Raw genomic sequence first — 56673 nt, 5'->3', positions numbered from 1 at the left:
TTATCAAAGGCGCTTCAAAGCGCCAATCAAATAGATAATTGGATTGAGAAAGAGGTTGAATATGCTTTTGATGAATCACTTGGATATATTACGAGTTGTCCTACTAACGTTGGTACAGGATTAAGAGCTTCTGTAATGATTCATTTACCAGGGCTGGTTTTAACAAAAAGAATTAGCCGTATTATACAAGTAATTCAAAAATTAGGTTTAGTAGTAAGAGGAATATACGGTGAAGGTAGCGAAGCGTTAGGTAATATATTTCAAGTATCAAATCAAATGACGTTAGGGAAATCCGAAGAAGATATTATTGCAGATTTAAAGAGTGTCATGCAGCAAATTATACAACAAGAAAAATTGGCCAGAGAATTAATTGTACAAAATTCGAGCATTGAGCTTGAAGATAAGGTTTATCGTTCTTACGGTATACTAGCAAACAGTCGTTTAATTCAATCTGCAGAAGCGGCAACTTGCTTATCGGATGTACGACTCGGTATTGATCTAGGATATATAAAAGGTATATCGAGAAATATTTTGACTGAGCTAATGGTTCTTACGCAACCTGGTATTTTACAACAATATGCAGGAGGACCTTTAGGACCAGAAGAAAGAGATTATCGAAGAGCAACCTTAATCCGTGAGCGATTACGTATTGAAAAAAACTAAGCGCAAGTAGGAGGCGATTTCTATGATGTTTGGAAGATTTACAGAAAGAGCACAGAAAGTATTAGCTTTATCTCAAGAGGAAGCAATTCGCATTGGGCATAATAACATTGGAACAGAACATATTTTACTTGGGCTTGTACGCGAAGGTGAAGGAATTGCAGCAAAAGCGTTAATTGCTCTTGGATTGAGCCCGGAGAAAGTGCAAAAAGAGGTAGAAGCGTTAATTGGACGTGGAACAGAAGCTTCTCAAACTGTACATTATACACCTCGTGCTAAAAAAGTTATTGAATTGTCTATGGATGAAGCGCGTAAGCTAGGACATTCTTACGTTGGAACAGAACATATTTTACTTGGCTTAATCCGTGAAGGTGAAGGTGTAGCGGCACGTGTATTAAATAATTTAGGTGTAAGCCTCAACAAAGCAAGACAACAAGTGTTACAACTTCTTGGAAGTAACGAAGCAAGTTCAGGTCACCAAGGTGGTTCATCGACAAATGCAAATACACCGACACTAGACAGTTTAGCGCGCGACTTAACAGTTGTTGCACGTGAGAATCGTTTGGATCCTGTTATTGGACGTAGTAAAGAAATTCAACGTGTAATTGAAGTGTTAAGCCGTAGAACAAAAAACAATCCAGTGTTAATTGGAGAGCCTGGTGTAGGTAAAACAGCAATTGCTGAAGGGTTAGCACAGCAAATCGTAAATAATGAAGTTCCTGAAACGTTAAGAGATAAGCGTGTTATGACACTAGATATGGGAACAGTGGTAGCTGGGACGAAATATCGTGGTGAGTTTGAAGATCGTTTAAAGAAAGTAATGGATGAAATACGTCAAGCAGGGAATATTATTCTATTTATTGATGAACTTCATACATTAATCGGTGCAGGTGGAGCAGAAGGTGCAATCGATGCATCGAATATTTTAAAACCATCTTTAGCACGCGGAGAATTACAATGTATTGGTGCGACAACTTTAGATGAGTATCGTAAATATATTGAAAAGGATGCAGCTTTAGAGAGACGTTTCCAGCCAATTCATGTTGATGAGCCGAGTCTAGAAGAATCAACTCAAATCTTGAAAGGGTTACGCGATCGTTATGAGGCGCATCACCGTGTGTCTATTACAGATGATGCAATTGATGCAGCTGTAAAACTTTCAGATCGTTATATTACGGATCGTTTCTTACCAGATAAAGCAATTGATTTAATTGATGAAGCTGCTTCAAAAGTTCGCTTGCGTTCTTATACAACACCACCAAACTTAAAAGAGCTTGAAGTGAAGCTTGAGGAAATTCGAAAAGAAAAAGATGCGGCTGTACAAAGTCAAGAGTTTGAAAAGGCTGCTTCCTTACGTGATATGGAACAACGCTTACGTGAGAAATTGGAAGATACAAAACGTCAGTGGAAAGAACAACAAGGAAAAGAAAATTCAGAGGTTACGGTAGAAGATATTGCAAATGTCGTTTCTACATGGACACGTATCCCTGTTTCTAAACTTGCACAAACAGAGACTGATAAATTATTAAACTTAGAATCCATTCTTCATGATCGTGTCATCGGTCAGGATGAAGCTGTAGTGGCTGTAGCGAAAGCTGTTCGTCGTGCAAGAGCAGGATTGAAAGATCCGAAACGTCCAATTGGTTCATTTATTTTCTTAGGGCCAACAGGTGTAGGTAAAACAGAATTAGCAAGAGCATTGGCAGAATCTATGTTCGGTGATGAGGATGCAATGATTCGCATTGATATGTCTGAGTATATGGAGAAACATTCAACTTCTCGCTTAGTTGGTTCTCCTCCAGGATATGTTGGGTATGAAGAAGGCGGACAATTAACAGAGAAGGTTCGTCGTAAGCCTTATTCAGTTGTCCTATTAGATGAAGTAGAGAAGGCACATCCTGATGTATTTAATATTCTACTACAGGTATTGGAAGATGGTCGTTTAACTGATTCTAAAGGACGTACAGTTGATTTCCGTAATACGATTGTTATTATGACGTCTAACGTTGGTGCTGAGGCGTTAAAACGTAACAAACATCTTGGGTTTAACGTACAAGATGAAAGCCGTGATTATTCGGATATGAAAGGTAAAGTAATGGATGAGCTGAAAAAGGCATTTCGTCCAGAATTCTTAAACCGTATTGATGAAATTATCGTATTCCATATGCTTGAGAAAAAACATATTCAAGAAATTGTGACTCTTATGGTAAATCAGCTAGTGAGTCGCTTAAAAGAACAAGAAATTGAATTGCACTTAACAGAAGGAGCGATTGCAGCTATTGCTGATAAAGGGTTTGATCGTGAATATGGTGCTCGTCCACTACGTAGAGCAATTCAGAAGCATGTAGAAGATAGACTATCGGAAGAACTTTTAAAAGGTGCTATTGAGAAAGGTCAAAAAGTTATCTTTGATGTAGAAGGGGAAACATTTGTCATTCATAGTGCTGAAAAGGTAAAATAAGTATAGACAAACTAAGAGGGCTACGAGATAGCCCTCTTTCTTGTACGAGAAGGTCAAATGTTTATAGATGAAAGCGAAGTGAAATATAAAAAGATATGGCTAAAAAGAAAACAAAATTCACATGTCAAGAGTGTGGTTATCAATCACCAAAATATATGGGTAAATGTCCAGGGTGTGGTCAATGGAATTCGCTTGTTGAAGAGATGGAACCCGTTGTATCATCCAGACGCCTAAATTATGCAAATGCAATTCAAACAGAAGTAACAAAACCAAGACGTCTTACAGAAGTAGAAACAAAGTCTGAGGCACGTATTGAAACAAAATTTCAAGAGTTTAACCGTGTACTAGGTGGCGGAATTGTAGATGGATCTTTAGTACTTATTGGTGGGGACCCTGGGATTGGAAAATCAACGTTATTATTACAGATTTCCTCGCAATTAGCAGATGCTTCATATGATGTATTGTATATATCAGGTGAGGAGTCAGCAAAGCAGATTAAACTTCGTGCAGATCGTTTACATGTAAATGGTAGTAATCTATTTGTTGTATCAGAGACAGATTTACAGCGTATTGCAGCACATATTGAAGAGATGAATCCTGCTTTTGTTGTTATTGATTCTATTCAAACGATACATTTACCTGAGGTGACATCAGCTCCTGGTAGTGTGGCGCAAGTACGTGAATGTACAGCAGAATTAATGAAACTTGCAAAAACAAAGGGAATCCCAATTTTCATCGTAGGACATGTGACAAAAGAAGGTGCAATTGCGGGACCGCGTATGCTAGAACATATGGTCGATGCAGTTCTTTACTTTGAAGGAGATCGACACCATACATATCGTATTTTACGAGCTGTAAAGAATCGTTTTGGTTCTACGAATGAAATGGGTATCTTTGAAATGAAAGAACTTGGCCTTGCAGAAGTCTTAAATCCTTCTGAAATTTTCCTTGAGGAAAGACCAGTTGGAGTTGCAGGTTCAACAGTAGTTGCCTCAATGGAAGGAACAAGACCAGTTTTAGTAGAAATACAGGCATTAATTTCCCCTACTAGTTTTGGAAATCCTCGAAGAATGGCGACAGGAATTGATCATAATCGTGTCTCGCTTATTATGGCGGTACTAGAGAAAAGAACAGGTTTACTATTACAAAATCAAGATGCGTATTTAAAAGTAGCTGGTGGTTTGAAATTAGACGAACCGGCAATTGATTTAGCTGTCGCCTTAAGTATAGCTTCAAGTTTTAGAGATAAATCTACGGCACCAACTGATGCGGTAATAGGAGAAGTTGGATTAACTGGAGAAATAAGAAGAGTATCAAGAATTGAACAACGTGTACAAGAAGCAGCTAAATTAGGATTTCAACGTGCTATCATTCCTAGAAAAAATTTAGGGGGATGGACAATTCCAGAGGGGATTGAGGTTGTAGGTGTTTCTAATTTGGGAGAAGCGCTTCGTTTGACATTAGGAGGCTAGGCTATGGAAGAAAATAAGCAACGTGTCAAAAGTATGATTAACATTTTACAGCTCGTGGCCCCAGGAACACCACTGCGCGAAGGGATAGATAATGTACTTCGCGCACAAACGGGGGGACTAATTGTTCTTGGGTATAATGAGCAGATTAAAAGCATTGTTGATGGTGGTTTTCATATTAATTGCGCATTCTCTCCTGCTAGTTTATATGAATTAGCAAAAATGGATGGAGCACTTATTTTAAATGAAACTGGAAGTAAAATTTTAATTGCAAACGCACAGTTAGTTCCAGATTCATCTATTGATTCTATTGAAACAGGTATGCGTCACCGAACAGCAGAGCGTGTAGCAAAGCAGACGGGCAGCCTTGTTGTGGCCATTTCACAAAGACGTAATGTAATTACGCTATATCAAGGGAACTTACGTTATACATTAAAAGATATAGGTGTCATTTTAACGAAGGCAAATCAAGCAATTCAAACGCTAGAAAAATATAAGGCTGTATGGAATGACGGCATTACGAATTTGGGTATTCTAGAATTTGAAGAGGTCGTTACAATGTCCGAGGTGGTTCACGTTTTACATAGTGTTGAAATGGTGCTGCGTATTAAAAATGAAATATTGAGCTATATTCATGAGTTAGGAACAGAAGGTAGGTTAATTCGTTTACAGCTTACAGAATTACTAGCTGATTTAGAGGCAGAGGCAGCATTGTTAATTAAAGATTATCACCAGGAGAAAACACAAGACCATCATCAAATCTTGAAAAAGTTACAAGATCTTGCAAATACACAACTTTTAGAGGATAGTGATTTAGTTAAATTGCTTGGCTATCCAGGACAAACAAGTTTAGAAGAAAGTGTGACACCTAGAGGGTACCGAATCACAAGCAAGATTTCTCGTGTTCCGCCACTTATTATCGAGAATTTAATTAATCGATTTAAAACATTGCAAGGTGTTTGCCGAGCAACTATTAATGAATTGGATGATGTGGAAGGAATTGGAGAAGTGAGAGCGAAGAAAATACGAGAAGGTCTAAAAAGAATTCAAGAGCATCTCTATATGAGTAGACACAATTAAGAATATTACATTGATTCTATAATATAACGACACTAGAACATTTTTGGTATATGATATGATATATTGGTAAATAAAACTATTTACAAAAAAACACGTCCGCTTTTGCATTCGGCGTTTTGATTAGCGAAACAATGGTTAATAATGAGTAGGAGGTGGTTGGATGTTAAAACGGATTGTACAGCTCTTCTTTTTAGTGATCGGGGGAGCGTTAGGGATTTACTTAATCCCAAAAATTATTAATGTATTAGATATCGGTGCGGTTCCTTTGTTGGAAGGATCGTATGTTCGTGCAATTATTGGTGCAATTATTTTATTTTTAACAACATTTTGGCTTGTAGATTATATTGTTCAACTTATTAAGCATATTGAAGAGGCTCTTGTAAAGGCGCCTGTAGCAGATGTTTTATTTGGTACATTAGGATTAATCTCTGGTCTTATTGTTGCATATTTAATTTTGATACCAATTCGTGAATTTACAATTCCAGTTATTAGTACGGTGTTGCAAGTGTTCTTCACCCTTTTACTTGGATATTTAGGATTCCAAGTAGGATTTAAAAAGAGGAATGAATTGCTAGGATTATTTACATTACCCCAACGCGGAGGTAAGAAGAAAAACAATAGTGAGAATGAAGAGGTAGAGGTCGAAGCAGAAAAATCTACGACTCATTGGAAAATTCTCGATACGAGTGTAATTATTGACGGACGTATTGCAGATATTTGCCAAACAAAGTTTTTAGAAGGAACAATTGTCATTCCGCAATTCGTATTAGAAGAGCTTCAGCATATTGCCGATTCTTCAGATGCTTTAAAGCGTAATCGTGGCCGCAGAGGGCTAGACATTTTAAATCGTATTCAAAAGGAGATGCCAATTCCGGTAGAAATTTATGAAGGCGATTTCGATGATATCCAAGAAGTAGATAGCAAGCTTGTAAAGTTGGCAAAAATCACTGGTGGAACTGTAGTAACAAACGATTTCAATTTAAACAAAGTTTCTGAATTACAAGGGGTTACGGTGTTAAACATTAATGATTTAGCTAATGCGATTAAACCAGTCGTACTCCCTGGTGAAGAATTAAGTGTTTATGTTGTGAAAGATGGTAAAGAACAAAATCAAGGTGTTGCATACTTAGATGATGGTACGATGATTGTAGTAGAAGATGGTAGAGAGTATGTGGGTTCACAACTTGACGTACTTGTTACTAGCGTATTACAAACATCGGCTGGTCGTATGATTTTCGCAAAACGTAAATTGCTAGAAAAAGCATTATAAGTAGAGGATTATTAATATGTATACATTAATTATTCCGGCAGCGGGCCAAGGAAAACGAATGGGTGCTGGTAAAAATAAGTTATTTTTACTTATAGATGAAGTACCAATTATTGTGCACACATTGCGTGCTTTTGAAAAAGATAAAGCGTGCAAAAGTATTATTATGGCAATTAACGAAGAAGAACGCCCGTATTTTGAAGAGTTAATGCAGAAGTACCAGATTGAAAAGCACGTACAATTCATTCAGGGTGGAGCCGAAAGACAAGATAGCGTCTATAACGCACTTCAGTATGCGAGTGGTGTCGAATATGTTCTTGTGCATGACGGGGCGCGCCCGTTCGTAACGAATAAAGTGATTCGCGATGTATTAACTGCAGCAGAAAAATATGGAGCTTCCATTTGTGCAGTGCCAGTAAAAGATACTGTTAAGAAAGTAGAGCAGGGTGTTGTTGTAGAAACGGTAGAGCGATCTCAACTTAACGCTGTACAAACACCACAAGGATTCTCTGTTTCTCTTTTGCTAGAAGCTCATAGAAGCGCAAAGCAAAGTTGTTTTCTTGGCACAGATGATGCAAGTCTTGTAGAACGTGTTGGGAAGCAAGTAGGTGTAGTAGAGGGGAGTTACTATAATATTAAAGTGACGACTCCGGAAGATCTATTAATTGCTGAAAGTTTCCTACGTGTTCAAAAGAAATAACATTGATGACGTGTTAATAAAGAAAAGCTCGGCAACAGCCGGGCTTTTCTTTATAAGGATAGCGATATAATATAGAGTCATAAAGCTCAGTAGTTTAGCTTAAGGAGGAAGTAAGGATGTTTCGAATTGGACAAGGTTTTGATGTACATGAATTTGCGGAAGGGCGCCCGTTGATTATCGGTGGAATTACAATTCCACACGAGAAAGGATTAATCGGCCATTCAGATGCAGATGTATTGTTACATACGATTGCTGATGCATGTTTAGGTGCGATTGCAGCAGGAGATATCGGAAAGCATTTTCCTGATACAGACCCAGCTTTTAAAGATGCAGATTCAGCTGTATTGTTACAAAAAGTTTGGGAATTTGTGCGTGAACAAGGTTACGAGTTAGGAAATTTAGATTGTACAATTATTGCTCAAAAACCAAAAATGGCACCACATATTGAGAGTATGCGTAAGCGCATTAGTGAACTGTTAGAAACGTCTATCGATAACATTAATGTAAAGGCAACAACAACAGAAAAATTAGGATTTACAGGTAGAGAAGAAGGGATTGCTTCTCAAGCGGTTGTTTTATTACAGAAAAAATAATGGTTTTTAATTCGTAAGATGGATAATCACATTTTTTTGGTGTACAATTATAGAATGTGTTGACATTAAGAATGGAAGGTGTACCAATTATGGAAAAGCAAGTGAGAGTGCGCTACGCGCCAAGTCCAACAGGACACTTACATATCGGAAATGCGCGTACGGCATTATTTAATTATTTATTTGCTCGTCATTTAGATGGCAAATTTATTATTCGTATTGAAGATACTGATGTAAAACGTAACGTGGCTGGTGGAGAAGAAAGCCAATTAAAATACTTGAAATGGCTCGGTATGGACTGGGATGAAGGTGTTGATGTTGGTGGTGAATTTGGACCATATCGCCAAACAGAGCGTTTAGATATTTATAAAAAATTATATGAAGATTTATTAGAGCGTGGTCTAGCTTATAAATGTTATATGACAGAAGAAGAGCTAGAAGCAGAGCGTGAAGGACAAATCGCTCGCGGTGAAACACCTCGTTACGCAGGTAACCACCGTGAATTAACTGAAGAACAAGTGAAAGAATTTGAAGCTGAGGGACGTATTCCAAGTATTCGTTTCCGTGTACCAGCTGATCGTGACTACACATTCAAAGATATTGTAAAAGATGAAGTTGCGTTCCATTCAAATGATTTCGGTGATTTTGTTATTGTGAAAAAGGATGGAATTCCAACTTATAACTTTGCAGTAGCAGTAGATGATCATCTAATGGAAATTACACATGTACTTCGTGGTGATGATCATATTTCAAATACACCGAAACAAATGATGATTTATGAAGCTTTCGGCTGGGATATTCCACAATTCGGTCATATGACTCTAATTGTTAATGAAAGTCGTAAAAAGTTAAGTAAGCGTGATGAATCTATTATTCAATTTATTGAGCAATATAAAGAGCTTGGGTATCTTCCAGAAGCAATCTTTAACTTTATTGCACTACTAGGTTGGTCTCCGGTAGGAGAAGAAGAAATCTTCTCTAAAGATGAGTTTATCAAAATGTTCGATGCAGCTCGTTTATCAAAATCACCTGCATTATTTGATTCTCAAAAACTAAAATGGATGAACAACCAGTATATGAAAAAGCAAGATTTAGATACGGTTGTAGAGTTAAGCTTACCGCATTTAGTGAAAGCTGGACGTGTGGGAGAAACTTTAAGCGAACAAGACCAAGCTTGGATTCGTGATGTAATTGCTTTATACCATGAACAAATGAGTTTTGGAGCTGAAATTGTAGAGCTTTCTGAAATGTTCTTTAAAGATCATGTTGATTATGAAGAAGAAGGACAAGAAGTATTAAATGGTGAACAAGTACCTGAAGTACTTCGTGCATTTGCTGGTCAAATAGAAGCTCTAGAAGCAATGGAGCCAGCAGCAATTAAGGCAGCGATTAAAGCAGTTCAAAAGGAAACAGGACATAAAGGTAAAAATTTATTTATGCCAATCCGTGTTGCAACTACAGGACAAACGCATGGTCCAGAGCTTCCGAATGCTATTGCACTTCTTGGAAAAGAAAAAGTTTTAAATCGTCTTCAAAAAGTAATTGGTTAACATTTTCTAGGTTTAGAAATATAATAAGTATACCTAAAATCTAATAAGGAAAAGCGACGAGAAGGAGAAGTAGAAAATCAGGCTTTTTACAGAGAGAACCACCTTTAGGCTGGGAGTGGTTTATAAGCGGATTTTTGAAATGCCCCTTCGAGTCTTCTGCTGAACAGCGAATTGCTTCGTGGGATGTCTTAGGCCGCAAAGTAAGCAGAAGCGGTTTACACCGTTATCATGAATGAGTTTGAGGCTTTTTTAAGCCTAAACAGAGTGGAACCGCGCTTAAAAGGCGTCTCTGTCAATATGACAGAGACGCCTTTTTTTTATACCGTGTAAATAGGTATGAATATAGAATTTATCTCCTTATATAAAGAATTAGGGGAGAAGTGATGAGTTAGGGGAGTTAGTTCGCTCGACAAAAAAGCAGCCCATAAAGGGGAGGGAACACCGATGTTTAAGAGGCTTCGGGAAGATATTGAAGTCGTTTTTGAACAGGATCCAGCGGCAAGAGGTTATTTCGAAGTCATTTTAACTTACTCTGGATTACATGCAGTTTGGGCCCATCGAATTGCACATGCTTTTTATAAAAGAAATTTTTTCTTTCTTGCACGTTTTGTTTCACAAGTGAGCCGCTTTTTTACTGGCATTGAGATCCATCCAGGAGCAACAATTGGTCGACGTTTTTTCATAGATCATGGAATGGGAGTTGTAATCGGAGAAACTTGTGAAATTGGTGATAATGTAACGATTTATCAAGGGGTTACATTAGGTGGTACAGGAAAAGAAAAAGGAAAGAGGCATCCAACAATTCAGGATAATGTATTAATTGCGACGGGTGCTAAAGTTCTTGGTTCTATTACTGTGGGAGAGAATTCTAAAATCGGAGCAGGGTCTGTCGTATTAAAAGAAGTTCCTGCACATTCTACAGTTGTAGGTATACCTGGCCGTGTCGTTATTCAAAATGGAGTAAAGATTGGTCAAGAATTAAATCACTCTGACCTTCCGGATCCGATTTTTGATAAATTAAAGGCTATGGAAGTAGAACTTGATAAATTGAAGAAACAATTGGAATTAAAGGTAGAAAGGAAGGATAAAAATGACTATTCACATTTATAATACGTTAACACGTCAAAAAGAAGAGTTTGTTCCATTAGAAGAAAATAAGGTAAAGATGTATGTATGCGGACCTACAGTTTATAACTACATTCATATTGGGAATGCAAGGCCTCCTATGGTATTCGATACAGTGCGTCGTTATTTAGAATACAAAGGATACGATGTGCAATATGTATCTAACTTTACGGATGTAGATGATAAATTAATTAAAGCGGCAAATGAATTAGGTGAAGATGTACCGACAATTGCTGATCGTTTTGTTGAAGCGTACTTTGAAGATGTAACAGCACTAGGTTGCAAACACGCAACAGTTCATCCTCGTGTAACAGAAAATATGGATATCATTATTGAATTTATTCAAGAACTTGTGAATAAAGGGTATGCATATGAATCAGAGGGTGATGTGTACTTTAAGACGAAGGAATTCGAAGGTTACGGTAAATTATCACATCAACCAATCGCAGATTTACGTCACGGTGCTCGTATTGAGGTAGGGGAAAAGAAACAAGACCCTCTTGATTTTGCTTTATGGAAAGCTGCGAAAGAAGGAGAAATCTTCTGGGAAAGCCCTTGGGGGCAAGGACGTCCAGGATGGCATATTGAATGCTCAGCAATGGCGCGTAAGTACTTAGGGGATACAATTGACATTCATGCTGGTGGTCAAGACTTGGCTTTCCCACATCATGAAAATGAAATTGCGCAGTCAGAGGCATTGACTGGAAAAACGTTTGCACGTTACTGGATGCATAATGGATATATTAATATTAACAATGAGAAGATGTCTAAATCGCTTGGTAACTTTATTTTAGTTCACGATATTATTAAGCAATACGACCCGCAGTTAATTAGATTCTTTATGTTATCAGTACACTATCGTCACCCGATTAACTTTAGTGAAGAGTTATTACAAAGTACGAATAATGGACTGGAAAGAATTAAAACAGCTTATGGAAACTTAAAGCATCGTATGGAGAGTAGTACGGATTTAACGGACCATAATGAGAAATGGTTAGCTGAAATAGAGAAATTCCAGACTGCATTTGAAGAGGCAATGAATGATGACTTTAACACTGCAAATGCAATTACCGAATTATACAACGTAGCAAATCATGCAAATCAATATTTACTTGAAGAGCATACATCTAAAGTTGTGATTGAAGCATACGTAAAACAACTGGAAACGTTATTTGATATTTTGGGATTAGAATTATCAAAAGAAGAATTACTGGATGAAGAAATTGAAGAGCTTATCCAAAAGCGCATTGAAGCTCGTAAAAATCGTGATTTTGCATTGTCTGATCAAATTCGTGACGATTTAAAAGAACGTAATATTATTTTAGAAGATACTGCTCAAGGTACAAGATGGAAAAGAGGATAAGGATGATCGATGCAAAGCAATTAAACAGCTTGGCGTTAGCGTATATGGGTGATGCGGTATATGAACAATATATCCGCTATCACCTCCTTCAAAAAGGAAAAGTTCGCCCTAATCAATTACACCGCTTAGGGACGAGCTTTGTTTCAGCAAAAGCACAGGCGAAAGTTGTTTATCATTTATTAGAGACGGCATTTTTGACAGAGGAAGAAGAGGCGGTATTAAGAAGAGGGCGTAATGCAAATTCAGGTACAGTTCCGAAAAATACGGATGTACAAACATATCGACATAGTACAGCCTTTGAAGCGCTAATTGGTTATCATCATTTATTAAATAATCGTGAAAGATTAGACGAAATTGTATATAAGGCAATTGCAGTTTTAGAAGAAAAGGAAGGGGGCACATCATCATGACTAGTGAATATATTATCGGACGTAACCCTGTAATTGAAGCGTTAAGATCAGGGAGAGATATTAATAAAATTTGGATCGCAGAAGGTGCTGCCAAAGGACAAGTACAAATTGTACTAGCGTTAGCGAAAGAAAATAAGATTATTTTACAACATGCACCAAAGAAAAAGTTAGATCAATTAGTTGAGGGTAATCATCAAGGTGTAATTGCTCAAGTAGCTGCATATCAGTATGCAGAGTTAGAAGATTTATTCAAAGTGGCAGAAAAACGTAATGAAGATCCATTCTTCTTGATTTTAGATGAGATTGAAGATCCGCATAACCTAGGTTCTATTATGCGTACTGCTGATGCAACAGGAGCTCATGGAATTATTATTCCGAAGAGAAGAGCTGTGGGACTTACAGCATCAGTTGCGAAAGCATCAACAGGAGCGATTGAATACATTCCTGTTGCGCGCGTAACAAACTTATCTCGTACAATTGATGAATTAAAAGAGCGTGGACTTTGGATTGCTGGTACAGATGCCAAAGGGAAAACGGATTACCGTAATTTAGATGGTACAATGCCGATTGGGTTAGTAATTGGTAGTGAAGGAAAAGGTATGAGTCGTATTATTGGTGAAAAGTGTGATTTCTTAATCACTTTACCGATGGTTGGTAAAGTTACATCCTTAAATGCTTCAGTAGCCGCAAGTTTGTTAATGTATGAGGTATATCGTAAACGTCACGAAATTGGTAAATAAAAAATGAACGATATTTTAATCGTTGACGGTTACAACATTATCGGAGCTTGGGGAGATTTGAAGAAACTGCGGGATGTAGATTTACAATCATCAAGAGATGCGCTTATTGATAAGATGGCGGATTATCAAGGTTATACAGGTACAAAAGTGATGATAGTCTTTGATGCCTATACAGTCCATGGTATTGAAAAAAAGATGAAACAATCTCGTGTAGAAGTAATATTCACACGAAAGAATCAAACTGCAGACGAAAAGATAGAGCAACTTGCGATAGAGCTTAGAAATATAAATACACAAATATATGTTGCGACTTCTGATTATACAGAACAATGGGTTATATTTGGGCAAGGTGCCCTTCGAAAATCTGCGCGTGAATTAGAGTTGGAAGTACAAGCGATGGAACAACAAGTAAGAAGGCGCACAAAAGACACGAAAGAACAGCAGCCCGCCATGCGAAAGATATTTAGTGAAGATATTACAGAAAAATTAGAAAAATTAAGAAGAGGAGAGCGTTGAAGCATTGACGCTCTTTATCTTTTTACTGTATAATATTGCTAAATAAATAGCGGTCGGAGGGATCAAGGTGGAAGCAGGCTTCGTAAGTATAGGCGACGTTACATTTCGTGATTTAGAGGATGAGGCAATCGTTGAGTTAGTTCGAAAAGGTAATACTGACGCTCTAGAATATTTAATTCACAAGTATAAGAACTTTGTTCGTGCGAAATCAAGATCTTACTTTTTAGTGGGTGCCGATCGAGAAGACATTGTTCAAGAAGGTATGATAGGGTTGTTTAAAGCAATTCGTGATTATAAAGAGGACAAGCTGTCTTCATTCAAAGCATTTGCTGAACTATGTATCACTCGACAAATTATTACCGCTATTAAAACGGCAACAAGACAAAAACATATTCCTTTAAATTCGTATGTGTCTTTAGATAAGCCGATTTACGATGAGGAATCTGATCGAACGTTATTGGATGTTATTTCTGAAGCGAAGGTGACTGATCCTGAAGAGATGATCATTAGCCAGGAAGAATATACAGACATAGAATCAAAAATATCTGAATTATTAAGCGATTTAGAAAGGAAAGTGCTTTCTTTATATTTAGATGGTCGTTCTTATCAAGAGATTTCAGAACAGTTAAACAGGCATGTGAAATCTATTGATAACGCTTTACAAAGAGTAAAGAGAAAATTGGAACGATATATGGAAATGAGAGAAAGTACAACTTTAAATTCATAAGAAGTAACAAGTGCTACAGGTGTAAAATAAATCACCTGTTTTCTTTTGTAGAGAGTACAAAATGCATGTCATTGACATTGTCTTTTATTGTATGATACATTTTTAGGGACATAATGTTACAAGGTTGGTGTAACTAATGAGGAAAAAAGTTGTACTCTCATGTGAAGAGTGTAAAAATCGAAACTACTCTACTATGAAAGATACGAGCTCAATAGAGCGACTTGAAATAAAAAAGTTTTGTAAAACATGCAATCAGCATACAGTTCACAAGGAAACAAAATAAATAATTGAAATAATACACTGGAGGTCCCGCAGATGCGTTTAACGAACTTTTTCGGCGATGTAGGTCGCGAAATGAAAAAAGTAAGTTGGCCTAAAAAAGATGAATTACTCCGCTCAACAGCGACTGTTGTTGCTACAGTTGTGTTCTTTGCGATTTTCTTCGCAGTAGTTGATATGGGCATTTCTTCTTTAATTCGGTTAATTCTTGGTTAATTCTTGAATAAGAAGCACTTATCCATGATATAATGTTATTTATAAGAACTGTGTAAAAGCCCGGTGAACGGGTTTTTTCATTTGCGCAAAAAAATGTACGTCAGGGAGGGAAGGACGCTCGTCCTAAATGAATGGAAAAAAGTTGGTATGTTGTCCATACTTATTCTGGATATGAAAATAAAGTAAAAGCAAACCTAGAGAAACGTGTAGAATCAATGGGTATGCAAGATAAAATTTTCCGTGTTGTTGTCCCGGAAGAAGTAGAAGTAGAAATGAAAAACGGAAAAGAAAAATTAATGAAAAGAAAAGTGTTCCCAGGTTATGTATTAGTAGAATTAATCATGACTGATGACTCTTGGTATGTTGTACGTAACACGCCGGGTGTAACTGGGTTCGTTGGTTCTTCTGGTTCTGGATCTAAACCATCACCTCTATTAGAAGAGGAAGTTGTTACCATTATGAAACATATGGGAATGGATAACGAAGTGGTTGATTTCGACTTTGAACTTCATGAGACAGTACGTGTAAATGAGGGGCCATTCGCAGATTATACAGGTGCTATTGAAGAAATTGATGTGGAGAAGAAAAAGGTTAGCGTGCTTGTGGACATGTTTGGTCGCGAGACTCCAGTTGAACTTGACTTCCATCAAATTGAAAAATTATAAAATGAAACTTGAAATGAATTGTAAAAAGTGATAATATCTTTTAAGTCAGTACGTCTTCGTTATCGGAGACGTTTTTTGAAAGATTTTATCCTTACAGATAAAATATGACGTGGGAGGGCAAATCACTGTCCAATTGACCACATCACGGACTTAAGGAGGTGTGTCTCGTGGCTAAAAAGGTAATTAAAATGGTAAAGCTTCAAATTCCTGCAGGTAAAGCTAACCCAGCTCCACCAGTTGGTCCAGCATTAGGACAAGCAGGTGTTAACATCATGGGCTTCTGTAAAGAGTTTAACGCTCGTACAGCAGATCAAGCTGGTCTTATCATCCCTGTTGAAATTACGGTATTTGAGGACCGTTCATTCACTTTCATTACTAAAACTCCTCCTGCTGCTGTTCTTCTTAAGAAAGTAGCTGGTATTGAGTCTGGTTCTGGTGAACCAAACCGTAATAAAGTGGCAACTGTTAAGCGTGATAAAGTACGCGAAATCGCTGAAACTAAAATGCCTGACCTAAACGCTGCTAGCGTAGAAGCTGCAATGCGTATGGTTGAAGGTACTGCACGCAGTATGGGCATCGTTATCGAAGACTAATTCGATTTGTTTTTAAAAAAGGTTGCGGGTCTGGAATTCCAATTCGCAACCTTTATTATCGTAAATGATTATCGTTTTTAAATAAATGGATGGCGCTCATCCTCAGGTTATACCTGAAAACAGGCGTAAACGTGGGAGGTTATTCCGCTAAAACCACATTCGAGGAGGAAATAAAAATGGCTAAAAGAGGTAAAAAGTACGTAGAAGCTGCAAAGCTTGTTGATCGTGCAGCTGCTTACTCTGCGACAGAAGCAGTAGAATTAGTAAAGAAAACAAACACAGCTAAATTTGATGCAACTGTAGAAGCTGCATTCCGTTTAGGTGTTGACCCTAAGAAAGCTGACCAACAAATCCGTGGTGCAGTTGTTCTTCCACACGGTACTGGTAAAGTACAACGTGTATTAGTATTTGCTAAAGGTGAAAAAGCTAAAGAAGCTGAAGCTGCTGGAGCTGACTTCGTAGGCGATACTGATTACATCGGTAAAATCCAACAAGGTTGGTTCGATTTCGATGTAGTAGTAGCAACTCCTGACATGATGGGTGAAGTTGGTAAACTTGGTCGCGTATTAGGACCTAAAGGTTTAATGCCAAACCCTAAAACTGGAACAGTTACTTTCGATGTAACTAAAGCTGTTAACGAAATCAAAGCTGGTAAAGTTGAATACCGCGTTGATAAAGCTGGTAACATCCACGTTCCAATCGGTAAAGTATCTTTCGAAGATGCTAAATTAGTAGAAAACTTCAAAACAATTGCTGACACTTTACAAAAAGTTAAGCCAGCTGCTGCAAAAGGTACTTACATGAAGAACGTAACAGTTGCTTCTACAATGGGACCTGGCGTACGTGTAGACGTTTCTACATTAGCGTAAATTTTGGAAGTTGACTTCATAAAGAAGTTTTAATATAATCATTTATGTTGTGAATTTAATTAGTGTACCGTAGACAGTAGGTGTCAATAGACTTAATTTCCTACCTAGGTGTTAATATACGAAGCGGAATCTTTTTTCTGTGACTATATGCCTCCATGTCTACAAGTTGGGCATGGAGGTTTTTAGTGCACTTTCGGTACATCTTCTATATAATCTACAGGAGGTGTAATAACATGAGCAAAGTAATCGAAACTAAACAACAAGTTGTAACTGAAATCGCGGACAAACTTCGCGCTAGTAAATCTACAATCGTTGTTGACTACCGTGGTTTAACAGTTTCTGAAGCAACAGAATTACGTAAGCAATTACGTGAAGCTGGCGTTGAGTTCAAAGTTTACAAAAACTCTCTAACTCGTCGTGCTGCAGAATCTGCTGAAATGGCTGAGTTAAATGAATTCTTAACAGGACCAAACGCAATCGCGTTCAGTAACGAGGATGTAGTTGCTCCTGCGAAAGTATTAAACGACTTCGCTAAAGATCATGAAGCTTTAGAAATTAAAGCGGGCGTAATCGAAGGTAAACTTGTAACACTTGATGAGGTTAAAGCAATCGCTACTCTTCCATCACGTGAAGGCTTACTTTCTATGCTTCTTAGCGTTCTTCAAGCTCCAATCCGTAACCTTGCACTTGCTACTAAAGCAGTTGCAGACCAAAAGGAAGAGCAAGGCGCTTAATTTTTTAAAAGATAATTACGTATTATCGATAAAACAATACAAACCTATTTAAGGGAGGATATTTACAATGACTAAAGAACAAATCATTGAAGCAGTTAAATCTATGACTGTATTAGAACTTAACGACTTAGTAAAAGCTATCGAGGAAGAATTCGGCGTAACTGCTGCTGCTCCTGTAGCTGTTGCTGGTGGCGCTGGAGAAGCTGCTGCTGAGAAAACTGAATTTGATGTGGAACTAACTAGCGCTGGTGCACAAAAAATCAAAGTTATCAAAGTTGTTCGTGAAATCACTGGTCTTGGCTTAAAAGAAGCTAAAGAATTAGTTGACAACACTCCAAAAGTAATCAAAGAAGCTGCTGCTAAAGAAGAAGCTGAAGAAATCAAAGCTAAACTTGAAGAAGTTGGCGCTGCTGTAGAAGTTAAGTAATTAACTTTTGATGCTTTAAAAAAAGCTCGCTCTCATGCGAGCTTTTTTTTTAACTGTAAAGAAAAGAGGTGGCCATATGGCAGACCATTATTTTTCTAACGACCCTTCTAGTAAAAGTGATCGTAAGCGATGGGAGTTTGTCCTTCGTGGATCTCGATTTACTTTCTTATCTGACCATGGGGTGTTCTCGAAAAACGAAGTGGACTTTGGTTCCCGTCTTTTAATTGAAGCGTTTCAAATGCCAGATATTAAAGGTAATATATTAGACGTAGGTTGCGGATACGGTCCTATTGGTTTGTCGTTAGCGAAAGAGTTTCAAGGTCGTGAAGTTCACATGGTGGATGTGAATGAGAGGGCACTTGGGCTTGCGAAAGAAAACGCCGCTAATAACAAAATCGAGAATATACGTATTTTTCAAAGTAGCGTCTATGAAAATGTAGATGGTAAGTATGCTGCTATTCTATCTAACCCTCCAATTCGTGCGGGTAAAGATATCGTACATGAGATTTTAGAAAAAGCTGTGGAGTATTTAGTTCCAGGTGGAGAACTTTGGATTGTTATTCAAAAGAAACAAGGTGCACCGTCTGCGCTAAAAAAACTAGAAGAAGTATTTTCTGAGGTTGAGGTTGTAGAAAAGAAAAAAGGATATTATATCATAAAATCAAAAAAACGTTGACGGTTATTTTTGGCTATGTTAACATTATACAATGCCAATATATGATTTTCTGCGTTGAGAAAGATGTATATTTTTGTTTCTCTTGGAAAAGATAGTAAAATCAGCAGATTATGAAACAGAATGATGGTTTTCTTATAGAAGCCATTTTTCTTTTTTGAGCAGGTAGAAAGACTCAACGTATTTATCTTTAAGAGAAAGAGACTACGCTAATAGCAGTAGTTGTATTTATTTGTGATTTTGCACAAATTTTTTTGTGCATTTATAATACTCATGATTTGAGGGGTGAAGCAGTTGACAGGTCAACTAGTTCAATACGGACGCCACCGCCAACGAAGAAGTTATGCCCGTATTAGTGAAGTATTAGAGTTACCAAATCTTATCGAAATTCAAACCTCTTCTTATCAGTGGTTTCTTGATGAGGGTTTGCGAGAAATGTTCCAAGACATTTCTCCGATTGAAGACTTTACGGGAAATCTATCGCTTGAATTTATCGACTACAGCTTAGGTGAACCTAAATACTCTGTAGACGAATGCAAAGAGCGTGATGTGACGTATGCAGCACCACTTCGTGTAAAAGTGCGTCTAATCAACAAGGAAACTGGTGAAGTAAAAGAACAAGATGTGTTCATGGGAGATTTCCCACTCATGACAGAGACTGGAACATTCGTAATTAACGGTGCAGAACGTGTTATCGTTTCCCAGTTAGTTCGCTCTCCAAGCGTATACTATAGTGGCAAAGTGGATAAAAACGGAAAACGTGGTTTTACTGCTACTGTAATTCCAAACCGCGGAGCTTGGTTAGAGTATGAGACAGATGCTAAGGATGTTGTATATGTGCGTATTGACCGTACGCGTAAACTTCCTGTAACTGTTTTGTTACGCGCATTAGGGTTTGGCTCTGATCAAGAAATCACCGAGCTTTTAGGTGATAACGAATACTTAAGCAACACATTAGAAAAAGACAACACAGATAGCACAGAAAAAGCATTGCTTGAAATTTATGAGCGTCTACGTCCTGGTGAACCACCAACGGTAGAAAATGCTAAGAGCTTACTTGTGTCTCGTTTCTTTGATCCAAAGCGCTACGATTTAGCAAATGTAGGTCGCTATAAGATCAACAAGAAGTTACACATTAAAAACAGATTGTTTAATCAACGTTTAGCTGAAACATTAGTGGATCCAGAAACTGGTGAAATTTTAGCGGCAGAAGGAACAATCTTAGATCGTCGTACACTTGATCGCATTTTACCTTACTTAGAGAAAAACATTGGATTCAAAACAGCGAAACCAATGGGTGGAGTGGTAGAAGGCGATGTTGAGCTGCAATCTATTAAGATTTATGCTCCTGAGTCGGAAGGCGAACGCATAATTAATGTAATTGGTAATGCAAACATTACTCGTGATGTGAAACACATCACACCAGGTGATATCCTTGCTTCTATCAGTTACTTCTTCAACCTACTATACAAAGTAGGGGATACAGATGATATTGACCATTTAGGAAACCGTCGTCTGCGTTCTGTTGGAGAACTGTTACAAAATCAATTCCGTATCGGTCTTTCTCGTATGGAACGTGTTGTTCGTGAGAGAATGTCGATCCAAGATACAAATGCAATTACACCACAGGCACTAATTAATATTCGTCCTGTTATTGCATCTATTAAAGAGTTCTTCGGAAGTTCTCAGTTATCTCAGTTTATGGACCAAACAAACCCATTAGCAGAGTTAACTCACAAACGAAGACTATCTGCATTAGGACCTGGTGGTTTAACGCGTGAGCGCGCAGGCTTTGAAGTGCGTGACGTTCATTACTCTCACTACGGTCGTATGTGTCCGATTGAAACACCAGAGGGACCAAACATCGGTTTGATTAACTCATTATCTTCGTTCGCGAAAGTAAATGAGTTTGGTTTCATTGAAACACCATACCGTCGTGTTGACCCAGAAACTGGTCTTGTAACAGGGCATGTTGATTACTTAACAGCAGATGAAGAAGATAACTATGTTGTAGCCCAAGCGAATATGAAATTATCTGACGAAGGTGAATTCCTAAGTGAAGATATCGTAGCTCGTTTCCGTGGTGAAAACATTGTCACAAATAGAGAACGCATCGACTACATGGATGTATCTCCAAAACAAGTAGTGTCGGCAGCGACAGCTTGTATTCCGTTCTTAGAAAACGATGACTCTAACCGCGCACTTATGGGAGCGAACATGCAACGTCAGGCGGTTCCGTTAATGAATCCGGAATCTCCGATTGTAGGTACAGGTATGGAGTACGTATCAGCAAAAGACTCAGGTGCTGCAGTAATCTGTAAACATCCTGGTGTTGTTGAGCGCGTAGAAGCACGTGAAGTTTGGGTACGTCGCTATGTAGAAGTTGACGGTCAAACAGTAAAAGGCGACTTAGATCGCTACAAAATGCAAAAATTCATTCGTTCTAACCAAGGAACTTGTTACAACCAACGTCCAATCGTAAGTGTTGGAAATGAAGTTGTAAAAGGTGAAATCCTTGCGGATGGTCCTTCTATGGAATTAGGTGAACTAGCACTTGGACGTAACGTGCTTGTTGGCTTCATGACTTGGGACGGTTATAACTACGAGGATGCGATCATCATGAGTGAGCGCCTTGTAAAAGATGATGTGTACACTTCTATTCATATTGAAGAATATGAATCAGAAGCTCGTGATACGAAGCTTGGACCAGAAGAAATTACACGCGACATTCCAAACGTTGGGGAAGACGCATTACGTAACCTTGACGAGCGCGGTATCATTCGCGTTGGTGCTGAAGTAAAAGATGGAGATTTACTTGTTGGTAAAGTAACACCTAAAGGTGTAACAGAATTAACAGCTGAAGAACGTCTATTACATGCTATCTTTGGAGAAAAAGCGCGTGAAGTACGTGATACATCACTACGTGTACCACACGGTGGTGGCGGTATTATCTTAGACGTAAAAGTATTCAACCGTGAAGATGGCGATGAATTGCCACCGGGCGTGAATCAACTTGTACGTGCATATATCGTTCAAAAACGTAAAATTTCTGAAGGTGACAAGATGGCCGGACGTCACGGTAACAAAGGTGTTATTTCTCGTATTTTACCAGAAGAAGATATGCCTTACCTACCAGACGGTACGCCAATCGATATCATGTTAAACCCATTAGGGGTACCATCTCGTATGAATATCGGTCAGGTATTAGAGCTTCATCTTGGTATGGCAGCAAGATACCTTGGCATTCACATTGCAACACCAGTATTCGATGGTGCTCGTGAGGAAGATGTTTGGGGCACAATTGAAGAAGCTGGTATGGCAAATGACGCGAAAACAATCCTGTATGACGGACGTACTGGTGAACCATTCGATAACCGCGTATCTGTTGGTGTCATGTATATGATCAAACTTGCGCACATGGTTGACGATAAACTTCATGCTCGTTCTACTGGACCATACTCACTTGTAACGCAGCAACCTCTTGGAGGTAAAGCTCAGTTCGGTGGACAGCGTTTCGGTGAGATGGAGGTTTGGGCACTTGAAGCTTACGGTGCTGCTTATACTCTTCAAGAAATCTTAACAGTGAAGTCTGATGATGTTGTTGGACGTGTTAAGACTTATGAAGCAATTGTTAAAGGCGAAAATGTTCCAGAACCAGGCGTTCCTGAATCATTCAAAGTATTGATTAAAGAGCTGCAAAGTTTAGGTATGGACGTTAAAATGATGTCTAGCGACGATACAGAAATTGAAATGCGTGATACAGAAGATGACGATGATCATCAATCAGCAGATAAATTGAATGTCGAAGTTGAGACAACTAAGGAATAATTGGGATAACCTGTAGACTAAAAGGGAGGTAGGCCCCTTGATAGATGTAAATAACTTTGAATATATGAAGATTGGACTTGCTTCACCTGACAAGATTCGTTCTTGGTCATACGGTGAAGTTAAGAAACCAGAAACTATTAACTATCGTACGTTAAAGCCTGAAAAAGATGGCTTGTTCTGTGAGCGTATTTTCGGACCACAAAAGGACTGGGAATGTCATTGCGGAAAATACAAACGTGTACGTTATAAAGGTGTAGTTTGTGATCGATGTGGTGTTGAAGTAACGCGTGCAAAAGTACGTCGTGAACGTATGGGTCATATCGAATTAGCTGCTCCTGTATCTCATATTTGGTATTTCAAAGGTATCCCGAGCCGCATGGGACTTGTCTTAGACATGTCCCCTCGCGCGCTTGAAGAAGTAATTTATTTCGCTTCTTATGTTGTAACAGAAAGTGGAGATACACCACTTGATAAGAAGCAATTACTTTCTGAAAAAGAATACCGTGCATATCGTGATCGATATGGTAGCACATTCCAAGCTGCTATGGGTGCAGAAGCAATTAAAAAGCTACTACAAGACATCGATTTAGATAAAGAAGTAGACTTCTTAAAAGAAGAATTAAAAACAGCACAAGGACAACGCCGTACTCGTGCTATTAAACGTCTAGAAGTATTAGAAGCATTCCGTAACTCTGGAAATGAACCGTCTTGGATGATCTTAGATGTTCTACCAGTAATCCCACCAGAACTACGCCCAATGGTACAGTTAGACGGTGGACGTTTTGCTACTTCTGACTTAAACGACTTATACCGTCGTGTAATTAACCGTAACAACCGTTTAAAACGTCTATTGGACTTAGGTGCACCAAGCATCATCGTTCAAAACGAAAAACGTATGTTACAAGAAGCTGTAGACGCATTAATCGATAATGGTCGTCGTGGCCGTCCAGTTACTGGGCCAGGTAACCGTCCATTAAAATCACTATCTCACATGCTTAAAGGTAAACAAGGACGTTTCCGTCAAAACTTATTAGGTAAACGTGTTGACTACTCTGGTCGTTCTGTAATCGTTGTAGGACCGAACTTAAAGATGTATCAATGTGGATTGCCAAAAGAAATGGCGCTTGAACTGTTCAAACCTTTCGTAATGAAAGAGTTAGTTGAAAAAGGATTAGCACATAACATTAAGAGTGCGAAACGTAAAATCGAGCGTGTACAACCTGAAGTTTGGGACGTTTTAGAGTCTGTGATTAAAGAACATCCAGTACTTCTAAACCGCGCACCAACACTTCACCGTCTTGGTATCCAGGCGTTTGAACCTACATTAGTAGAAGGTCGCGCAATCCGTCTTCACCCACTTGTATGTACTGCATACAACGCGGACTTTGACGGTGACCAAATGGCCGTTCACGTACCTTTATCATCAGAAGCTCAAGCTGAAGCTCGTCTTCTTATGTTAGCGGCACAAAACATCTTGAACCCGAAAGACGGTAAACCAGTTGTTACTCCATCTCAGGATATGGTATTAGGTAACTATTACTTAACACTTGAGCGTGAAGGTGCAATCGGTGAAGGTATGGTCTTCAAAGATGCAAACGAAGCATTGCTTGCATATCAAAATGGATATGTTCATCTTCATACACGTGTTGCAGTAGCTGCAAGTGCAGTAAACAACGCAACATTTACTGAAGAGCAAAAGAGTATGCTTCTATTAACAACAGTTGGTAAATTAATATTTAACGAAATCTTACCAGAGTCGTTCCCTTATATTAATGAACCAACAAATTCAAACCTTGAAAAAGAAACACCAGCGAAATATTTCGTTGAAAAAGGTGCGAACATTAAAGAAATTATTGCTAGTCGCGAAGAAGTGGCGCCATTTAGCAAGAAGATCCTTGGTAACATCATTGCGGAAGTGTTCAAACGTTTCCAAATTACAGAAACGTCTCGCATGCTTGATCGTATGAAAAACTTAGGATTCAAGTACTCTACAAAAGCTGGTATTACAGTTGGGGTATCTGACATTCTTGTATTAGGCGAAAAAGATGAAATTCTCCACGAAGCACAAGCAAAAGTAGATAATGTAATTAAACAATTCCGTCGCGGTTTAATCACGGAAGAAGAACGTTACGATCGCGTTATCTCTATTTGGAGTAATGCAAAAGATGTTATCCAAGGAAAACTGATGAAATCCTTGAATAAACGCAACCCAATCTTCATGATGAGTGACTCAGGTGCCCGTGGTAACGCATCTAACTTTACTCAGCTTGCTGGTATGCGTGGTCTTATGGCCAATCCATCTGGTCGTATCATCGAACTTCCAATCAAATCGAGTTTCCGTGAAGGTTTAACAGTACTTGAGTACTTCATCTCTACGCATGGTGCGCGTAAAGGTCTTGCCGATACAGCACTTAAAACTGCCGATTCTGGTTACTTAACACGTCGTCTTGTTGACGTTGCACAAGATGTAATCGTTCGTGAAGATGATTGTGGAACAGATCGCGGTTTATTAATTGGTGCGATTAAAGAGGGTAATGAAGTTATCGAGTCATTATATGATCGTCTTGTTGGACGTTTTGCAAGAAAAACTGTAAAACATCCTGAAACAGGTGAAGTATTAGTTGCTGAAAATCAATTAATTACTGAAGATATCGCTCATATCGTTGAAAATTCGGGTGTTGAAACTGTAAACATTCGTTCAGCGTTTACGTGTAACACTCGCCACGGTGTATGTAAGAAGTGTTACGGTCGTAACTTAGCAACTGGAACAGACGTAGAAGTAGGAGAAGCGGTAGGTATTATCGCAGCTCAATCTATCGGTGAGCCAGGTACACAGTTAACGATGCGTACATTCCATACAGGTGGGGTTGCCGGAGATGATATTACTCAAGGTTTACCTCGTATCCAAGAGATCTTCGAAGCTCGTAATCCGAAAGGTCAGGCAGTTATCAGTGAAATCGACGGTGTTATCGCAGCGATCAACGACGTTAAAGATCGCCAAGAAGTAGTTGTACAGGGTGAAGTTGAAGCTCGTACGTATGCTATTCCTTACGGTGCTCGTCTGAAAGTAACTCCAGGACAGCCAATTAGCCACGGTAAAGAGTTAACAGAAGGTTCTATTGATCCGAAAGAATTACTAAAAGTAACGGACATTACGGCGGTTCAAGAATACTTATTACGTGAAGTTCAAAAAGTATACCGTATGCAAGGGGTAGAAATTGGTGACAAACACGTAGAGGTAATGGTACGTCAAATGTTACGTAAAGTTCGTGTAAGTGATGCAGGTGAAACAGATGTATTACCAGGAACATTACTAGATATCCATCAGTTTACTGATGCGAATGCTAAGGTCTTACTGCAAGGTAAGCAACCAGCAACAGCTAGACCTGTTCTACTTGGTATTACAAAAGCTTCACTTGAAACAGATTCATTCTTATCTGCAGCATCGTTCCAAGAAACAACTCGTGTCTTAACTGATGCAGCAATTAAGGGTAAACGCGATGAACTTCTAGGATTAAAAGAAAATGTTATTATCGGTAAACTTGTTCCTGCTGGAACAGGTATGAATCGTTATCGCAAAGTGGATCTTGTAAAAACAACACAAGATGACATGAACGTAGAAAACGATGAGGTTTATGTGGAACAGTAAAATTTTCCGTCATAAATTTTGTATAAAAACAATTAATCTTAGTTGACATTGTATGAGTCAAAATGTTACTATAATCAAGGTTGCTCCTGAACGATGCTTTGGAGGATATTTATATGTCTTATCAAAAAGTATCAACTGCTGAAAATGTAGTCGTTGGTCATAAACGCACATTGGAAGCAATCAAAAATGGTACAGTTAAAGAAGTTGTCATCGCAGAGGATGCTGACATGCGGTTAACCCATGCTATCATTCGTATTGCAATGCAATATAACGTGCCCATAACAAAAGTTGAATCAGTTCGTAAGCTTGGTAAAGCTTCGGGGATTCAAGTGGGAGCTTCAGCAATAGGAATAATAAGTTAAAACTGTTTTTGTGAGGAGAGAGCATTTGCTCTTCCTTGCAAAAACTTTGTTTTCAACTAATAATGAACCACCTGGATATGTGGTCATACAAACATGCGAAGGGAGGATAATCAAATGCCTACTATTAACCAATTAGTGAGAAATGGTCGTACTGATAAAGTATGGAAATCTAAATCACCTGCGTTAAACAAAGGTTTTAACTCTTTAAAGAAAAAATCAACTGATATCTCTGCACCTCAAAAACGTGGTGTATGTACTCGTGTTGGTACAATGACTCCAAAGAAACCTAACTCAGCGTTACGTAAATACGCTCGTGTACGTTTAACAAACGGTATCGAGGTTACAGCTTACATCCCAGGTATCGGTCATAACCTACAAGAGCATAGCGTAGTATTAATTCGCGGTGGTCGTGTAAAGGATTTACCGGGGGTACGTTACCACATCGTTCGTGGTGCGCTTGACACAGCTGGTGTTGACAAACGTATGCAAGGACGTTCTAAATATGGTACTAAGAGACCAAAACCTGCTAAAAAATAATAACTTTAAAATGAAAGGAGGAACTCAATATGCCTCGTAAAGGACCTGTTGCGAAACGTGACGTGTTACCAGATCCAATGTACAATTCGAAGCTAGTAACACGCCTTATCAACAAAATGATGGTTGACGGTAAAAAAGGTAAATCTCAAACAATTCTTTATAATGCGTTCGATATCGTAAACGAACGTACTGGTAAAGAGCCAATGGAAGTATTCGAGCAAGCTCTTAAGAACATCATGCCTGTTCTTGAAGTACGCGCTCGTCGTGTTGGTGGTGCTAACTACCAAGTTCCAGTTGAGGTTCGTCCAGAACGCCGTACAACTTTAGGTCTTCGTTGGTTAGTAAACTACGCTCGTCTTCGTGGTGAAAAAACTATGGAAGAGCGTCTTGCTAACGAAATCTTAGATGCAGCTAACAACGCTGGTGCATCTGTTAAGAAACGTGAAGACACTCATAAAATGGCAGAAGCTAACAAAGCATTTGCTCATTACCGTTGGTAGGATTCAACGTAAAATAAATGTAAGCATAAACCGCTTTATTTGTCGCTTATGGAAGTGTGGAGAGGGAGAATGCCTCTCCCTTTCATCGGGCGCTCGTTTTACATAATGAGAGTACTGGACATACTGACATGTGTAACAATATAAAGTGGCTTTTTTGCTACTTAAAATAAAAAAATCCAATCCATATATGGAAGGAGCAAGACACCAAATGGCAAGAGAGTTCTCTTTAGAAAACACTCGTAATATTGGTATCATGGCTCACATCGATGCTGGTAAAACAACAGCAACTGAGCGTATTCTGTACTACACAGGACGTATTCATAAAATCGGTGAAACTCACGAAGGTGCATCTCAGATGGACTGGATGGAGCAAGAGCAAGAGCGTGGTATCACAATTACTTCTGCTGCAACTACAGCACAATGGAAAGGTCATCGTGTAAACATCATTGATACTCCAGGACACGTAGATTTCACAGTAGAAGTAGAACGTTCTTTACGCGTACTTGATGGCGCTGTAGCAGTACTTGATGCGCAATCTGGTGTAGAACCACAAACAGAAACTGTTTGGCGTCAGGCTACTACTTACGGCGTACCTCGTATCGTATTCGTTAACAAAATGGATAAGATCGGTGCAGATTTCTTATACTCTGTAGGAACAATCCACGATCGTTTACAAGCAAACGCACATCCAATTCAGTTACCAATCGGTGCTGAAGATGAGTTCAATGGTATCATTGACCTTGTTGAAGAGTGTGCTTACATGTACGGTAACGATTTAGGAACAGACATTCAACGTGTTGAAATTCCTGAAGAGCACAAAGAATTAGCTGAAGAATACCGTGGAAAACTTATTGAAGCGGTAGCTGAGCTTGATGAAGAAATGATGATGAAGTACCTAGAAGGTGAAGAAATCACTGTAGAAGAGCTTAAAGCTGGTATCCGTAAGGCTACAACTTCTGTAGAATTCTTCCCAGTAATCTGTGGTTCTGCATTCAAAAACAAAGGTGTTCAAATTCTGTTAGACGCAGTTATCGACTACCTTCCATCTCCACTAGATGTACCTGCTATTAAAGGTACTCTACCGGATACAGATGAAGAAGTAGAACGTAAGTCTAGCGATGAAGAACCATTCGCAGCTTTAGCATTCAAAATCATGACTGACCCTTATGTTGGTAAGTTAACGTTCTTCCGTGTGTACTCTGGTGTGTTAAACTCTGGATCATACGTGAAAAACTCAACTAAAGGTAAGCGTGAGCGTGTAGGTCGTATCCTACAAATGCACGCTAACAGCCGTGAAGAGATTTCAACAGTTTACGCTGGTGATATCGCTGCTGCTGTAGGTTTAAAAGATACTACTACTGGTGATACTCTTTGTGACGAGAAGAGCCTTGTTATCCTTGAGTCTATGGAATTCCCAGAGCCAGTTATCTCTGTAGCTATCGAACCAAAATCTAAAGCTGACCAAGATAAAATGGGTACAGCATTATCTAAGCTTTCTGAAGAAGATCCAACATTCCGTGCTCACACTGACCAAGAAACTGGCCAAACTATCATCGCTGGTATGGGTGAACTTCACCTTGATATCATCGTTGACCGTATGCGCCGTGAATTCAAAGTGGAAGCAAACGTTGGTGCTCCTCAGGTAGCATACCGTGAGACTTTCCGCGCTGCTGCGAAAGTTGAAGGTAAGTTCGCTCGTCAATCTGGTGGTCGTGGACAATTCGGTCACGTTTGGATTGAGTTTGAACCTAACGAAGAAGGTAAAGGATTCGAATTCGAAAACAAGATCGTCGGTGGTGTAGTTCCTCGTGAATACATCCCAGCTGTTGGAGCAGGTCTTGAAGATGCACTTAAAAATGGTGTACTAGCTGGTTATCCACTAGTTGACATTAAAGCTGCATTAGTTGACGGATCTTACCATGATGTCGATTCATCTGAGATGGCGTTCAAAATCGCTGCATCTATGGCACTTAAAGCTGCGGTTTCTAAATGTAGCCCAGTAATTCTTGAGCCAATGATGAAAGTTGAAGTTGTAATTCCTGAAGAGTACATGGGTGACATTATGGGTGACGTAACATCTCGTCGTGGACGTGTAGAAGGTATGGAAGCTCGCGGTAACGCACAAGTTGTTCGCGCTATGGTTCCACTTTCTGAAATGTTCGGTTATGCAACGTCATTACGTTCTAACACTCAAGGACGCGGAACATTCTCTATGGTGTTTGACCACTATGAAGAAGTACCAAAGTCTGTTTCTGAAGAAATTATCAAAAAAAATAAAGGTGAATAATTGATTTTTATCGATTGTTCAAGTATAACTACTTATGTAAGCTTAGAAAGTGGGACGTAAGTTTCACTTTCTAGTCTAAATATAAAATAACCTATATAAACTAAGGAGGAATTTAGAATGGCTAAAGCTAAATTCGAACGTTCTAAACCCCATGTTAACATCGGTACAATCGGCCACGTTGACCATGGTAAAACTACATTAACTGCTGCGATCACTACAGTTCTTGCAAAAGCTGGTGGTGCTGAAGCACGCGGATACGATCAAATCGATGCTGCTCCAGAAGAAAGAGAGCGCGGTATCACAATCTCAACTGCACACGTTGAGTACGAAACTGAAACTCGTCACTATGCACACGTTGACTGCCCAGGTCACGCTGACTATGTTAAAAACATGATCACTGGTGCTGCTCAAATGGACGGCGGTATCTTAGTAGTATCTGCTGCTGATGGCCCAATGCCTCAAACACGTGAGCACATCCTTCTTTCTCGTCAAGTAGGTGTTCCTTACATCGTTGTATTCTTAAACAAATGCGACATGGTAGATGACGAAGAATTATTAGAATTAGTAGAAATGGAAGTTCGCGACCTATTATCTGAATACGGATTCCCAGGCGACGACATTCCTGTAATCAAAGGTTCTGCTCTTAAAGCTCTTCAAGGAGAAGCTGATTGGGAGGCAAAAATCATTGAATTAATGGCTGAAGTTGATGCTTACATCCCAACTCCAGAACGTGAAACTGACAAACCATTCTTAATGCCTGTAGAGGACGTATTCTCTATCACAGGTCGTGGTACAGTTGCTACTGGTCGTGTTGAGCGCGGTATCGTTAAAGTTGGTGACGTAGTAGAAATCATCGGTCTTGCTGAAGAAAATGCTTCTACAACTGTAACTGGTGTAGAGATGTTCCGTAAACTTCTTGACCAAGCTCAAGCTGGAGACAACATCGGTGCTTTACTTCGTGGGGTTGCTCGTGAAGACATCCAACGTGGACAAGTACTTGCAAAAAGCGGTTCTGTAAAAGCTCACGCTAAATTCAAAGCTGAAGTTTTCGTATTATCTAAAGAAGAAGGTGGACGTCACACTCCATTCTTCGCTAACTACCGTCCTCAGTTCTACTTCCGTACAACTGACGTAACTGGTATCATCCAATTACCAGAAGGTACTGAAATGGTAATGCCTGGTGACAACATCGAAATGACTATCGAACTTATCGCTCCAATCGCTATCGAAGAGGGAACTAAATTCTCTATTCGTGAAGGTGGACGTACAGTAGGTTACGGTGTAGTTGCTACTATCGTTGAGTAATCTTAACTGATATAAAAAAACCTAAGGGATTTTCCCTTAGGTTTTTTGTTTGCGTTTATATAAGGAAGAAGAGGGTGTTTTTTGTTTTGACGAGTTTCTTCTATAGTATTATAAAAACGACAAAAGATAATCCAGAAACTGTAAAATGAATTCTGTTAGATGAAAACTTGAAATTCTTTAAAGTGCCATGTATAATAGCAAAAGTAGAGAAAAGCAGATGCAAACAAAAAGATGCTTGCATCTAGACGAATAACATTGTATAATAGACAATGTTGGTCTTTGACTGCGATGAAGTGGAAGGTTGCTGACACACCCGGCCGCTTTGCCATGGCATGGTGTGGGGAAATTTCCATGGAGAAGGTCTATTTTAGAAATAGGCGAACGAAGGAGGGAAAATAATGGCAAAAGAAAAAATTCGTATCCGTTTAAAAGCTTACGATCACCGTATTCTTGATCAGTCAGCTGAGAAAATTGTAGAAACAGCTAAGCGTTCTGGGGCAACAGTTTCTGGTCCGATCCCATTACCAACTGAAAAAACTGTTTACACAATTCTTCGTGCTGTTCATAAGTACAAAGATTCTCGTGAGCAATTCGAAATGCGCACGCACAAACGTCTAATCGACATCGTGAGTCCTACTCCACAAACAGTAGATTCATTAATGCGTTTAGACTTACCATCTGGTGTAGATATCGAAATCAAACTATAATTTATATAACTTAAAAATGTAGGAGGTGTAACTCATGACCAAAGGAATCTTAGGAAGAAAGATCGGTATGACTCAAGTATTTGCTGAGAACGGTGAGTTAATCCCAGTAACAGTTATCGCTGCTAATCCAAACGTTGTTCTTCAAAAGAAAACAACTGAAACTGATGGCTACAATGCAATCCAGTTAGGATTTGAAGATAAACGTGAAAAGTTAACTAACAAACCTGAACAAGGCCACACTGCTAAAGCATCTACAACTCCTAAGCGCTTCATTCGCGAAATCCGCGATGCAGACGTGGACGGATTAGAGGTTGGTCAAGAGGTAAAAGTTGACGTATTCGCTACAGGTGAAATCGTTGATGTAACAGGAATTTCTAAAGGTAAAGGTTTCCAAGGTGTTATCAAACGCCACGGACAATCTCGCGGACCTATGTCTCATGGTTCTCGCTATCACCGTCGTCCAGGTTCAATGGGCCCAGTTGCTCCGAACCGTGTATTCAAAGGCAAAAAACTTGCTGGACGTATGGGTGGAGACCAAGTTACTATCCAAAACTTAGAAATCGTTCAAGTTGACACTGAGCGCAACTTATTACTAGTAAAAGGTAACGTTCCAGGTGCTAAGAAATCTCTTGTAGTTGTTCAAGGCGCTGTGAAGGTTAGCAAATAATTCACAATAGGAAGGAGGAATTCCAATGCCAAAAGTTACTGTATATAACCAAACTGGTTCACAGGTTGGTGAAATCGAATTAGCTGAAGCTATTTTCGGTATCGAACCAAATGAAGCTGTACTTTTCGAAGCTGTAATGATGCAACGTGCATCTTTACGTCAAGGTACACACAAAGTAAAAACTCGCTCTGAAGTTCGCGGTGGTGGTCGTAAACCATGGCGTCAAAAAGGAACTGGACGTGCTCGTCAAGGGTCTATCCGCTCTCCTCAATGGCGTGGTGGTGGTACGGTATTCGGACCTACACCAAGAAGCTATGCGTACAAACTTCCTAAGAAAGTTCGTCGTTTAGCAATCAAATCTGCATTAGCTACTAAAGTAGTTGAGAACAACATTGTAGTTCTTGAAGACCTAGTGTTAAATGCACCAAAAACAAAAGACATGCTAGCAGTACTTAAAGGATTAACTGTTGAGAAGAAAGCTCTTATCGTAACTGCTGATGCAAACGAATCTGTAGAGTTATCTGCTCGCAATATCCCTGGAGTAACAGTAATCACTGCTGATGGCGTAAACGTTTTAGACGTGCTTCATCATGATAAGCTAATCATGACAAAAGCGGCAGTGGAAAAAGTAGAGGAGGTGCTTGCATAATGAGAGATCCTCGTGATATCATTAAGCGCCCAGTTATCACTGAACGTTCTATGGAAATGATGGCTGAAAAAAAATACACGTTCGATGTGGACGTTAAATCTAATAAAACAGAAGTTAAAGATGCTCTTGAAGCGATCTTTGGTGTTAAAGTAGAAAAAGTGAACATCATGAACTACAAGCCGAAAGCAAAACGCGTTGGTCGTCACGCTGGTTTTACTAGCCGTCGTCGTAAAGCAATCGTTAAGCTAACTGCTGACAGCAAAGAAATCGAAATCTTCCAAGGCGTTTAATTCTTACTAAAGAAGGAGGGAAATTGAGATGGGAATCAAAAAGTATAATCCAACTACTAACGGTCGTCGTAATATGACTACGAATGATTTCGCTGAAATCACGACTGATAGACCCGAAAAGTCATTACTTGCTCCTTTAAGCAAGAAGGCTGGTCGTAATAACCAAGGTAAAATCACTGTACGTCATCAAGGTGGCGGACATAAGCGTCAATACCGTATCATCGACTTTAAGCGTAACAAAGATGGAATTCCAGGACGCGTTGCTACGATCGAATACGATCCAAACCGCTCTGCGAATATCGCATTAATTAACTACGTTGACGGTGAAAAACGTTACATTCTTGCTCCTAAATCTTTAGAAGTAGGTATGGAAGTTATGTCTGGCCCAGAAGCTGACATTAAAATCGGTAACGCATTACCATTAATCAACATTCCAGTAGGTACTGTTGTTCATAACATCGAGCTTAAGCCTGGTCGTGGCGGACAATTAGTTCGTTCTGCTGGTACATCTGCTCAAGTACTTGGTAAAGAAGGTAAATACGTACTTGTACGTTTAACTTCTGGTGAAGTACGTCTTGTTTTATCTGCTTGTCGCGCTTCAATCGGTCAAGTAGGTAACGAACAACACGAACTTATCAAAATCGGTAAAGCAGGTCGCTCTCGCTGGTTAGGTAAACGCCCAACAGTTCGTGGTTCTGTAATGAACCCTGTTGATCACCCACACGGTGGTGGTGAAGGACGTTCTCCAATCGGACGTAAGTCTCCAATGTCTCCATGGGGTAAACCAACTCTTGGATTCAAGACTCGTAAGAAAAACAAAGCGTCTGACAAATTTATCGTTCGTCGTCGTAAAAAATAATGGGATTGTAGTACGGTTCATTTCTAGAACCGTACGCCAATCACGAAGGGAGGCACCAAAATGGCTCGTAGCTTAAAAAAAGGACCATTTGTCGATGATCACTTAATGAGCAAAATGGAAAAATTAGTTGCATCTGAGCAAAAACAAGTTGTTAAAACTTGGTCTCGCCGTTCAACAATCTTCCCTCAGTTCATCGGACACACAATCGCTGTATATGATGGTCGTAAACACGTACCTGTGTACATCACTGAGGATATGGTTGGCCATAAGTTAGGTGAATTCGCACCAACTCGTACGTACAAAGGTCACCTTGCTGACGATAAGAAAACTAGAAGATAATGAGAGGAGGCACTTCAATGCAAGCTAAAGCAGTAGCGAGAACAGTTCGTATTGCTCCTCGTAAAGTTCGTTTAGTAGTAGACTTAATCCGAGGTAAGCAAGTGGGTGAAGCGATTGCTATCCTTAACCACACACCAAAAACTGCTTCTCCAGTTGTAGAAAAAGTTTTAAAATCTGCAATCGCAAATGCAGAGCACAATTATGAGATGGACATTAACAACCTAGTTGTAGAAAAAGTTTTCGTTGACGAAGGTCCAACGTTAAAACGTTTCCGTCCACGTGCAATGGGTCGTGCAAGCCAAATTAACAAACGCACAAGCCACATCACAGTTGTGGTATCAGAAAAGAAGGAGGGATAATCGATGGGTCAAAAGGTTAATCCAATTGGTCTTCGTGTCGGCGTTATCCGTGACTGGGAATCTCGTTGGTTCGCTGAGAAAGATTACGCTACATTATTACATGAAGACATCAAAATCCGTGAGTACATTAATGTACGCTTAAAAGATTCTGCTGTTGCTAAAGTAGAAATCGAACGTGCAGCAAATCGTGTAAATGTTACAATTCACACTGCAAAACCTGGTATGGTAATTGGTAAAGGTGGTACTGAAGTTGAAGCACTTCGTAAAGCTCTTAACCAATTAACAGGCAAGCGTGTACACATCAACATTTTAGAAGTTAAGAGAGCTGATCTTAACGCTAAATTAGTAGGCGAAAACATCGCTCGTCAATTAGAAAACCGTGTATCATTCCGTCGTGCACAAAAGCAAGTTATTCAACGTGCTATGCGTGCAGGTGCTAAAGGTATTAAAACACAGGTTTCTGGTCGTCTTGGCGGAGCTGATATCGCTCGTGCAGAATCTTACAGTGAAGGAACTGTTCCACTTCATACACTTCGCGCTGATATTGACTATGCAGCAGTTGAAGCTGATACAACATACGGTAAATTAGGCGTAAAAGTATGGATCTACCGTGGAGAAGTCCTTCCTACAAAAAAGAAAGCTTCTGAGGAAGGAGGAAAATAATATGTTAATGCCAAAACGCGTAAAATATCGTAGAGAGCATCGTGGTAAAATGCGTGGTCGTGCTAAAGGTGGAACTGAAATTGCTTTCGGTGAATTCGGTTTACAAGCACAAGCTGCTTCATGGATTACAAACCGTCAAATCGAAGCTGCTCGTCGTGCAATGACTCGTTACATGAAACGTGGCGGTAAAGTATGGATTAAAATTTTCCCTTCTAAACCTTACACTGCAAAACCTCTAGAAGTACGTATGGGTTCCGGTAAAGGGGCACCAGAAGGCTGGGTAGCAGTAGTAAAACCTGGGAAAATTATGTTCGAAATCGCGGGTGTATCTGAAGAGGTAGCACGCGAAGCATTACGTCTTGCAGCTCACAAGTTACCTGTGAAATGTAAATTCGTAAAACGTGAAGAAAATGGTGGTGAATCTAATGAAAACTAATGATATTCGTGAATTAACCACTGCCGAAATCGAAACAAAAGTTAAAGCTTTAAAGGAAGAGTTGTTTAATCTTCGCTTCCAACTTGCTACAGGACAATTAGAGAATCCAACTCGCATTCGTGAAGTGCGTAAAGCAATTGCTCGTATGAAAACTGTAGTTCGTGAAAGAGAGATCGGAATTAATCGATAAATTGAGGGGAGGTTTGCATAGTGAGCGAACGTAACCAACGCAAAGTTTATACTGGTCGTGTAGTGTCTGACAAAATGGACAAAACGATTACAGTTTTAGTTGAAACTTACAAAACTCATTCCTTGTACGGAAAACGTGTTAAGTATTCTAAGAAGTACAAAGCCCATGATGAGCAAAACCAAGCGAAACTTGGCGATATCGTTAAAATCATGGAAACTCGCCCGCTTTCTGCTACTAAGCGTTTCCGTTTAGTTGAAATCGTTGAAGAAGCGGTTATTATCTAAATAGACGAATCGGAATTTTTAGTCCGAAGGGAGGTTTCATAACATGATCCAACAAGAATCTCGTTTGAAAGTTGCTGACAACTCTGGTGCACGTGAACTTTTAACAATTAAAGTATTAGGCGGCTCTGGTCGTAAGTATGCTAACATTGGTGACATTATCGTTGCTACGGTAAAACAAGCAACACCAGGTGGCGTTGTTAAAAAAGGTGACGTTGTTAAAGCAGTAGTAGTACGTACGAAGAGCGGAGCTCGTCGTCCGGACGGTTCTTACATCAAATTTGATGAAAACGCAGCGGTTATCATTAAAGACGATAAGAGCCCACGTGGTACTCGTATCTTCGGACCAGTAGCTCGTGAATTACGTGATAGCAACTTCATGAAGATCGTTTCTTTAGCTCCAGAAGTTCTATAATTTAAGGTATTGCCTTGCTAAGGAGGTGCAGAATTAAGATGCATGTAAAAAAAGGTGATAAAGTACAGGTAATCACTGGTAAAGACAAAGGAAAACAAGGCGTTATCCTTGTGGCTTTCCCAAAGCAAAACCGTGTTATCGTTGAGGGTGTCAATATCGTTAAGAAGCACTCTAAGCCATCTCAATTAAATCCACAAGGTGGAATTATTACTAAAGAAGCACCTATTCACGTTTCTAACGTTATGATTTTAGATCCGAAAACAGGTGAACCTACTCGCGTAGGCTTCAAAGTAGAAGATGGTAAAAAAGTTCGTATTGCAAAAAAATCTGGTGAATTATTAGATAAATAATTTTCTTAAGAAAGGAGGTCACTTCATTGAATCGCCTTAAAGAGAAGTTCCAAAAGGAAATTACTCCTGCTCTAGTGAGCAAGTTTAACTATAAATCTGTAATGCAGGTACCAAAAATCGAAAAGATCGTAATCAACACTGGTGTTGGTGACGCGGTATCTAACTCAAAAGCGTTAGACAACGCAGTAGAAGAATTAACACAAATCACAGGTCAAAAACCTGTTGTAACTCGTGCTAAAAAATCAATCGCTGGTTTCCGTCTTCGTGAAGGTATGCCAATCGGTGCGAAAGTAACTTTACGCGGCGAGCAAATGTATGAGTTCTTCGACAAATTAGTATCAGTTTCTTTACCACGTGTACGTGATTTCCGTGGTGTTTCTAAGAAATCATTCGATGGTCGTGGAAACTATACATTAGGTGTTAAAGAGCAACTTATTTTCCCTGAGATTGATTATGATAAAGTAAGCAAAGTCCGCGGTATGGACATCGTAATCGTTACTACAGCGAAAACTGATGAAGAAGCTCGTGAACTTTTAACACAATTCGGTATGCCATTCCAAAAATAATGGAAGCCAACGCTAAGTAGAGGAGGCGAAAACGTGGCTAAAAAATCTATGATAGCGAAACAAAAGCGTACTCCTAAGTTTAAAGTACAAGAGTATACACGTTGCGAACGCTGCGGTCGTCCGCATTCTGTATACCGCAAATTTAAACTTTGCCGTATTTGTTTCCGTGAACTTGCATATAAAGGTCAAATTCCTGGTGTTAAAAAAGCTAGTTGGTAAAACCCACAAATGGGAAGGAGGTAAAACACATGGTGATGACAGATCCAATTGCAGACATGCTTACTCGCATCCGTAATGCGAACATGGTACGTCATGAGAAATTAGAGGTTCCTGCTTCTAAAATCAAAAAAGAGATCGCTGAACTTTTAAAACGTGAAGGTTTCATTCGTGATGTAGAATACATCGAGGATAACAAACAAGGTATCCTTCGTATTTTCCTGAAATATGGTGCAAACAATGAACGTGTAATCACTGGATTAAAACGTATCAGTAAACCTGGCTTACGCGTTTACGCTAAAGCTGACGAAGTACCACGTGTACTTAACGGATTAGGTATCGCTCTTGTTTCTACATCTAAGGGAGTAATGACAGACAAAGACGCTCGTCAATTACAAACTGGTGGAGAAGTAGTAGCATACGTTTGGTAATATATATTTAAAACGAACGGAGGTGTGACCACATGTCTCGTATTGGTAAAAAGATTCTTGAAATCCCTGCAGGTGTTACTATTACAGTTGCAGAAGACAATACTGTAACAGTAAAAGGCCCTAAAGGTGAATTAACTCGTACTTTCAATGCTGATATGCTTATCAAAATTGAAGAGAATACATTAACAGTTGAGCGTCCATCTGAACAGAAGGAACACCGTGCATTACACGGTACAACTCGTGCTTTAATCGGAAACATGGTTGAAGGTGTAACTGAAGGTTTCGCACGCGGACTTGAATTAGTCGGTGTTGGTTACCGTGCTCAAAAACAAGGTGATAAACTTGTATTAAGCGTAGGTTATTCTCATCCAGTAGAAATGACTCCGGAAGCAGGTCTTGAAGTTGAAGTACCTGCACCAACTAAGATCGTAATTAAAGGTATCGACAAGCAACGTGTTGGCGAATTCGCTGCTAACATCCGTGCTGTACGTGCTCCTGAGCCTTACAAAGGTAAAGGTATTCGTTACGAAGGCGAAGTTGTTCGTCGTAAAGAAGGTAAAACTGCTAAGTAAACCCGTTAGGTGAGAGAAAGGAGTGACAAGAATGATCACTAAAGCTGATAAAAATGCGACTCGTAAGAAAAGACATGCACGTGTACGTGCTAAACTTACTGGTACTGCAGAGCGTCCACGTTTAAACGTGTTCCGTTCTAACCAACATATTTACGCTCAAGTTATTGATGATGTGAATGGTGTAACGTTAGTAAGTGCATCTACTCTTGATAAAGACCTTGCTCTTAACGGTACTAGCAATATTGAAGCTGCTACGAAAGTTGGAGAATCAGTTGCTAAGCGTGCTGTAGAGAAAGGCGTTAAAGAAGTAGTATTTGATCGCGGTGGTTACTTATACCATGGCCGTGTTAAAGCTCTAGCTGAAGCTGCTCGTGAGGCTGGATTACAATTTTAATGGTCAAAGGAGGGAAAATTGATGCATCGCATTGACCCAAGTAAATTAGAACTTGAAGAACGTGTAGTTACGATAAATCGTGTCGCGAAAGTTGTTAAGGGTGGTCGTCGTTTCCGCTTTGCTGCACTAGTTGTAGTTGGCGATAAAAACGGTCATGTTGGATTCGGTACTGGTAAAGCACAAGAGGTACCAGACGCAATCCGTAAAGCTATCGAAGACGCTAAGAAAAACTTAATCGCTGTACCATTAGTTGGTACAACAATTCCACACACAATCAACGGTCATTTTGGCGCTGGTGAAGTATTCTTAAAACCTGCTGCTGAGGGTACTGGTGTTATTGCTGGTGGACCTGTTCGTGCGGTCCTTGAATTAGCTGGTGTACAAGATATTCTTTCGAAATCTCTTGGTTCTAACACACCAATCAACATGATTCGCGCTACTGTGAACGGATTAAGCGAACTTAAGCGCGCTGAAGATGTTGCAAAATTACGCGGTAAATCTGTAGAAGAGCTACTAGGTTAAGGAGGGAAAACAAATGGCGAAAAAGTTAGAAATTACCCTCACTCGTAGTGTAATTGGTCGTCCACAAGATCAACGTGCGACGGTAGAAGCTTTAGGTCTTAAAAAGTTGAATTCAACTGTAGTTAAGGAAGAAACTCCTGCTATTCTTGGTATGATCAACAAAGTTTCTCACCTTGTAACTGTAAAAGAAGCTTAAGGATAACTCATTAATATAAGGAGGTGCCTGGGAATGAAACTTCATGAATTAAAACCTGCAGAAGGTTCTCGTAAAGTACGTAACCGTGTCGGTCGTGGTATCGGTTCTGGTAACGGTAAAACTGCTGGTAAAGGTCATAAAGGACAAAACGCACGTTCTGGCGGCGGTGTTCGTCTTGGCTTCGAAGGTGGTCAAACTCCATTATTCCGTCGTTTACCAAAACGCGGCTTCACAAACATTAACCGTAAAGAGTTTGCTATTGTAAACTTATCAACGTTAAATCGTTTTGAAGATGGTACAGAAGTAACACCTGAATTATTGCTGGAAACTGGCGTTATCAGCAAGTTAAACGACGGTGTTAAAGTTCTTGCAAGCGGAGCAGTAGAGAAAAAACTAACTGTTAAAGCGCACAAGTTCTCTTCAAGTGCTAAAGAAGCAATTGAAGCAGCTGGCGGATCAGTTGAGGTGATCTAATGTTTCGTACAATCTCCAACTTTATGCGCGTTGCTGAGATAAGACGTAAAATATTATTCACTTTAGCGATGTTAATCGTATTCAGGATTGGCACGTTTATCCCCGTGCCATTTACAAATGGAGACGTACTGAAGGCACAAGATCAATTAAATGCTTTAGGTATTCTAAATACATTTGGCGGTGGAGCCTTGAAAAACTTCTCCATCTTTGCGATGGGAATCATGCCGTATATTACAGCATCCATCATCGTGCAATTATTGCAGATGGATGTTGTTCCTAAATTTTCGGAATGGTCGAAGCAAGGTGAAATGGGCCGTCGTAAATTAACGCAATTCACGCGTTACTTTACAATTGTTCTTGCGTTTATTCAGGGGTTTGGTATGTCAATCGGTTTTAACGGTATGGTAGGTGGACAATTAATTTTGAATCCAGGTTGGAGCACTTATTTATACATTGCTACGGTACTGACTGCTGGTACTGCATTTTTAATGTGGTTAGGTGAACAGATTACAGCTAAAGGTGTAGGTAATGGTATTTCCATCCTTATCTTTGGCGGTATTGCCGCAGCGATCCCAAGTGTTATATCTCAAGTGTATCAGCAACAGTTTCAAAATATCGGAGATCAATTGTTCATGAGTATCGTTAAAGTTGCATTGATTTTACTAGCTGTGCTAGCAGTTATTGTGGGTGTTATTTTCATTCAACAGGCTGTTAGAAAGATCCCAATTCAATATGCGAAGCGTGTAACAGGAGGAAATGGTGGTTATGCTGGAGCACAAAACACACATTTACCGCTTAAGGTAAATAGTGCTGGTGTTATTCCAGTAATTTTTGCTGTTTCATTCTTAATTACGCCTCCGACTATTGCACAGTTCTTCCCGAAACATGATGTATCGCAGTGGATTATTGCAAACTTTAACTATTCTCACCCAGTGGGAATGATCATATATGTTGCGCTCATTGTAGCCTTCACATATTTCTATGCATTTGTTCAGGTTAATCCAGAGCAAATGTCAGAGAATCTAAACAAGCAAGGTGGATATGTTCCAGGTATTCGTCCGGGTAAGAATACGGAACAATATCTAACAAAAATCTTGTATCGTTTGACCTTTGTAGGATCAATTTTCCTAGCAGCGATTGCAATCTTACCAGTTATCTTTACGAAATTGGGAAATCTTCCTCCATCTGCACAGATCGGTGGAACGAGTATGTTAATCGTTGTCGGCGTTGCTTTAGAAACAATGAAGCAGCTAGAAAGCCAACTGGTAAAACGCCATTACAAAGGGTTTATCAAGCAGTGAGTAAGTGGGAAGAATTGTCTTCCCTACATGCTCATGTACTCTGAGGGGGAACAAGGATGAACTTAATTTTAATGGGGCTTCCTGGTGCTGGTAAAGGTACACAAGCCGAACAGATTGTTGCCAAGTATAACATCCCTCACATTTCAACAGGAGACATGTTCCGTGCAGCTATGAAGGCTGAAACTGAAATGGGTCTACAAGCAAAATCTTTTATTGATAAAGGTGCACTTGTTCCAGATGAAGTTACAATCGGAATCGTTCGTGAACGTTTAAGTCAAGACGACTGCGTAAGAGGTTTCTTACTAGACGGTTTCCCACGAACTGTTGCACAAGCATCAGCTCTTGAAGAAATTATGAAAGATCTTGGCAAAAAAATCGACTATGTTTTAAACATTAATGTGGATTCAGGGTTGTTATTAAAACGCCTTACAGGCCGTCGCATTTGTAAAGAGTGCGGTGCGACTTACCACTTAGAATTCAATCCACCAGCAAAAGCTGATGTGTGCGATAAATGTGGTGGCGAATTATATCAACGCTCTGATGACAATGAAGAAACTGTAGCAAATCGTTTAGATGTAAATATTAAGCAAACAAAACCTTTGCTTGATTTCTACGAAGAGCTTGGTTACTTACAAAGCATTAATGGTGAGCAAGATATCAATAAAGTATTTGCTGATATCGATGTTCTCATCGGAGGCTTAGCGTAATGATAATCTGCAAAACTCCTCGCGAGATAGAAATCATGCGAGAAGCTGGCAGGATCGTTGCTTTGACTCATCAAGAGTTGAAACAGCACATTACTCCAGGAATTACAACGAAAGAGCTCGATCAAATAGCGGAAAAGACGATTCAAAAATATGGTGCTACGCCATCTTTTAAAGGATACAACGGATTTCCGGGGAGCATATGTGCTTCTGTAAATGAAGAGCTTGTACACGGAATTCCAGGGAAGCGCAAGCTCAAAGAGGGCGATATCATCAGTATCGATATTGGTGCGAAATACAATGGGTACCATGGAGATTCTGCATGGACGTATCCAGTTGGAAACATTTCTGAATCTGTTCAAAAGCTACTTGATGTCACAGAAAAATCGTTGTATCTTGGTCTAGAACAAGTAAAACCAGGCGAGAGATTATCAAATATCTCACATGCGGTTCAAACCCATGCTGAAGAGAATGGATTCTCGATCGTTAGGGAGTATGTTGGTCACGGAATCGGGCAAGACTTACATGAGGACCCTCAAATCCCGCACTATGGTCCACCAAATAGAGGCCCTAGATTAAAGCCGGGAATGGTCATCTGTGTTGAGCCGATGGTGAATCAAGGAAGACGATATGTAAAAACACTATCTGATGACTGGACAGTGGTAACGGTAGATGGTAAATGGTGTGCCCATTTTGAGCACACGATTGCTCTTACAGAAGCAGGATACGAAATCCTTACCACTTTATAAGTAGCTGGCTCTCCGGGATTTCAGAGCAGTGTAAAATGTTACTGATTTGAAGAAGGGAGAACTATTGAATGGCTAAAGATGATGTAATTGAAGTCGAAGGTACCGTTCTTGAAACGTTGCCAAATGCTATGTTCAAAGTAGAATTAGAGAATGGGCATGTCGTATTGGCTCACGTTTCTGGTAAAATCCGTATGAACTTCATTCGTATTTTACCAGGAGACAAAGTTACGGTAGAATTATCTCCGTACGATTTAAATCGTGGTCGTATTACGTACCGTTTTAAATAATATAGCACTCCGTAATCTTTAAGGAGGTTCGAGACATGAAAGTAAGACCGTCAGTTAAACCAATCTGCGAAAAATGTAAAGTTATTCGTAGACGTGGAAAAGTAATGGTTATTTGTGAAAACCCTAAACATAAACAAAAACAAGGTTAATCAGAAGGAGGTGCATTCGTAATGGCACGTATCGCAGGTGTAGATATTCCTCGAGACAAACGCGTTGTTATTTCTTTAACTTACGTATTCGGCATTGGTCGCACAACTGCTGAAAAAATTCTTGCTGAAGCAGGTATTTCTGAAGAAACACGAGTTCGTGATTTAACGGAAGACGAATTAGGACGTATCCGTGATATCATCGATCGTATTAAAGTTGAGGGAGACCTTCGTCGTGAAGTATCTCTTAACATCAAACGTCTAATGGAGATCGGTTCTTACCGTGGTCTTCGTCACCGTCGTGGTTTACCAGTTCGTGGTCAAAACTCTAAAAACAATGCTCGTACACGTAAAGGTCCACGTCGTACAGTAGCAAATAAAAAGAAATAATAAGTAAAGGAGGTTGAACTAACAATGGCACGTAAAACAAACACTCGTAAAAAACGTGTGAAAAAGAATATTGAAGCTGGTATAGCTCATATTCGTTCTACTTTCAACAACACAATCGTAACACTTACAGATACTCACGGTAACGCACTTTCTTGGTCTAGTGCTGGTGCACTTGGTTTCCGTGGATCTCGTAAATCTACTCCATTCGCTGCGCAAATGGCTGCTGAAACTGCTGCTAAAGCTGCAATGGAACACGGTTTAAAAACTTTAGAGGTTACTGTTAAAGGTCCTGGTGCTGGTCGTGAAGCTGCAATTCGTGCTCTTCAAGCTGCAGGTCTAGAAGTAACAGCAATTAGAGATGTTACTCCAGTTCCTCATAATGGATGTCGTCCACCAAAACGTCGTCGTGTGTAATTTTTCTGTATAGAATTTTCCCTTTTGTCTATAATGGATATGATGCATTATCGAGAAATTTCGTACAGAAACATCGCTTGTTGTGCACAATCGGGAACTGCCTAAGGGGGACTTTCGGTTAGACAGGGGTTATACCTTTGTTTAACCGGGGTTTCGACGTTTTGAAGGAGGGTTTAGTTAATGATTGAAATCGAAAAGCCGAAAATCGAAACGGTTGAACTTAACGAAGATGCTAAATATGGTAAATTCGTAATTGAACCGCTTGAGCGTGGATATGGTACTACTTTGGGTAACTCCTTACGTCGTATTCTTTTATCCTCACTCCCTGGTGCCGCTGTTACTGCTATCCAAATCGATGGCGTATTACATGAATTTTCAACAGTTGAGGGCGTAGTAGAAGACGTTACGACGATCATCTTAAACTTGAAAAAGTTAGCTCTTAAAATCTACTCTGAAGAAGAGAAGACGTTGGAAATTGATGTACAGGGCGAAGGTATTGTCACAGCTGCTGATATTACTCACGATAGTGATGTAGAAATCTTAAATCCAGATTTACACATTGCAACGTTAGCAAAAGATGCGCATTTCCGCGTGCGTTTAACTGCAAAGCGTGGCCGTGGGTATACGCCAGCTGATGCAAATAAAAGCGAAGATCAACCAATAGGAGTAATTCCTATTGATTCTATTTATACTCCAGTATCACGTGTGACTTACCAAGTGGAAAAGACACGTGTCGGACAAGTGGCTAATTATGATAAGCTTACGCTTGATGTATGGACGGATGGAAGCATCGGGCCAAAAGAAGCTATCTCTTTAGGTGCCAAAATCTTAACTGAGCATTTAAATATCTTTGTTGGTTTAACTGATGAAGCACAAAATGCTGAGATTATGGTCGAGAAGGAAGAAGATCAAAAAGAGAAAGTTCTTGAGATGACTATCGAAGAACTAGACCTTTCTGTTCGTTCTTATAATTGCCTAAAACGTGCAGGAATTAATACTGTACAAGAGCTTGCGAACAAAACAGAAGAAGATATGATGAAAGTTCGTAACTTAGGACGTAAATCCTTAGAAGAAGTTAAACATAAACTTGAGGAATTAGGTTTAGGTTTACGTAAAGACGACTGAGGATTTAAACCCATCAACAAAGGAGGGAACTACGAATGGCATACAGAAAATTAGGCCGTACAAGTGCGCAACGTAAAGCTATGTTACGTGATTTAGCTACTGATTTAATTATCAACGAGCGCATCCAAACGACAGAAACTCGTGCAAAAGAACTTCGTTCTGTAGTGGAAAAAATGATCACTTTAGGTAAACGCGGAGATCTTCATGCTCGTCGTCAAGCAGCAGCTTTCATTCGCAATGAAGTAGCTAACGCTGAGACTGGTCAAGATGCACTTCAAAAACTATTCGCTGATGTAGCTCCACGCTATGCTGAGCGCCAAGGCGGATACACTCGTATTGCAAAAATTGGTCCACGTCGCGGAGACGCAGCACCAATGGTAATTATCGAGTTAGTATAATGATAATTAAAAGGGCAGGACAGTTCTTTTCAAGAAACTGGTCATGGCCCTTTTTTTTAAATATAAAAATAGGCTAACTTGGCGAAGGAAAGGGTGCCTTCTATTGAAAAAAGAGAAACTTCGGATAGAAAATATATCATTTCAATATCCTGGGGCAGCCACTTATGCATTAAAAGATGTTTCATTTTCCTTATATGAGGGAGAATGGGTATCTATTATTGGACAAAACGGTTCAGGAAAGTCTACACTTGCAAAATTATTGAATGGTTTGTTTTTGCCAGAAGCAGGGACTATTACAGTAAATGATACAATGGTTTTATCAGAGGAAACGGTATGGGATGTTCGAAAACAAATTGGAATGGTATTTCAAAATCCAGATAATCAATTTGTTGGAACGACAGTGCAAGATGATGTTGTATTTGGCTTGGAGAATATCGGAATGCCAAGAGAACAAATGATTGAAAGATTAGAACAGGCCTTGCAACTTGTCCGTATGGAAGATTTTCTTAATGATGAGCCTCATTCCTTATCTGGTGGGCAAAAGCAGCGAGTGGCAATAGCAGGCGTTTTAGCACTTCAACCATCTATTTTAATATTAGATGAAGCAACGTCAATGTTAGACCCTCAAGGGAGACGTGAAGTAGTAGAAACGGTTAGACAACTTGTTACTCAAAAAGGTATTACCGTGTTATCAATTACGCACGATTTAGAAGAAGCGGCACAGTCAGATCGTGTCATTATTTTAAATAAGGGAGAAATATTAGAGGAAGGGACTCCAGAAAAAATTTTCAAATCCTCTCATATGCTCCAAGAAATTGGCTTAGATGTACCGTTTTCGGTGAAAATAGCAGAATTATTAAAAAGAAATGAAATTCTCTTGCAAAATACGCATCTTACAATGGAAAGCTTGGTGAACGAACTTTGGAGATTACATTCCAAAAAGTAGAACATCGTTATCAATATAAAACTCCATTTGAAAGACGCGCACTTTATGATGTAGACGTGTCGTTTCCAAGTGGGGGCTATTATGCCATTATCGGTCATACTGGTTCAGGAAAGTCGACGATGATTCAACATTTAAATGGTTTATTGCAGCCGACAAATGGTACAGTTCAAATTGGTGAACATTTGATTTCGGCAGGAAAGAAAGAAAAAAAGCTAAAGCCACTACGTAAAAAAGTAGGGGTTGTCTTTCAATTTCCAGAACATCAGTTGTTTGAAGAGACTGTGGAGAAAGATATTTGTTTCGGCCCTACTAATTTTGGAGTATCTGTAGACGAAGCAAGGCAAAAGGCTAGAAAGGCAATTGAACTTGTAGGGCTAGAACCAGAACTGTTAACACGTTCTCCGTTCGAATTAAGTGGTGGACAAATGAGACGTGTTGCTATAGCGGGTGTACTGGCAATGGAACCTGAAGTGCTTGTATTAGATGAACCTACAGCAGGACTAGATCCAAAAGGGCAGAACGAACTTATGGAGATGTTTTATAAGCTGCACAAGGAGAAGGGTCTTACAGTCATCCTTGTAACGCATAATATGGAGGATGCTGCTCAGTATGCGGAGCAGATTGTAGTTATGCATAAAGGAACGGTCTTTTTGCAAGGAAGTGCAGAGGAAGTATTTTCACATGCTGATGAACTAGAGAAAATTGGTGTGGATCTTCCTATGTCATTAAAGTATAAACGTGCAATTGAAGAGAAGTTTGGTATTTCAATTCCAAAGGCTACCTTATCTTTAGAGGATCTTACTCATGAAGTTGTGCAGGTGTTACGAAAAGGTGGTCATGAATCATGCAGCAGTTGATTATTGGGAGATATATCCCGGGGAATTCACTTATTCATCAACTTGATCCACGTACGAAGCTGCTGATTGTCTTTTTATATGTATTTGTTGTTTTCTTAGCAAATAATGCGATTTCATATGGATTTTTATTTTTATATGCACTCATTGCTTTATTTTTTGCAAAAGTGCCGATTCGTTATGTACTTTCGGGCTTAAAACCAATTTTATGGATTTTTCTTTTTACATTTTTCCTGCATATTTTTACAAATAAAGAGGGGGATGTACTATTCCAGCTTGGTTGGTTTTCGATATATGAAAAAGGATTAGAGCAAGGGATATACATTTCTGTACGATTCTTCGTTATTATTTTAATGACGACATTATTAACGTTAACGACGACACCTATTGAAATTACAGATGGTTTGGAGACGTTATTAAAGCCGTTGAAGCGTATAAAGGTTCCTGTTCATGAAATCGCATTAATGATGTCAATTTCTCTTCGTTTTATCCCGACATTAATGGATGAAACGAGTAAAATAATGAAAGCACAAGCGTCACGTGGTATTGATTTTGCCGGGGGACCGATAAAAGATAGAATGAAAGCTATTATTTCACTGCTCGTTCCTCTGTTTATCAGTGCTTTTAAGCGTGCAGAGGACTTAGCCATTGCGATGGAAGCTCGTGGATATCAGAGTGGTGAAGGACGTACTAAATTTAGGCAACTACGCTGGAAAACAAGCGATACAGTAACGATTGTCAGCTTATTTTGTTTAGCTTGTATTTTGGCATGGGTGCGATCGTAATGGAGAATAGAGAAATGGATAGAATAAAATGTACGGTTGCATATGATGGCATGCATTTTTGTGGTTATCAAATTCAGCCGAACCATCGTACTGTTCAACAGGAGATAGAAAAAGCATTGCAGAAATTGCATAAGGGAGAACTTGTTCGTGTTCAGGCATCTGGTAGAACAGATTCTACAGTTCATGCAAAAGGACAAGTAATACACTTTGATACTCCTTTGTCTCTTGAAGAATGGCAATGGAGTAATGCTTTAAACACAATGTTGCCAGATGATATTGTTATTAGGCAAGTAGAGAAAAAAACAGAAGAATTTCATGCACGTTACGGTGTTGAGAAAAAAGAATATCGTTATCGTGTATTATTATCAAAGACTGCGGATGTATTCCGTAGAAATTACGTATATCAATATCCATACCCGCTCGAAATCAACTCTATAAGAAAAGCAATTCCTTATTTTATTGGAACGCATGATTTTACTTCTTTTTGTTCGGCAAAAACTGACAAAAAAGATAAAGTGCGAACAATTTATGAAATCGAGTTAATTGAACAAGATGATGAAATAATTTTTCGTTTTGTAGGTAATGGATTTTTATATAATATGGTCAGAATTATTGTTGGTACGTTACTTAGCGTAGGGCAAGGAAAGCTTGATCCTGATAGCATTCCAGAGATTTTAGCGAAACAAAATCGTCAGTTTGCTGGAAAGATGGCTCCAGGTCATGGGCTTTACTTGTGGGAGGTAAACTATAACAACTAATCCTGGTGTAACATTTGCTTGACATTAGAAACTCAAAAGTATATCATAACATATGGTATTGTTTCTAAAACCACGATTAGCCCCGGAAGGAAATCGTGTTTAAGATAAACAATAGATTTTTTCTATGGAAAAGATAACGAGGAGGGAAACACATGCGTACGACTTTTATGGCAAAAGCTAACGAAGTTGAGCGTAAATGGTATGTGGTTGATGCTGAAGGTCAAACTTTAGGTCGCCTTGCTAGTGAAGTAGCATCCATTTTACGTGGTAAAAACAAACCTACATTTACACCACACGTTGACACGGGTGATCATGTAATTATTATTAACGCTGAGAAAATTCATTTAACAGGTAATAAATTAAACGATAAAATTTACTACCGTCACACTAACCACCCAGGTGGACTTAAGCAAAGAACAGCTCTTGAAATGCGTACAAACTACCCTGTACAAATGTTAGAGCTTGCAATTAAAGGCATGCTTCCAAAAGGACGCTTAGGCCGTCAAGTTTCTAAGAAACTTAACGTGTATGCTGGAGCAGAGCATCCACACCAAGCACAAAAACCAGAAGTTTACGAACTTCGCGGATAATTAATTAAAGGAGGGCTTACTTTGGCACAGGTTCAATACTATGGCACTGGACGTCGTAAGAGTTCAGTAGCGCGCGTACGCCTAGTTCCAGGCGAAGGACGCGTTATCATTAACGGTCGTGATTTTGAAAACTATATCCCATTTGCTGCATTACGTGAAGTAGTGAAACAACCTCTAGTTGCAACAGAAACTTTAGGTAACTACGATGTACTTGTAAACGTAAATGGTGGTGGATACACTGGTCAAGCTGGTGCTATTCGTCACGGTATTTCTCGCGCTTTATTAAAAGCTGATCCAGAATACCGTCTAACACTAAAACGTGCAGGTCTATTAACTCGTGACGCACGTATGAAAGAGCGTAAAAAATACGGTCTTAAAGGCGCACGTCGTGCACCTCAGTTCTCAAAACGTTAATTTTTGCGAACTACAAACCCCAACCATTTTGGTTGGGGTTTTTTATGTTTCATTCCTCTTTTGCAATTTTTATAGCTTGGAATATTTTAGTGCTACCGCCGCGCGTATGCTTCTTCTTTAGAAGTTTAGACTAATACGTATTAGGGAGGTTTATAAGTACTATGAATGTCATTGTCAGCTTACAAGAAAAACAAAAAGAAAAGCAGTTAAAATACGAGCGGAAGATGTTGCGGGAATTATCATTAAAAACATTGCGTTCAAATATTCGTGATGCCTTTCAAATGCAAGAGCTTCATCGTCAGTATGAAGATTACTGTATTGAATTAGGGATAGAATCTTATTTATTAGGAGCGAGATACAGTAAATTTGGTTATTATGGTGAATCGTTTTTTGATGTGAAATATAGAGCTTTAGAAGAAGAACAACAATTAACTGAAACGCTATTTCAATTTTTAACGAGTATGACTATGCGAGAAATAAAGTTGAAAGATGAGGAATTACTTTTTGAATCTTGTCAGCAGTTTATAGGATTGTGGTGGCAAGAAGGGTATGAAAAAGGTGAAAGAAGATATCGATTAAAGCTTCATTAAGACAAGCATAAACTTTCCTCTTGTCCCATATAAGTAATTAGAGGGACTAGCTGGAGGAGGAAAGGTATGAAGAGAATTCGAATTATCTCTTTTGCACTCGCTGCGGTTGTATTGTTTTTTTTAGTCAAGCAAGAATTTCAAATTACAAAATCGTGGCGAGCTTGGAATTTACCCTTATCAGGGAAAGTAATTGTATTAGATGCTGGGCATGGTGGACCAGATGGAGGGGCTGTTGGTGGAAAGGATATTATAGAAAAGGATATTACGCTTGAAATTACAAAAAAGGTACAAGACTATTTACAAGAACAAGGTGCACTAGTTATTTTAACGCGTGAGGGAGATTATGATTTAGCTAACAAAGATACAAAGTCATATAGTAGACGTAAAGCAGAGGATTTAAAAAAACGTGTAGAAATCATCAATAAACCTGATGTAGACTTTTTTGCAAGTATTCATTTAAATGCTTTAACTAGTAGTGGATCGAAAGGCGCACAAACGTTCTATTACCGCTCTTCGATTGAAAATGAACGTGCTGCAAAATTTATACAGGCTGAATTGAGAACAAGTTTAGAGAACACGAATCGTTCTGCTAAGACAATTTCGCATGTGTATTTATTAAAGTATTCTAAAACACCAGGTGCTTTAATTGAAGCCGGCTTTTTATCGAATGTGAACGAAAGGTATATGTTAAATTCGGAGAAATATCAGCAAAAGGTAGCAGCTGCAATATACCGTGGTATATTACGTTATTTCACGGAAAAAGGAAATCCTCCAGAATAAGGAGGATTTTTTTGAGCTTCTCTCGTTAACGAAGTTTTCGGAAAATATGTTATACTGGAAATGTAAACGCATTTATTTCAAGAATACGCAGAGATAAATTCAATTAACATTACGTTATTTTTCATACAGGGGGCTGGGCTAATTATGGTAACGAAAGAGCAAGTGGTTGAAGCGTTAGAAGGGATTGTAGATCCGTTTTTACATAAAACATTAAAAGAAACAAGTGCAATTAAAGAGGTAACAGTCAAGCCAGAGAAGGAACATGTGAGTGTTAAAATTGCAATCGTAAAAACCGGTACAGCGGAACAAATGCAGTTGCAGTCTGGAATTGTAAAGTTAGTAAAAGAACTTGGGGCAGCAACAGTTGGACTTCGTTTTGCAGAATTTACAGAAGAGGAATTAGCTCAGTTTGCACCGGAACAAGAAGAAGAGCAAAGTGAATCTTTATTGTCACCTAATTCAAAAACAACATTCTTAGCAGTAGCGAGTGGAAAAGGTGGCGTGGGAAAATCAACTGTTTCCGTTAACCTTGCAGTTGCTTTAGCTCGTTTAGGAAAAAAAGTTGGTATTATTGATGCGGACATTTACGGTTTTAGTGTGCCAGACATGATGGGGATAGAAAAACGTCCTATCGTAAGAGGTGACAAGATAATTCCGGTGGAACGTTTAGGTGTAAAGGTAATCTCAATGGGCTTCTTTGTAGAGGATAATGCACCAGTTATTTGGAGAGGACCTATGCTTGGGAAAATGTTAAACCACTTCTTCACAGAAGTAGAATGGGGCGATTTAGATTATTTAGTACTAGATTTGCCACCAGGCACAGGTGATGTTGCGTTAGATGTGCACTCAATGTTGCCATCTTGCAAAGAGATTATTGTAACGACGCCTCATCCAACAGCTGCGTTTGTAGCAGCGCGTGCTGGAGCGATGGCATTGCGCACTGAACATAGTATTCTTGGTGTTGTTGAGAATATGGCATATTTTGAAAGTAAGGTAACTGGTGAGAAAGAATATGTATTTGGAAAAGGCGGGGGAGATAAGTTAGCTACCGAATTACAAACGAATGTTCTTGGTCGTATTCCACTGCAACAACCCGATTGGAATAAAGAAGACTTTGCTCCTTCAGTATATGAAGATACACATACAACGGGCATTATTTATAGTAAAATAGCTGAAACAGTAATTGATAAAACAGCTGTTACACAAAAATAAAGTGAAACTTTAATCAGTGGGGTTCACCTGTTACTGACAACAATAAGGCTTTTGTTGCTAGTAAACCTTTCGTTTAATTAGAGGGGTCCATTTTGTCTGTTAATAGCAAGATAAAGTAATAACGAGTGGACAATATATAAATTGTCCACTCGTTATTATAGTTATTATTTTTTACTGTTCTTCCTTCTTCTCGCCTTGAGAACCACCGTCACCGCCTGCTTCTTTCTTACCAGATCCGCCTTTTTCAGCTTTTTGCACACCTTTACTAATGATATCAATCATCTTGGCTTGGAAGAGTGGACTTTCAGCAGTTTCTGTTAGTACTTGTTGTAGATATTGACGGTATTCTTTACTCTTCATTGTTTGTAACATCATTTTTTCTACTTCAGGATTTTTCATAATTTCTATAACGCCTGCTTGGTATTCAGGGTCTTTTAATAAGGTTTTCATTAATTGAGTTTGTTCTTTCCCCATACTTTTAGCAAATTTTGATGAGAACTCAGGATCTTTAAAGAGCTTTTCCCAGAATTGTTGCCCTTTATCGGATACCATGGCATCTTCAATCGTTTTCTTTACTACTGTTTCATCTAGTATGAGTGCTTGTTTCATTTTTTCATCAGTTAATACATCTTGAATAGCTTTCTTACCTTGATCTGTTTTTAAAATATCAACAATCATTTTCTTTGTTTGATCGTAATCTAGTTCGGATTTCGTTTCTTTTCCTTGTGCGCATGCTGCAAGTGCGATAAGTAGAAAAGAAGAAACGAAAATGAATAGCATCCGTTTCATAAGTTGGAACTCCTTTCAGCACAGTTCTCTCTTTTTAATATAAATATCTTTAAGGAATTTATACATGAACCTGGCTAGCTTTTTGAAATTGTCATTGATACAATTTAATTAGAAATATAAGGATAATGGGGGATGTGTTGTGAATAGCCGCAAGTGGGTACGACTATTTTTAACGACGTTGTTTCTTGGTGGGATTAGCACAGTTATTATTGGTTTTGTTTTGGAGTGGGACAAGTACAATAAATTTTTTCAAAATTTCGACGGTAAGGAGATTTTAGCAGTATCTTTCTGGCTGATGGGTGTAGGATTTATTTTTAGTGTTATAAGTCAAATGGGATTCTTTGCATATTTAACAATCCACCGTTTTGGACTAGGGATGTTTCGCTCATCTTCTTTATGGAATGCAGTCCAGCTCTTCTTTATTGCATTCGTATTATTTGATTTTGTGTATTTAAGATCTGTACTTATTGCAAATGGGGAAGTCTCGTTAGGGAATAATATACTTGTTGCTGGAATGTTATTTGTGTTTGGAGCAATTGTTGCTTATGTAAAAAGTAAAGAAACAAATAAAAAAGCATTTGTGCCAGCTCTGTTCTTTATGGTTGTTGTAACGATCCTTGAATGGGTACCGGCGCTTCGGATTAATGATACAGATTGGTTATATTTAATGGTTATACCGCTATTGTTATGTAATGCATATCAATTACTTGTATTACATCGTTTAATCGGAAAAACAAGTAAATCAGCTTAATAGAGAGGTTTTATACAACATCAGTTATAATGTTGTAAATGGTATGATTAAAAAAGCTCTACCACCTTCTTGAAAGGTAGTAGAGCTTTTTATGCGTGAAGAGTAGTAGGGAAGAAGCTACTTCACATCTTCACTTTTCGTACTTGTGTTGGAAATAAGTTGTGAAACGGATATTTGCTCATATCCATCACTTTTTATTTTTTGCAGGAGCAGCGGTAAAGCTCTATTTGTTTGAAGGGCAGAATCGGATGCGTGTAATAAGACGATATCTCCACCTTTCAAATTATTAGAAACAGTAGAAACGATGTTATTTACACCTGGGTTTTTCCAATCGTTTGAATTATTACTCCAATGCACGACGGTGTATCCAAGTGATTCTGCGATTTTAAGGGTTGCTTTGTTAAATTCGCCACTAGGTGGACGTAACAGCTTGACTTGTTTTACACCAAGTTTCGTAAAAACATCTTGTGCTCGTAAAAGGTCTCGTCTTATTTCATTTGTCTCTAGAGAAGTATAGGATGTGTAATTGTATCCCATACTACCGATTTCGTGTCCATCTTTCATGATGCGCTCTACAATATCAGGGTGTCTTTCGGCCCATGCAGCAGAAAGGAAGAAGGTTGCATTCTTAATTTCTCTTTCTTTAAGAGTATCTAGGATTGGAATTGCTTTTTTGTCTCCCCAACTAATATCAAACGTAAATGCAACTTGCTTTTTAGCGGTGTCTCCCTTGTAAATTACTTTAGGGCCTGTAGCAGTTGAAAAAGCAGATTCATGTGAATATGTTTTTAAAAAGAGTAGCCATGCTGTAAATAAGGACAGTATTACTATTAAGCTAATGTGTTTAAAATTTCTCTTACTCGTAATAAAAAAGAAAAACATAATATTACGCCCCTTTGTCCAATCCTTTTCAGTTACATATATGCTGGAAATATAAAAAAGAGAACAAAGGATTAATATCGTAAGTAGTGGATATAATGGATGATAGGATTGTGATAATTGAAAATGAGCGGAACGTTTATTGTTGCGTAAGGAATTATTGAGGTGATTGTTTGCTTGGGCTGATGTTGACAAAAGAAGAGAGAAAAGAAATGGAATACATATTGAAGAGAGAATTAGAGGAACTTTTATTTGATTTTGAAGATGAGCGTATTCATGAAGTTGTAAAAAAAGCTATGGAAGAAAGATATAAAATCATTTTCTGTTTATTCCGGAGAGTAGCTAACACAGAAGAATGTATTCGTTATGTAAGAAAAAGAATTTTTTATTAAAAAGTGTTGACGTTAATAGTTTGTATATGTTAAATTAATAACCGTCGCTGATGCGGAAACGCAGAAAGCGACAAAAAGAAATTAAAAAACTTAGTTGACATTAACTAACGAAGATGTTAACATAAGGAAGTCGCAAATGAGCGACCAAGTAGTTCTTTGAAAACTGAACGAAACAAACAACGTGAAACGTCAATTTTTATTTTAGATGCTAGACAAACTAACTTTATTGGAGAGTTTGATCCTGGCTCAGGATGAACGCTG

General features: G+C 39.0%; 72 protein-coding genes and 2 other annotated features (1 of these 74 only partly in view). Of the genes, 70 read left to right on the top strand and 2 right to left on the bottom strand.

Annotated features, from left to right (window positions below; all coding sequences use genetic code 11):
• The 68 genes from MR107_RS14830 to MR107_RS14495 all read left to right on the top strand — a co-directional run.
• Positions 1-663: the 3' portion of a protein-arginine kinase McsB gene (locus tag MR107_RS14830; protein ID WP_000050842.1), read on the top strand. The gene continues 402 nt to the left of window position 1, outside the view; only the last 663 of its 1065 coding nucleotides appear in the window; its start codon lies off the left edge, out of view; its stop codon occupies positions 661-663.
• Between the two features lie 22 nt (positions 664-685).
• Positions 686-3121, top strand: a complete 2436-nt coding sequence (clpC, locus tag MR107_RS14825) for an ATP-dependent protease ATP-binding subunit ClpC (protein ID WP_069357942.1) — start codon at positions 686-688, stop codon at positions 3119-3121.
• Positions 3122-3216: 95 nt separating this feature from the next.
• Positions 3217-4593 carry a DNA repair protein RadA gene (gene radA, locus MR107_RS14820; protein WP_001085202.1) on the top strand — a complete coding sequence of 459 codons (1377 nt, stop codon included), beginning with the start codon at positions 3217-3219 and terminating at the stop codon, positions 4591-4593.
• A gap of 3 nt (positions 4594-4596) precedes the next feature.
• Entirely contained in the window at positions 4597-5670 is a 1074-nt protein-coding gene (disA, locus tag MR107_RS14815; RefSeq protein ID WP_000392163.1) for a DNA integrity scanning diadenylate cyclase DisA, read from the top strand.
• Positions 5671-5830: 160 nt separating this feature from the next.
• Positions 5831-6940, top strand: coding sequence for a PIN/TRAM domain-containing protein (locus MR107_RS14810; RefSeq protein WP_000919677.1), 1110 nt, complete (start codon positions 5831-5833; stop codon positions 6938-6940).
• 16 nt (positions 6941-6956) lie between these two features.
• The gene (ispD, locus tag MR107_RS14805) at positions 6957-7637 is read left to right on the top strand and encodes a 2-C-methyl-D-erythritol 4-phosphate cytidylyltransferase (protein ID WP_000288284.1); all 681 of its coding nucleotides are present in this window, start codon (positions 6957-6959) and stop codon (positions 7635-7637) included.
• Positions 7638-7753: 116 nt separating this feature from the next.
• On the top strand, positions 7754-8230 hold the full coding sequence (ispF, locus tag MR107_RS14800) for a 2-C-methyl-D-erythritol 2,4-cyclodiphosphate synthase (protein ID WP_000488386.1): 477 nt from the start codon (positions 7754-7756) through the stop codon (positions 8228-8230).
• An 89-nt stretch (positions 8231-8319) separates the two neighbouring features.
• Complete coding sequence (gene gltX, locus MR107_RS14795) at positions 8320-9777, top strand: glutamate--tRNA ligase (protein ID WP_000415143.1); 1458 nt, start codon at positions 8320-8322, stop codon at positions 9775-9777.
• Between the two features lie 47 nt (positions 9778-9824).
• Positions 9825-10071, top strand: a binding site (T-box leader).
• Positions 10072-10221: 150 nt separating this feature from the next.
• Positions 10222-10887: a serine O-acetyltransferase gene (gene cysE / locus MR107_RS14790; protein ID WP_000476497.1), complete on the top strand. Its 666-nt coding sequence runs from the start codon at positions 10222-10224 to the stop codon at positions 10885-10887.
• Positions 10868-12265 carry a cysteine--tRNA ligase gene (gene cysS / locus MR107_RS14785; protein ID WP_000152276.1) on the top strand — a complete coding sequence of 466 codons (1398 nt, stop codon included), beginning with the start codon at positions 10868-10870 and terminating at the stop codon, positions 12263-12265. Before cysE ends, cysS begins: the two co-directional genes overlap by 20 nt.
• 2 nt (positions 12266-12267) lie before the next feature.
• Complete coding sequence (locus tag MR107_RS14780; protein ID WP_000564261.1) at positions 12268-12675, top strand: Mini-ribonuclease 3; 408 nt, start codon at positions 12268-12270, stop codon at positions 12673-12675.
• Positions 12672-13415 carry a 23S rRNA (guanosine(2251)-2'-O)-methyltransferase RlmB gene (rlmB, locus tag MR107_RS14775; protein ID WP_000200237.1) on the top strand — a complete coding sequence of 248 codons (744 nt, stop codon included), beginning with the start codon at positions 12672-12674 and terminating at the stop codon, positions 13413-13415. Before MR107_RS14780 ends, rlmB begins: the two co-directional genes overlap by 4 nt.
• 3 nt (positions 13416-13418) lie before the next feature.
• Entirely contained in the window at positions 13419-13931 is a 513-nt protein-coding gene (locus MR107_RS14770) for an NYN domain-containing protein (RefSeq protein ID WP_227078168.1), read from the top strand.
• 67 nt (positions 13932-13998) lie between these two features.
• Complete coding sequence (locus MR107_RS14765) at positions 13999-14658, top strand: RNA polymerase factor sigma-70 (RefSeq protein WP_000387193.1); 660 nt, start codon at positions 13999-14001, stop codon at positions 14656-14658.
• A 136-nt stretch (positions 14659-14794) separates the two neighbouring features.
• Complete coding sequence (gene rpmG / locus MR107_RS14760; RefSeq protein WP_014481927.1) at positions 14795-14941, top strand: 50S ribosomal protein L33; 147 nt, start codon at positions 14795-14797, stop codon at positions 14939-14941.
• A gap of 32 nt (positions 14942-14973) precedes the next feature.
• Positions 14974-15153, top strand: coding sequence for a preprotein translocase subunit SecE (secE, locus tag MR107_RS14755; protein WP_001241323.1), 180 nt, complete (start codon positions 14974-14976; stop codon positions 15151-15153).
• A 131-nt stretch (positions 15154-15284) separates the two neighbouring features.
• On the top strand, positions 15285-15818 hold the full coding sequence (nusG, locus tag MR107_RS14750) for a transcription termination/antitermination protein NusG (protein ID WP_000415794.1): 534 nt from the start codon (positions 15285-15287) through the stop codon (positions 15816-15818).
• A gap of 167 nt (positions 15819-15985) precedes the next feature.
• Entirely contained in the window at positions 15986-16411 is a 426-nt protein-coding gene (gene rplK, locus MR107_RS14745; protein WP_001085872.1) for a 50S ribosomal protein L11, read from the top strand.
• A 176-nt stretch (positions 16412-16587) separates the two neighbouring features.
• The gene (rplA, locus tag MR107_RS14740; RefSeq protein ID WP_001987630.1) at positions 16588-17280 is read left to right on the top strand and encodes a 50S ribosomal protein L1; all 693 of its coding nucleotides are present in this window, start codon (positions 16588-16590) and stop codon (positions 17278-17280) included.
• 49 nt (positions 17281-17329) lie between these two features.
• Positions 17330-17474 (top strand) — a sequence feature (ribosomal protein L10 leader region).
• A 39-nt stretch (positions 17475-17513) separates the two neighbouring features.
• Entirely contained in the window at positions 17514-18014 is a 501-nt protein-coding gene (gene rplJ / locus MR107_RS14735; RefSeq protein WP_000048716.1) for a 50S ribosomal protein L10, read from the top strand.
• A 67-nt stretch (positions 18015-18081) separates the two neighbouring features.
• Complete coding sequence (rplL, locus tag MR107_RS14730; RefSeq protein WP_000159736.1) at positions 18082-18441, top strand: 50S ribosomal protein L7/L12; 360 nt, start codon at positions 18082-18084, stop codon at positions 18439-18441.
• Positions 18442-18517: 76 nt separating this feature from the next.
• Positions 18518-19117: a class I SAM-dependent methyltransferase gene (locus MR107_RS14725; protein WP_000763289.1), complete on the top strand. Its 600-nt coding sequence runs from the start codon at positions 18518-18520 to the stop codon at positions 19115-19117.
• 291 nt (positions 19118-19408) lie between these two features.
• Positions 19409-22942: a DNA-directed RNA polymerase subunit beta gene (rpoB, locus tag MR107_RS14720; protein WP_226368332.1), complete on the top strand. Its 3534-nt coding sequence runs from the start codon at positions 19409-19411 to the stop codon at positions 22940-22942.
• Between the two features lie 37 nt (positions 22943-22979).
• On the top strand, positions 22980-26591 hold the full coding sequence (rpoC, locus tag MR107_RS14715; RefSeq protein ID WP_000567939.1) for a DNA-directed RNA polymerase subunit beta': 3612 nt from the start codon (positions 22980-22982) through the stop codon (positions 26589-26591).
• Positions 26592-26704: 113 nt separating this feature from the next.
• On the top strand, positions 26705-26953 hold the full coding sequence (locus tag MR107_RS14710) for a 50S ribosomal protein L7ae-like protein (RefSeq protein ID WP_000121836.1): 249 nt from the start codon (positions 26705-26707) through the stop codon (positions 26951-26953).
• Positions 26954-27067: 114 nt separating this feature from the next.
• Complete coding sequence (gene rpsL / locus MR107_RS14705; protein ID WP_001142341.1) at positions 27068-27490, top strand: 30S ribosomal protein S12; 423 nt, start codon at positions 27068-27070, stop codon at positions 27488-27490.
• Between the two features lie 29 nt (positions 27491-27519).
• On the top strand, positions 27520-27990 hold the full coding sequence (gene rpsG, locus MR107_RS14700; RefSeq protein ID WP_001137491.1) for a 30S ribosomal protein S7: 471 nt from the start codon (positions 27520-27522) through the stop codon (positions 27988-27990).
• Between the two features lie 208 nt (positions 27991-28198).
• Positions 28199-30277 carry an elongation factor G gene (fusA, locus tag MR107_RS14695; RefSeq protein WP_000090370.1) on the top strand — a complete coding sequence of 693 codons (2079 nt, stop codon included), beginning with the start codon at positions 28199-28201 and terminating at the stop codon, positions 30275-30277.
• A gap of 117 nt (positions 30278-30394) precedes the next feature.
• Positions 30395-31582: an elongation factor Tu gene (tuf, locus tag MR107_RS14690; RefSeq protein WP_001029614.1), complete on the top strand. Its 1188-nt coding sequence runs from the start codon at positions 30395-30397 to the stop codon at positions 31580-31582.
• Between the two features lie 398 nt (positions 31583-31980).
• On the top strand, positions 31981-32289 hold the full coding sequence (rpsJ, locus tag MR107_RS14685) for a 30S ribosomal protein S10 (protein WP_001040596.1): 309 nt from the start codon (positions 31981-31983) through the stop codon (positions 32287-32289).
• A gap of 34 nt (positions 32290-32323) precedes the next feature.
• Positions 32324-32956 carry a 50S ribosomal protein L3 gene (gene rplC / locus MR107_RS14680; RefSeq protein ID WP_000160207.1) on the top strand — a complete coding sequence of 211 codons (633 nt, stop codon included), beginning with the start codon at positions 32324-32326 and terminating at the stop codon, positions 32954-32956.
• Positions 32957-32981: 25 nt separating this feature from the next.
• Positions 32982-33605 carry a 50S ribosomal protein L4 gene (gene rplD, locus MR107_RS14675; RefSeq protein WP_001127258.1) on the top strand — a complete coding sequence of 208 codons (624 nt, stop codon included), beginning with the start codon at positions 32982-32984 and terminating at the stop codon, positions 33603-33605.
• The gene (gene rplW, locus MR107_RS14670; protein ID WP_001205558.1) at positions 33605-33895 is read left to right on the top strand and encodes a 50S ribosomal protein L23; all 291 of its coding nucleotides are present in this window, start codon (positions 33605-33607) and stop codon (positions 33893-33895) included. The genes rplD and rplW overlap by 1 nt, the downstream gene beginning before the upstream one ends.
• Positions 33896-33923: 28 nt before the next feature.
• The gene (gene rplB, locus MR107_RS14665; RefSeq protein WP_000511583.1) at positions 33924-34754 is read left to right on the top strand and encodes a 50S ribosomal protein L2; all 831 of its coding nucleotides are present in this window, start codon (positions 33924-33926) and stop codon (positions 34752-34754) included.
• Positions 34755-34814: 60 nt separating this feature from the next.
• Positions 34815-35093 (top strand): 30S ribosomal protein S19, encoded by a 279-nt coding sequence (gene rpsS, locus MR107_RS14660; protein WP_000124454.1) that lies wholly within the window; start codon positions 34815-34817, stop codon positions 35091-35093.
• 17 nt (positions 35094-35110) lie between these two features.
• Positions 35111-35452 (top strand): 50S ribosomal protein L22, encoded by a 342-nt coding sequence (rplV, locus tag MR107_RS14655; protein ID WP_001148024.1) that lies wholly within the window; start codon positions 35111-35113, stop codon positions 35450-35452.
• Positions 35453-35455: 3 nt separating this feature from the next.
• Entirely contained in the window at positions 35456-36115 is a 660-nt protein-coding gene (gene rpsC / locus MR107_RS14650) for a 30S ribosomal protein S3 (protein ID WP_000529956.1), read from the top strand.
• A 1-nt stretch (position 36116) separates the two neighbouring features.
• Positions 36117-36551, top strand: a complete 435-nt coding sequence (rplP, locus tag MR107_RS14645) for a 50S ribosomal protein L16 (protein ID WP_000928969.1) — start codon at positions 36117-36119, stop codon at positions 36549-36551.
• A complete protein-coding gene (rpmC, locus tag MR107_RS14640) occupies positions 36541-36741 on the top strand; it encodes a 50S ribosomal protein L29 (RefSeq protein WP_000855718.1) in 201 nt (66 codons plus the stop codon). The genes rplP and rpmC overlap by 11 nt, the downstream gene beginning before the upstream one ends.
• Before the next feature lie 20 nt (positions 36742-36761).
• On the top strand, positions 36762-37025 hold the full coding sequence (gene rpsQ / locus MR107_RS14635) for a 30S ribosomal protein S17 (RefSeq protein WP_000004106.1): 264 nt from the start codon (positions 36762-36764) through the stop codon (positions 37023-37025).
• Between the two features lie 43 nt (positions 37026-37068).
• Positions 37069-37437: a 50S ribosomal protein L14 gene (rplN, locus tag MR107_RS14630; RefSeq protein WP_000615912.1), complete on the top strand. Its 369-nt coding sequence runs from the start codon at positions 37069-37071 to the stop codon at positions 37435-37437.
• A gap of 38 nt (positions 37438-37475) precedes the next feature.
• A complete protein-coding gene (gene rplX, locus MR107_RS14625) occupies positions 37476-37787 on the top strand; it encodes a 50S ribosomal protein L24 (protein ID WP_000558200.1) in 312 nt (103 codons plus the stop codon).
• 26 nt (positions 37788-37813) lie between these two features.
• Positions 37814-38353, top strand: coding sequence for a 50S ribosomal protein L5 (gene rplE, locus MR107_RS14620; RefSeq protein WP_001080831.1), 540 nt, complete (start codon positions 37814-37816; stop codon positions 38351-38353).
• 33 nt (positions 38354-38386) lie between these two features.
• A complete protein-coding gene (gene rpsN, locus MR107_RS14615) occupies positions 38387-38572 on the top strand; it encodes a 30S ribosomal protein S14 (RefSeq protein WP_001085700.1) in 186 nt (61 codons plus the stop codon).
• Positions 38573-38601: 29 nt separating this feature from the next.
• A complete protein-coding gene (gene rpsH, locus MR107_RS14610; protein WP_000245511.1) occupies positions 38602-39000 on the top strand; it encodes a 30S ribosomal protein S8 in 399 nt (132 codons plus the stop codon).
• A gap of 32 nt (positions 39001-39032) precedes the next feature.
• Complete coding sequence (gene rplF / locus MR107_RS14605) at positions 39033-39572, top strand: 50S ribosomal protein L6 (RefSeq protein ID WP_000086558.1); 540 nt, start codon at positions 39033-39035, stop codon at positions 39570-39572.
• A gap of 31 nt (positions 39573-39603) precedes the next feature.
• A complete protein-coding gene (rplR, locus tag MR107_RS14600; RefSeq protein WP_000628816.1) occupies positions 39604-39966 on the top strand; it encodes a 50S ribosomal protein L18 in 363 nt (120 codons plus the stop codon).
• A 21-nt stretch (positions 39967-39987) separates the two neighbouring features.
• Positions 39988-40488, top strand: a complete 501-nt coding sequence (rpsE, locus tag MR107_RS14595; RefSeq protein ID WP_000554646.1) for a 30S ribosomal protein S5 — start codon at positions 39988-39990, stop codon at positions 40486-40488.
• Between the two features lie 13 nt (positions 40489-40501).
• A complete protein-coding gene (rpmD, locus tag MR107_RS14590; RefSeq protein ID WP_001085234.1) occupies positions 40502-40684 on the top strand; it encodes a 50S ribosomal protein L30 in 183 nt (60 codons plus the stop codon).
• Between the two features lie 33 nt (positions 40685-40717).
• Entirely contained in the window at positions 40718-41158 is a 441-nt protein-coding gene (gene rplO / locus MR107_RS14585) for a 50S ribosomal protein L15 (protein WP_000766081.1), read from the top strand.
• A complete protein-coding gene (gene secY / locus MR107_RS14580) occupies positions 41158-42459 on the top strand; it encodes a preprotein translocase subunit SecY (RefSeq protein ID WP_000490117.1) in 1302 nt (433 codons plus the stop codon). The genes rplO and secY overlap by 1 nt, the downstream gene beginning before the upstream one ends.
• A gap of 56 nt (positions 42460-42515) precedes the next feature.
• Positions 42516-43166, top strand: coding sequence for an adenylate kinase (locus tag MR107_RS14575; RefSeq protein ID WP_001048989.1), 651 nt, complete (start codon positions 42516-42518; stop codon positions 43164-43166).
• Positions 43166-43912, top strand: a complete 747-nt coding sequence (gene map, locus MR107_RS14570; RefSeq protein ID WP_000582539.1) for a type I methionyl aminopeptidase — start codon at positions 43166-43168, stop codon at positions 43910-43912. Before MR107_RS14575 ends, map begins: the two co-directional genes overlap by 1 nt.
• 68 nt (positions 43913-43980) lie before the next feature.
• Complete coding sequence (gene infA, locus MR107_RS14565) at positions 43981-44199, top strand: translation initiation factor IF-1 (protein WP_001029884.1); 219 nt, start codon at positions 43981-43983, stop codon at positions 44197-44199.
• 35 nt (positions 44200-44234) lie between these two features.
• Positions 44235-44348: a 50S ribosomal protein L36 gene (gene rpmJ, locus MR107_RS14560; RefSeq protein ID WP_000868344.1), complete on the top strand. Its 114-nt coding sequence runs from the start codon at positions 44235-44237 to the stop codon at positions 44346-44348.
• A 21-nt stretch (positions 44349-44369) separates the two neighbouring features.
• The gene (gene rpsM, locus MR107_RS14555; protein ID WP_000090788.1) at positions 44370-44735 is read left to right on the top strand and encodes a 30S ribosomal protein S13; all 366 of its coding nucleotides are present in this window, start codon (positions 44370-44372) and stop codon (positions 44733-44735) included.
• A 24-nt stretch (positions 44736-44759) separates the two neighbouring features.
• A complete protein-coding gene (gene rpsK, locus MR107_RS14550) occupies positions 44760-45149 on the top strand; it encodes a 30S ribosomal protein S11 (protein WP_000101798.1) in 390 nt (129 codons plus the stop codon).
• Between the two features lie 180 nt (positions 45150-45329).
• Entirely contained in the window at positions 45330-46274 is a 945-nt protein-coding gene (locus MR107_RS14545; protein WP_000569643.1) for a DNA-directed RNA polymerase subunit alpha, read from the top strand.
• 35 nt (positions 46275-46309) lie between these two features.
• Positions 46310-46672: a 50S ribosomal protein L17 gene (rplQ, locus tag MR107_RS14540; protein WP_000331490.1), complete on the top strand. Its 363-nt coding sequence runs from the start codon at positions 46310-46312 to the stop codon at positions 46670-46672.
• Positions 46673-46775: 103 nt separating this feature from the next.
• Entirely contained in the window at positions 46776-47618 is an 843-nt protein-coding gene (locus tag MR107_RS14535; RefSeq protein ID WP_000711757.1) for an energy-coupling factor ABC transporter ATP-binding protein, read from the top strand.
• Positions 47594-48475 carry an energy-coupling factor ABC transporter ATP-binding protein gene (locus MR107_RS14530; protein ID WP_000406535.1) on the top strand — a complete coding sequence of 294 codons (882 nt, stop codon included), beginning with the start codon at positions 47594-47596 and terminating at the stop codon, positions 48473-48475. Before MR107_RS14535 ends, MR107_RS14530 begins: the two co-directional genes overlap by 25 nt.
• Positions 48463-49257: an energy-coupling factor transporter transmembrane component T family protein gene (locus MR107_RS14525; protein ID WP_001186526.1), complete on the top strand. Its 795-nt coding sequence runs from the start codon at positions 48463-48465 to the stop codon at positions 49255-49257. Before MR107_RS14530 ends, MR107_RS14525 begins: the two co-directional genes overlap by 13 nt.
• A 14-nt stretch (positions 49258-49271) precedes the next feature.
• Entirely contained in the window at positions 49272-50015 is a 744-nt protein-coding gene (gene truA, locus MR107_RS14520; protein ID WP_002164804.1) for a tRNA pseudouridine(38-40) synthase TruA, read from the top strand.
• A gap of 152 nt (positions 50016-50167) precedes the next feature.
• Positions 50168-50605, top strand: a complete 438-nt coding sequence (gene rplM, locus MR107_RS14515; RefSeq protein ID WP_001260793.1) for a 50S ribosomal protein L13 — start codon at positions 50168-50170, stop codon at positions 50603-50605.
• A gap of 21 nt (positions 50606-50626) precedes the next feature.
• Entirely contained in the window at positions 50627-51019 is a 393-nt protein-coding gene (gene rpsI / locus MR107_RS14510; RefSeq protein ID WP_000079986.1) for a 30S ribosomal protein S9, read from the top strand.
• A 161-nt stretch (positions 51020-51180) separates the two neighbouring features.
• Positions 51181-51609: a DUF2521 family protein gene (locus MR107_RS14505; protein ID WP_001101005.1), complete on the top strand. Its 429-nt coding sequence runs from the start codon at positions 51181-51183 to the stop codon at positions 51607-51609.
• A gap of 66 nt (positions 51610-51675) precedes the next feature.
• Positions 51676-52389 (top strand): N-acetylmuramoyl-L-alanine amidase CwlD, encoded by a 714-nt coding sequence (gene cwlD, locus MR107_RS14500; RefSeq protein WP_000822439.1) that lies wholly within the window; start codon positions 51676-51678, stop codon positions 52387-52389.
• A 144-nt stretch (positions 52390-52533) separates the two neighbouring features.
• Positions 52534-53601 (top strand): Mrp/NBP35 family ATP-binding protein, encoded by a 1068-nt coding sequence (locus MR107_RS14495; protein WP_000256628.1) that lies wholly within the window; start codon positions 52534-52536, stop codon positions 53599-53601.
• Positions 53602-53772: 171 nt separating this feature from the next.
• On the opposite strand, the gene gerD is transcribed toward MR107_RS14495, so the two are convergent.
• On the bottom strand, positions 53773-54390 hold the full coding sequence (gene gerD, locus MR107_RS14490) for a spore germination lipoprotein GerD (protein ID WP_000827295.1): 618 nt from the start codon (positions 54388-54390) through the stop codon (positions 53773-53775).
• Between the two features lie 139 nt (positions 54391-54529).
• Here gerD and kbaA point away from each other — a divergent pair, with 139 nt between their 5' ends.
• Positions 54530-55141 (top strand): KinB signaling pathway activation protein KbaA, encoded by a 612-nt coding sequence (gene kbaA, locus MR107_RS14485; protein WP_001088527.1) that lies wholly within the window; start codon positions 54530-54532, stop codon positions 55139-55141.
• A 117-nt stretch (positions 55142-55258) separates the two neighbouring features.
• Here the strand turns inward: kbaA and pdaB are convergent, their stop codons facing one another.
• A complete protein-coding gene (pdaB, locus tag MR107_RS14480; protein ID WP_000464705.1) occupies positions 55259-56023 on the bottom strand; it encodes a polysaccharide deacetylase family sporulation protein PdaB in 765 nt (254 codons plus the stop codon).
• A gap of 170 nt (positions 56024-56193) precedes the next feature.
• Between pdaB and MR107_RS14475 the strand changes: the two genes are divergently transcribed.
• Entirely contained in the window at positions 56194-56412 is a 219-nt protein-coding gene (locus MR107_RS14475) for a hypothetical protein (protein WP_000901147.1), read from the top strand.
• The last annotated feature ends 261 nt before the right edge of the window (positions 56413-56673 follow it).

The sequence above is a fragment of the Bacillus cereus group sp. BfR-BA-01441 genome (assembly GCF_022663075.1).
Taxonomy (GTDB): Bacteria; Bacillota; Bacilli; order Bacillales; family Bacillaceae_G; genus Bacillus_A; species Bacillus_A cereus.
The sequence above is the reverse complement of the archived record's forward strand: the minus strand, read 5'-3'. Positions and strand labels throughout refer to the sequence as shown.

Excerpts from the sequence above, each read along its gene's own strand:
- rpsS (WP_000124454.1), top strand. The coding sequence starts at position 34,815 with ATGGCTCGTAGCTTAAAAAAAGGACCATTTGTCGATGATCACTTAATG.
- rpsM (WP_000090788.1), top strand. The coding sequence starts at position 44,370 with ATGGCACGTATCGCAGGTGTAGATATTCCTCGAGACAAACGCGTTGTT.
- MR107_RS14780 (WP_000564261.1), top strand. The coding sequence starts at position 12,268 with ATGATCGATGCAAAGCAATTAAACAGCTTGGCGTTAGCGTATATGGGT.
- pdaB (WP_000464705.1), bottom strand. The coding sequence starts at position 56,023 with ATGTTTTTCTTTTTTATTACGAGTAAGAGAAATTTTAAACACATTAGC.
- rpmG (WP_014481927.1), top strand. The coding sequence starts at position 14,795 with ATGAGGAAAAAAGTTGTACTCTCATGTGAAGAGTGTAAAAATCGAAAC.
- rplB (WP_000511583.1), top strand. The coding sequence starts at position 33,924 with ATGGGAATCAAAAAGTATAATCCAACTACTAACGGTCGTCGTAATATG.
- rpsK (WP_000101798.1), top strand. The coding sequence starts at position 44,760 with ATGGCACGTAAAACAAACACTCGTAAAAAACGTGTGAAAAAGAATATT.
- rpsC (WP_000529956.1), top strand. The coding sequence starts at position 35,456 with ATGGGTCAAAAGGTTAATCCAATTGGTCTTCGTGTCGGCGTTATCCGT.
- rpsJ (WP_001040596.1), top strand. The coding sequence starts at position 31,981 with ATGGCAAAAGAAAAAATTCGTATCCGTTTAAAAGCTTACGATCACCGT.
- cysS (WP_000152276.1), top strand. The coding sequence starts at position 10,868 with ATGACTATTCACATTTATAATACGTTAACACGTCAAAAAGAAGAGTTT.
- rplV (WP_001148024.1), top strand. The coding sequence starts at position 35,111 with ATGCAAGCTAAAGCAGTAGCGAGAACAGTTCGTATTGCTCCTCGTAAA.
- rplW (WP_001205558.1), top strand. The coding sequence starts at position 33,605 with ATGAGAGATCCTCGTGATATCATTAAGCGCCCAGTTATCACTGAACGT.
- clpC (WP_069357942.1), top strand. The coding sequence starts at position 686 with ATGATGTTTGGAAGATTTACAGAAAGAGCACAGAAAGTATTAGCTTTA.
- rlmB (WP_000200237.1), top strand. The coding sequence starts at position 12,672 with ATGACTAGTGAATATATTATCGGACGTAACCCTGTAATTGAAGCGTTA.
- rplJ (WP_000048716.1), top strand. The coding sequence starts at position 17,514 with ATGAGCAAAGTAATCGAAACTAAACAACAAGTTGTAACTGAAATCGCG.
- MR107_RS14575 (WP_001048989.1), top strand. The coding sequence starts at position 42,516 with ATGAACTTAATTTTAATGGGGCTTCCTGGTGCTGGTAAAGGTACACAA.
- MR107_RS14770 (WP_227078168.1), top strand. The coding sequence starts at position 13,419 with ATGAACGATATTTTAATCGTTGACGGTTACAACATTATCGGAGCTTGG.
- rpsH (WP_000245511.1), top strand. The coding sequence starts at position 38,602 with ATGGTGATGACAGATCCAATTGCAGACATGCTTACTCGCATCCGTAAT.
- disA (WP_000392163.1), top strand. The coding sequence starts at position 4,597 with ATGGAAGAAAATAAGCAACGTGTCAAAAGTATGATTAACATTTTACAG.
- ispD (WP_000288284.1), top strand. The coding sequence starts at position 6,957 with ATGTATACATTAATTATTCCGGCAGCGGGCCAAGGAAAACGAATGGGT.
- secE (WP_001241323.1), top strand. The coding sequence starts at position 14,974 with ATGCGTTTAACGAACTTTTTCGGCGATGTAGGTCGCGAAATGAAAAAA.
- MR107_RS14505 (WP_001101005.1), top strand. The coding sequence starts at position 51,181 with ATGAATGTCATTGTCAGCTTACAAGAAAAACAAAAAGAAAAGCAGTTA.
- gltX (WP_000415143.1), top strand. The coding sequence starts at position 8,320 with ATGGAAAAGCAAGTGAGAGTGCGCTACGCGCCAAGTCCAACAGGACAC.
- cysE (WP_000476497.1), top strand. The coding sequence starts at position 10,222 with ATGTTTAAGAGGCTTCGGGAAGATATTGAAGTCGTTTTTGAACAGGAT.
- map (WP_000582539.1), top strand. The coding sequence starts at position 43,166 with ATGATAATCTGCAAAACTCCTCGCGAGATAGAAATCATGCGAGAAGCT.
- MR107_RS14545 (WP_000569643.1), top strand. The coding sequence starts at position 45,330 with ATGATTGAAATCGAAAAGCCGAAAATCGAAACGGTTGAACTTAACGAA.
- gerD (WP_000827295.1), bottom strand. The coding sequence starts at position 54,390 with ATGAAACGGATGCTATTCATTTTCGTTTCTTCTTTTCTACTTATCGCA.
- rplO (WP_000766081.1), top strand. The coding sequence starts at position 40,718 with ATGAAACTTCATGAATTAAAACCTGCAGAAGGTTCTCGTAAAGTACGT.
- rpmC (WP_000855718.1), top strand. The coding sequence starts at position 36,541 with ATGAAAACTAATGATATTCGTGAATTAACCACTGCCGAAATCGAAACA.
- tuf (WP_001029614.1), top strand. The coding sequence starts at position 30,395 with ATGGCTAAAGCTAAATTCGAACGTTCTAAACCCCATGTTAACATCGGT.
- rplL (WP_000159736.1), top strand. The coding sequence starts at position 18,082 with ATGACTAAAGAACAAATCATTGAAGCAGTTAAATCTATGACTGTATTA.
- rpsG (WP_001137491.1), top strand. The coding sequence starts at position 27,520 with ATGCCTCGTAAAGGACCTGTTGCGAAACGTGACGTGTTACCAGATCCA.
- MR107_RS14810 (WP_000919677.1), top strand. The coding sequence starts at position 5,831 with ATGTTAAAACGGATTGTACAGCTCTTCTTTTTAGTGATCGGGGGAGCG.
- ispF (WP_000488386.1), top strand. The coding sequence starts at position 7,754 with ATGTTTCGAATTGGACAAGGTTTTGATGTACATGAATTTGCGGAAGGG.
- infA (WP_001029884.1), top strand. The coding sequence starts at position 43,981 with ATGGCTAAAGATGATGTAATTGAAGTCGAAGGTACCGTTCTTGAAACG.
- rpsE (WP_000554646.1), top strand. The coding sequence starts at position 39,988 with ATGCATCGCATTGACCCAAGTAAATTAGAACTTGAAGAACGTGTAGTT.
- rpsL (WP_001142341.1), top strand. The coding sequence starts at position 27,068 with ATGCCTACTATTAACCAATTAGTGAGAAATGGTCGTACTGATAAAGTA.
- nusG (WP_000415794.1), top strand. The coding sequence starts at position 15,285 with ATGGAAAAAAGTTGGTATGTTGTCCATACTTATTCTGGATATGAAAAT.
- rplC (WP_000160207.1), top strand. The coding sequence starts at position 32,324 with ATGACCAAAGGAATCTTAGGAAGAAAGATCGGTATGACTCAAGTATTT.
- rplA (WP_001987630.1), top strand. The coding sequence starts at position 16,588 with ATGGCTAAAAGAGGTAAAAAGTACGTAGAAGCTGCAAAGCTTGTTGAT.
- MR107_RS14495 (WP_000256628.1), top strand. The coding sequence starts at position 52,534 with ATGGTAACGAAAGAGCAAGTGGTTGAAGCGTTAGAAGGGATTGTAGAT.
- secY (WP_000490117.1), top strand. The coding sequence starts at position 41,158 with ATGTTTCGTACAATCTCCAACTTTATGCGCGTTGCTGAGATAAGACGT.
- MR107_RS14525 (WP_001186526.1), top strand. The coding sequence starts at position 48,463 with ATGCAGCAGTTGATTATTGGGAGATATATCCCGGGGAATTCACTTATT.
- rplD (WP_001127258.1), top strand. The coding sequence starts at position 32,982 with ATGCCAAAAGTTACTGTATATAACCAAACTGGTTCACAGGTTGGTGAA.
- cwlD (WP_000822439.1), top strand. The coding sequence starts at position 51,676 with ATGAAGAGAATTCGAATTATCTCTTTTGCACTCGCTGCGGTTGTATTG.
- rplF (WP_000086558.1), top strand. The coding sequence starts at position 39,033 with ATGTCTCGTATTGGTAAAAAGATTCTTGAAATCCCTGCAGGTGTTACT.
- rplN (WP_000615912.1), top strand. The coding sequence starts at position 37,069 with ATGATCCAACAAGAATCTCGTTTGAAAGTTGCTGACAACTCTGGTGCA.
- rplP (WP_000928969.1), top strand. The coding sequence starts at position 36,117 with ATGTTAATGCCAAAACGCGTAAAATATCGTAGAGAGCATCGTGGTAAA.
- rpmD (WP_001085234.1), top strand. The coding sequence starts at position 40,502 with ATGGCGAAAAAGTTAGAAATTACCCTCACTCGTAGTGTAATTGGTCGT.
- MR107_RS14725 (WP_000763289.1), top strand. The coding sequence starts at position 18,518 with ATGGCAGACCATTATTTTTCTAACGACCCTTCTAGTAAAAGTGATCGT.
- rplQ (WP_000331490.1), top strand. The coding sequence starts at position 46,310 with ATGGCATACAGAAAATTAGGCCGTACAAGTGCGCAACGTAAAGCTATG.
- MR107_RS14710 (WP_000121836.1), top strand. The coding sequence starts at position 26,705 with ATGTCTTATCAAAAAGTATCAACTGCTGAAAATGTAGTCGTTGGTCAT.
- rpmJ (WP_000868344.1), top strand. The coding sequence starts at position 44,235 with ATGAAAGTAAGACCGTCAGTTAAACCAATCTGCGAAAAATGTAAAGTT.
- rplR (WP_000628816.1), top strand. The coding sequence starts at position 39,604 with ATGATCACTAAAGCTGATAAAAATGCGACTCGTAAGAAAAGACATGCA.
- rplM (WP_001260793.1), top strand. The coding sequence starts at position 50,168 with ATGCGTACGACTTTTATGGCAAAAGCTAACGAAGTTGAGCGTAAATGG.
- radA (WP_001085202.1), top strand. The coding sequence starts at position 3,217 with ATGGCTAAAAAGAAAACAAAATTCACATGTCAAGAGTGTGGTTATCAA.
- fusA (WP_000090370.1), top strand. The coding sequence starts at position 28,199 with ATGGCAAGAGAGTTCTCTTTAGAAAACACTCGTAATATTGGTATCATG.
- rplX (WP_000558200.1), top strand. The coding sequence starts at position 37,476 with ATGCATGTAAAAAAAGGTGATAAAGTACAGGTAATCACTGGTAAAGAC.
- truA (WP_002164804.1), top strand. The coding sequence starts at position 49,272 with ATGGATAGAATAAAATGTACGGTTGCATATGATGGCATGCATTTTTGT.